This window comes from Streptomyces sp. NPDC027672, from assembly GCF_055566335.1.
In genome coordinates this window covers 1-57,671 of record NZ_JBVHSO010000011.1, presented here as the reverse complement: position 1 = coordinate 57,671, position 57,671 = coordinate 1, and the positions used below count along the sequence as shown (strand labels likewise).

The 57,671-nt window shown below is 71.7% G+C and carries 47 protein-coding genes and 5 pseudogenes (1 of these 52 running past the window's edge); 36 read left to right on the top strand and 16 right to left on the bottom strand.

What is annotated here, in order from left to right:
• Positions 1-819, top strand: the 3' portion of a protein-coding gene (locus ACZ4SV_RS25585) for a helix-turn-helix domain-containing protein (protein WP_468006708.1). Its footprint begins 297 nt before the window's first position; the window shows 819 of its 1,116 coding nt (coding positions 298-1,116); its start codon lies beyond the left edge, outside the window; the stop codon is at positions 817-819.
• A gap of 523 nt (positions 820-1,342) precedes the next feature.
• On the opposite strand, the gene ACZ4SV_RS25580 is transcribed toward ACZ4SV_RS25585, so the two are convergent.
• Positions 1,343-2,416: a hypothetical protein gene (locus ACZ4SV_RS25580; protein WP_468006706.1), complete on the bottom strand. Its 1,074-nt coding sequence runs from the start codon at positions 2,414-2,416 to the stop codon at positions 1,343-1,345.
• Between the two features lie 342 nt (positions 2,417-2,758).
• Between ACZ4SV_RS25580 and ACZ4SV_RS25575 the strand changes: the two are divergent.
• A pseudogene (locus tag ACZ4SV_RS25575) lies at positions 2,759-3,046 on the top strand (transposase); the annotation flags it as partial.
• Positions 3,047-3,136: 90 nt separating this feature from the next.
• Here the strand turns inward: ACZ4SV_RS25575 and ACZ4SV_RS25570 are convergent.
• The gene (locus ACZ4SV_RS25570; protein ID WP_468006704.1) at positions 3,137-4,864 is read right to left on the bottom strand and encodes a GTPase domain-containing protein; all 1,728 of its coding nucleotides are present in this window, start codon (positions 4,862-4,864) and stop codon (positions 3,137-3,139) included.
• Positions 4,861-6,744, bottom strand: a complete 1,884-nt coding sequence (locus ACZ4SV_RS25565; protein WP_468006702.1) for a GTPase — start codon at positions 6,742-6,744, stop codon at positions 4,861-4,863. Before ACZ4SV_RS25565 ends, ACZ4SV_RS25570 begins: the two co-directional genes overlap by 4 nt.
• Positions 6,745-7,620: 876 nt before the next feature.
• On the opposite strand from ACZ4SV_RS25565, the gene ACZ4SV_RS25560 reads away from it, so the two are divergent.
• The gene (locus ACZ4SV_RS25560; RefSeq protein ID WP_468006700.1) at positions 7,621-9,576 is read left to right on the top strand and encodes a GmrSD restriction endonuclease domain-containing protein; all 1,956 of its coding nucleotides are present in this window, start codon (positions 7,621-7,623) and stop codon (positions 9,574-9,576) included.
• A gap of 24 nt (positions 9,577-9,600) precedes the next feature.
• On the opposite strand, the gene ACZ4SV_RS25555 is transcribed toward ACZ4SV_RS25560, so the two are convergent.
• On the bottom strand, positions 9,601-10,857 hold the full coding sequence (locus ACZ4SV_RS25555; protein WP_468006698.1) for a hypothetical protein: 1,257 nt from the start codon (positions 10,855-10,857) through the stop codon (positions 9,601-9,603).
• 202 nt (positions 10,858-11,059) lie between these two features.
• Positions 11,060-11,287 (bottom strand): annotated as a pseudogene (locus tag ACZ4SV_RS25550) (DNA helicase UvrD); the annotation flags it as partial.
• On the opposite strand from ACZ4SV_RS25550, the gene ACZ4SV_RS25545 reads away from it, so the two are divergent.
• A complete protein-coding gene (locus ACZ4SV_RS25545) occupies positions 11,283-12,422 on the top strand; it encodes an Hsp70 family protein (RefSeq protein WP_468007014.1) in 1,140 nt (379 codons plus the stop codon). The pseudogene ACZ4SV_RS25550 and the gene ACZ4SV_RS25545 overlap by 5 nt on opposite strands.
• A 54-nt stretch (positions 12,423-12,476) precedes the next feature.
• Here the strand turns inward: ACZ4SV_RS25545 and ACZ4SV_RS25540 are convergent, their stop codons facing one another.
• Entirely contained in the window at positions 12,477-12,605 is a 129-nt protein-coding gene (locus tag ACZ4SV_RS25540) for a hypothetical protein (RefSeq protein WP_468006696.1), read from the bottom strand.
• 699 nt (positions 12,606-13,304) lie between these two features.
• Between ACZ4SV_RS25540 and ACZ4SV_RS25535 the strand changes: the two are divergent.
• Positions 13,305-13,391: pseudogene (locus ACZ4SV_RS25535) on the top strand (transcriptional regulator); the annotation flags it as partial.
• A gap of 357 nt (positions 13,392-13,748) precedes the next feature.
• Here ACZ4SV_RS25535 and ACZ4SV_RS25530 read toward each other — a convergent pair.
• Positions 13,749-14,771, bottom strand: coding sequence for an Lrp/AsnC family transcriptional regulator (locus ACZ4SV_RS25530; RefSeq protein ID WP_468006694.1), 1,023 nt, complete (start codon positions 14,769-14,771; stop codon positions 13,749-13,751).
• Between the two features lie 125 nt (positions 14,772-14,896).
• On the opposite strand from ACZ4SV_RS25530, the gene ACZ4SV_RS25525 reads away from it, so the two are divergent.
• On the top strand, positions 14,897-16,450 hold the full coding sequence (locus tag ACZ4SV_RS25525) for an MFS transporter (RefSeq protein ID WP_468006692.1): 1,554 nt from the start codon (positions 14,897-14,899) through the stop codon (positions 16,448-16,450).
• 369 nt (positions 16,451-16,819) lie between these two features.
• Complete coding sequence (locus ACZ4SV_RS25520; RefSeq protein ID WP_468006690.1) at positions 16,820-17,515, top strand: alpha/beta fold hydrolase; 696 nt, start codon at positions 16,820-16,822, stop codon at positions 17,513-17,515.
• 485 nt (positions 17,516-18,000) lie between these two features.
• On the opposite strand, the gene ACZ4SV_RS25515 is transcribed toward ACZ4SV_RS25520, so the two are convergent.
• A complete protein-coding gene (locus ACZ4SV_RS25515) occupies positions 18,001-18,240 on the bottom strand; it encodes a hypothetical protein (protein ID WP_468007039.1) in 240 nt (79 codons plus the stop codon).
• Positions 18,241-18,702: 462 nt separating this feature from the next.
• Here ACZ4SV_RS25515 and ACZ4SV_RS25510 point away from each other — a divergent pair, with 462 nt between their 5' ends.
• From ACZ4SV_RS25510 to ACZ4SV_RS25420, 19 genes are all read left to right on the top strand, one after another.
• On the top strand, positions 18,703-20,100 hold the full coding sequence (locus tag ACZ4SV_RS25510; RefSeq protein WP_468006688.1) for a nitroreductase family protein: 1,398 nt from the start codon (positions 18,703-18,705) through the stop codon (positions 20,098-20,100).
• A 5-nt stretch (positions 20,101-20,105) separates the two neighbouring features.
• A complete protein-coding gene (locus ACZ4SV_RS25505; protein WP_365883162.1) occupies positions 20,106-21,545 on the top strand; it encodes a class I adenylate-forming enzyme family protein in 1,440 nt (479 codons plus the stop codon).
• A 29-nt stretch (positions 21,546-21,574) separates the two neighbouring features.
• Positions 21,575-21,838 carry a phosphopantetheine-binding protein gene (locus tag ACZ4SV_RS25500; protein WP_030617584.1) on the top strand — a complete coding sequence of 88 codons (264 nt, stop codon included), beginning with the start codon at positions 21,575-21,577 and terminating at the stop codon, positions 21,836-21,838.
• The gene (locus tag ACZ4SV_RS25495; RefSeq protein ID WP_468006685.1) at positions 21,831-22,547 is read left to right on the top strand and encodes a dihydrodipicolinate reductase C-terminal domain-containing protein; all 717 of its coding nucleotides are present in this window, start codon (positions 21,831-21,833) and stop codon (positions 22,545-22,547) included. The genes ACZ4SV_RS25500 and ACZ4SV_RS25495 overlap by 8 nt, the downstream gene beginning before the upstream one ends.
• Positions 22,544-23,293, top strand: a complete 750-nt coding sequence (locus ACZ4SV_RS25490) for a class II aldolase/adducin family protein (RefSeq protein ID WP_468006683.1) — start codon at positions 22,544-22,546, stop codon at positions 23,291-23,293. Before ACZ4SV_RS25495 ends, ACZ4SV_RS25490 begins: the two co-directional genes overlap by 4 nt.
• 253 nt (positions 23,294-23,546) lie before the next feature.
• A complete protein-coding gene (locus tag ACZ4SV_RS25485) occupies positions 23,547-24,683 on the top strand; it encodes an acyl-CoA dehydrogenase family protein (protein WP_365883159.1) in 1,137 nt (378 codons plus the stop codon).
• A 70-nt stretch (positions 24,684-24,753) separates the two neighbouring features.
• The gene (locus ACZ4SV_RS25480) at positions 24,754-26,130 is read left to right on the top strand and encodes a condensation domain-containing protein (protein WP_468006681.1); all 1,377 of its coding nucleotides are present in this window, start codon (positions 24,754-24,756) and stop codon (positions 26,128-26,130) included.
• Entirely contained in the window at positions 26,127-27,218 is a 1,092-nt protein-coding gene (locus ACZ4SV_RS25475; RefSeq protein WP_468006679.1) for a polysaccharide deacetylase family protein, read from the top strand. The genes ACZ4SV_RS25480 and ACZ4SV_RS25475 overlap by 4 nt, the downstream gene beginning before the upstream one ends.
• Before the next feature lie 6 nt (positions 27,219-27,224).
• Positions 27,225-28,508: an MFS transporter gene (locus ACZ4SV_RS25470; protein WP_397938596.1), complete on the top strand. Its 1,284-nt coding sequence runs from the start codon at positions 27,225-27,227 to the stop codon at positions 28,506-28,508.
• A 62-nt stretch (positions 28,509-28,570) separates the two neighbouring features.
• A complete protein-coding gene (locus tag ACZ4SV_RS25465) occupies positions 28,571-29,167 on the top strand; it encodes a TetR/AcrR family transcriptional regulator (protein WP_468006676.1) in 597 nt (198 codons plus the stop codon).
• Positions 29,168-29,319: 152 nt separating this feature from the next.
• Complete coding sequence (locus tag ACZ4SV_RS25460; protein ID WP_468006674.1) at positions 29,320-30,531, top strand: MFS transporter; 1,212 nt, start codon at positions 29,320-29,322, stop codon at positions 30,529-30,531.
• A gap of 138 nt (positions 30,532-30,669) precedes the next feature.
• The gene (locus ACZ4SV_RS25455; RefSeq protein WP_468006672.1) at positions 30,670-31,986 is read left to right on the top strand and encodes an ABC transporter substrate-binding protein; all 1,317 of its coding nucleotides are present in this window, start codon (positions 30,670-30,672) and stop codon (positions 31,984-31,986) included.
• A gap of 8 nt (positions 31,987-31,994) precedes the next feature.
• Entirely contained in the window at positions 31,995-32,984 is a 990-nt protein-coding gene (locus ACZ4SV_RS25450) for a carbohydrate ABC transporter permease (RefSeq protein WP_468006670.1), read from the top strand.
• Positions 32,977-33,837 (top strand): carbohydrate ABC transporter permease, encoded by an 861-nt coding sequence (locus ACZ4SV_RS25445; protein WP_468006668.1) that lies wholly within the window; start codon positions 32,977-32,979, stop codon positions 33,835-33,837. Before ACZ4SV_RS25450 ends, ACZ4SV_RS25445 begins: the two co-directional genes overlap by 8 nt.
• 29 nt (positions 33,838-33,866) lie before the next feature.
• Positions 33,867-35,231, top strand: a complete 1,365-nt coding sequence (locus ACZ4SV_RS25440) for a GH1 family beta-glucosidase (RefSeq protein ID WP_365883964.1) — start codon at positions 33,867-33,869, stop codon at positions 35,229-35,231.
• Positions 35,232-35,364: 133 nt separating this feature from the next.
• Complete coding sequence (locus tag ACZ4SV_RS25435; protein WP_468006666.1) at positions 35,365-37,245, top strand: discoidin domain-containing protein; 1,881 nt, start codon at positions 35,365-35,367, stop codon at positions 37,243-37,245.
• A gap of 141 nt (positions 37,246-37,386) precedes the next feature.
• The gene (locus ACZ4SV_RS25430) at positions 37,387-37,863 is read left to right on the top strand and encodes a GNAT family N-acetyltransferase (RefSeq protein ID WP_468007012.1); all 477 of its coding nucleotides are present in this window, start codon (positions 37,387-37,389) and stop codon (positions 37,861-37,863) included.
• A gap of 72 nt (positions 37,864-37,935) precedes the next feature.
• Positions 37,936-39,432: an ABC transporter substrate-binding protein gene (locus ACZ4SV_RS25425; RefSeq protein ID WP_468006664.1), complete on the top strand. Its 1,497-nt coding sequence runs from the start codon at positions 37,936-37,938 to the stop codon at positions 39,430-39,432.
• Between the two features lie 3 nt (positions 39,433-39,435).
• A complete protein-coding gene (locus tag ACZ4SV_RS25420; protein ID WP_468006662.1) occupies positions 39,436-41,130 on the top strand; it encodes an ABC transporter permease subunit in 1,695 nt (564 codons plus the stop codon).
• An 87-nt stretch (positions 41,131-41,217) separates the two neighbouring features.
• On the opposite strand, the gene ACZ4SV_RS25415 is transcribed toward ACZ4SV_RS25420, so the two are convergent.
• Positions 41,218-41,982 (bottom strand): CDP-alcohol phosphatidyltransferase family protein, encoded by a 765-nt coding sequence (locus ACZ4SV_RS25415; RefSeq protein ID WP_468006660.1) that lies wholly within the window; start codon positions 41,980-41,982, stop codon positions 41,218-41,220.
• 105 nt (positions 41,983-42,087) lie between these two features.
• Here ACZ4SV_RS25415 and ACZ4SV_RS25410 point away from each other — a divergent pair, with 105 nt between their 5' ends.
• The 5 genes and pseudogenes from ACZ4SV_RS25410 to ACZ4SV_RS25390 all read left to right on the top strand — a co-directional run.
• Complete coding sequence (locus tag ACZ4SV_RS25410; protein ID WP_468006658.1) at positions 42,088-43,071, top strand: zinc-dependent alcohol dehydrogenase; 984 nt, start codon at positions 42,088-42,090, stop codon at positions 43,069-43,071.
• 115 nt (positions 43,072-43,186) lie between these two features.
• Positions 43,187-43,585 (top strand): 6-pyruvoyl trahydropterin synthase family protein, encoded by a 399-nt coding sequence (locus ACZ4SV_RS25405; RefSeq protein WP_365941603.1) that lies wholly within the window; start codon positions 43,187-43,189, stop codon positions 43,583-43,585.
• The gene (locus tag ACZ4SV_RS25400) at positions 43,582-44,769 is read left to right on the top strand and encodes a glycosyltransferase family 4 protein (protein WP_468006656.1); all 1,188 of its coding nucleotides are present in this window, start codon (positions 43,582-43,584) and stop codon (positions 44,767-44,769) included. The genes ACZ4SV_RS25405 and ACZ4SV_RS25400 overlap by 4 nt, the downstream gene beginning before the upstream one ends.
• On the top strand, positions 44,766-45,704 hold the full coding sequence (locus ACZ4SV_RS25395; protein ID WP_468006654.1) for a methyltransferase domain-containing protein: 939 nt from the start codon (positions 44,766-44,768) through the stop codon (positions 45,702-45,704). Before ACZ4SV_RS25400 ends, ACZ4SV_RS25395 begins: the two co-directional genes overlap by 4 nt.
• Positions 45,701-46,615: pseudogene (locus tag ACZ4SV_RS25390) on the top strand (lysylphosphatidylglycerol synthase transmembrane domain-containing protein); the annotation flags it as partial. The gene ACZ4SV_RS25395 and the pseudogene ACZ4SV_RS25390, both read left to right, overlap by 4 nt.
• A gap of 185 nt (positions 46,616-46,800) precedes the next feature.
• Here the strand turns inward: ACZ4SV_RS25390 and ACZ4SV_RS25385 are convergent.
• A complete protein-coding gene (locus ACZ4SV_RS25385) occupies positions 46,801-47,577 on the bottom strand; it encodes a creatininase family protein (RefSeq protein ID WP_365879089.1) in 777 nt (258 codons plus the stop codon).
• Between the two features lie 38 nt (positions 47,578-47,615).
• On the opposite strand from ACZ4SV_RS25385, the gene ribA reads away from it, so the two are divergent.
• The 3 genes from ribA (at position 47,616) to ACZ4SV_RS25370 (ending at position 50,779) form a co-directional block, all read left to right on the top strand.
• Positions 47,616-48,287, top strand: coding sequence for a GTP cyclohydrolase II (gene ribA, locus ACZ4SV_RS25380; protein WP_365879091.1), 672 nt, complete (start codon positions 47,616-47,618; stop codon positions 48,285-48,287).
• Positions 48,288-48,569: 282 nt separating this feature from the next.
• The gene (locus ACZ4SV_RS25375) at positions 48,570-49,628 is read left to right on the top strand and encodes a saccharopine dehydrogenase (protein WP_468006651.1); all 1,059 of its coding nucleotides are present in this window, start codon (positions 48,570-48,572) and stop codon (positions 49,626-49,628) included.
• A complete protein-coding gene (locus ACZ4SV_RS25370) occupies positions 49,625-50,779 on the top strand; it encodes a saccharopine dehydrogenase family protein (protein WP_468006649.1) in 1,155 nt (384 codons plus the stop codon). Before ACZ4SV_RS25375 ends, ACZ4SV_RS25370 begins: the two co-directional genes overlap by 4 nt.
• 45 nt (positions 50,780-50,824) lie before the next feature.
• Here the strand turns inward: ACZ4SV_RS25370 and ACZ4SV_RS25365 are convergent, their stop codons facing one another.
• Positions 50,825-52,048, bottom strand: a complete 1,224-nt coding sequence (locus tag ACZ4SV_RS25365) for a serine hydrolase domain-containing protein (protein ID WP_468006648.1) — start codon at positions 52,046-52,048, stop codon at positions 50,825-50,827.
• Positions 52,049-52,223: 175 nt separating this feature from the next.
• Here ACZ4SV_RS25365 and ACZ4SV_RS25360 point away from each other — a divergent pair, with 175 nt between their 5' ends.
• Positions 52,224-52,661 carry a PPOX class F420-dependent oxidoreductase gene (locus tag ACZ4SV_RS25360; RefSeq protein ID WP_365879099.1) on the top strand — a complete coding sequence of 146 codons (438 nt, stop codon included), beginning with the start codon at positions 52,224-52,226 and terminating at the stop codon, positions 52,659-52,661.
• A 19-nt stretch (positions 52,662-52,680) separates the two neighbouring features.
• On the opposite strand, the gene ACZ4SV_RS25355 is transcribed toward ACZ4SV_RS25360, so the two are convergent.
• The gene (locus ACZ4SV_RS25355) at positions 52,681-53,559 is read right to left on the bottom strand and encodes an NAD(P)-dependent oxidoreductase (RefSeq protein ID WP_397948413.1); all 879 of its coding nucleotides are present in this window, start codon (positions 53,557-53,559) and stop codon (positions 52,681-52,683) included.
• A gap of 100 nt (positions 53,560-53,659) precedes the next feature.
• On the opposite strand from ACZ4SV_RS25355, the gene ACZ4SV_RS25350 reads away from it, so the two are divergent.
• Positions 53,660-54,250: a TetR/AcrR family transcriptional regulator gene (locus ACZ4SV_RS25350; RefSeq protein WP_468006645.1), complete on the top strand. Its 591-nt coding sequence runs from the start codon at positions 53,660-53,662 to the stop codon at positions 54,248-54,250.
• 192 nt (positions 54,251-54,442) lie between these two features.
• On the opposite strand, the gene ACZ4SV_RS25345 is transcribed toward ACZ4SV_RS25350, so the two are convergent.
• From ACZ4SV_RS25345 to ACZ4SV_RS25330, 4 genes and pseudogenes are all read right to left on the bottom strand, one after another.
• Positions 54,443-55,906, bottom strand: a complete 1,464-nt coding sequence (locus tag ACZ4SV_RS25345) for a membrane-associated oxidoreductase (RefSeq protein WP_468006643.1) — start codon at positions 55,904-55,906, stop codon at positions 54,443-54,445.
• A 110-nt stretch (positions 55,907-56,016) separates the two neighbouring features.
• On the bottom strand, positions 56,017-56,604 hold the full coding sequence (locus tag ACZ4SV_RS25340; RefSeq protein ID WP_468006642.1) for a histidine phosphatase family protein: 588 nt from the start codon (positions 56,602-56,604) through the stop codon (positions 56,017-56,019).
• Between the two features lie 6 nt (positions 56,605-56,610).
• Entirely contained in the window at positions 56,611-57,489 is an 879-nt protein-coding gene (gene gnd / locus ACZ4SV_RS25335; protein ID WP_365879112.1) for a phosphogluconate dehydrogenase (NAD(+)-dependent, decarboxylating), read from the bottom strand.
• Positions 57,490-57,491: 2 nt separating this feature from the next.
• Positions 57,492-57,671 (bottom strand): annotated as a pseudogene (locus tag ACZ4SV_RS25330) (glucose-6-phosphate isomerase); the annotation flags it as partial.

Below are 57,671 nucleotides of genomic sequence, written 5' to 3'. Positions count from 1 at the left end.
AGAGATCGCCGACAAGCGCTCGCCTACGTGCACCTCGCGCGGGAACTCGCACTTGAGCTCGAAAAACACGTCGCGTTGCCCGACCTCAATCTCCCGCGCGTCCCAATCGACGAAGGGCAGCCTCTTCAGTCCGTCGATATCGAACAAGCGGCTGCCCAGATCCGTGATCACTGGAACGTCCCGCGTGGTCCCGTGCGAGATGTTGTGCGGCTGCTGGAAATGAACGGAGTTGTCGTTGTCCGCTTCCGTGTCAGCATCGAAAAGGTTGATGCATTCTGCGTGGACTTCCCCGACAGGCCTGTTGTTGCCCTCGGGGCCGATAAGGGTCTGCGTGACCGTTCCCGCTTCGATGCAGCCCACGAACTTGGCCACCTAGTCTTGCATGGCGTCGCGGGAAAAATTGGCAACAAGGTTACTGAGAGTCAAGCCCACGAGTTCGCCGCCGCCTTCCTCTTGCCAGCCGACGACATTAGATCCGAACTCCCGGAGCGGCTCGACTGGCCCGCATTTCTCCGCTTGAAGGCAAAATGGCATGTTTCGCTAGCCGCCCTTTTGGTCAGGGCAAAAGCGCTCGGTGTCATGAGCGAACACACTTACGCGCAGGGGTGGAAAGCCTTGTCTGTACGAGGATGGAGAAAAGTAGAGCCTGGTCTCCTGGGAAATCCAGAAGCTCCCGTGCTCCTGCAGCGCGCACTAGAGCTCATGGAAACAACGGGTATCTCATTCGCTGATTTCGTTAATCGTTCCGGTCTTCCGGAAGCCGACGTTCGAACCCTGCTCAGTCGGGATATCAGCGAGCGACCCCGCGTGGAGTTCTGATCTACCTCAACCGGTCATCAGTGCCCGAGGTCATAGAGGCCGAAGTGGTGGTCATCCCAGCGCCGACGTAGTTCGACGGGCCCGACTCGGTCGGCGTTACTACCTCGGCGCTCGCTTTATCGGATATGCGCGCGGTCGGGACACGGCCGGCGTCGGACCGCATCGACGCGCGAGTCTCGAACTTAGAGGGCACGGGCCAGGGCTAGTTCCATAGCCCTGCCGGACACCCGCGTCGGGCCCAGCCGCAGTGGCTCCAGCTCCGACACGTGCTTGTTCTCGGGCACTTCGAGTAGCCGGACCGTCTCGGTGCGCAGGCCGCGCGGCACCTCCTCGTCCAGTGTGGCGTGCAGTCGGTCGTTCTCCTCTGGCGGACCGCGGACGCCATCCGGACCAACGTCGTGCGGTTGTTCACCAGCCACACCGCCGCCCGGTCGAACAACGCGCGGGCTCTTCCAGTGACCTCCACACCCGCGCCGCCAGGTAGCCGTGTTCGTCTCAGGTGTCCCACGCATGTGCTGACTCGTTAGCGGCGTCGAAGCTCGGTTGGCTCATACATGAGCTGATATACGTTGAGGGCCGAGTCTTTCATTCGGTATATCGTGATGTTTGACAGAAAGTCTGCCTTTACTGCGGCGCTCCGCCGCCGCTGCCCGTCCTCACCAGCGCTGACGATCCAGTCCTCGATGTGCTTTGGCAGCGTGAACGTGAGGCGATAGGAATCCGTGTCATTATCTCTGGGGGTGATGAGCCACTCTGAGCCACCATGACCGGCTGTGCGTCTGATGCGGACTGGGTGCGCTGGGCTCCGGGAGGCGTAGTCGAGGAATCCTTTTCGGTTGGTGGTGTGCAGGGGAAGAATGAAAGGTGCTGCAGGAAAAGCGATCAGCAGCTCCGCCTCACCGTGGTCGTTGAGGCCCCGGACGAAGTTGTTCAGGGCGTTCTGTACGGCCTGATCGGCGGGAGCCGACAGTGCTTCATCGATCAGTGCAAACGAATCACCAGACACTTCCCCCGGTGTATCCAGGCCCAGCCGCACCATGGTGCGCACCCAGTTCACGATTCGTTTGGGGACATCTTGCCCCGGTGACGCGGCGCAGAGCGCGGAGGCCAGAGCGTGGATGTGCTCCCGTAGCCATGTGAACGAGTCCCCCGATAGGTCGATCAGCGAGATCTGGTGTGCAAGGGCGAACTGCTGCGCACTCTTGCTGAATCCACTGGTTGAGAAGAGGGCATAGGAGTAGTGGTAGCGGCGTTGAGGCCGACTGCCACCCCCATACGTGAAGTTTTGGTTCACATCACTGATGACACCGTGCGCATTGCGGACGGCGTCCAGTCCGCAGGTGCGGTTCTTGTCGTAGAACTTCGCCTCCAGGAACAGGCGGATGGGCAATGAGAACGCCGGAGTGAAAGGGAACTCGCCGAGGGCATCGACCTGATGTTCTGTTCCCCGTCCGACGACGTGGAGTGTGTTCCGTCTTTGGATGAGTTCGGATCCGTCCTTGTCCCCCTGGGTCAGGAGGCGGTAGCCGCTGTTGCGGAGCAGCCATGCCAGAGCCTCTTCGAGTAGATAACCCCTCAGGGCCTGCGCGGTGGCCATGGTAATACTCCTTTGCCGTTCTCGGGCGCCTCTGGGCAGGTTACGGCACGGATTGAGTAACTCGCCATGAAGTCAGACGAGTTGACGTGCGGTGAGGAGCTGGTGAGTGAGGAGCGCGAGCAGCGTTGACTTAATTTCAGCACAGGACGCGCCGTCCGTAAGGGCCGCCCAGTGGTTCCGGCAAGCGGGCGGTGGTAGACCTCGGAGATCAGTAGGCCCCCTTGCCAGGCTCCTTGCCACGTCCGAGGTGGGGTGAGCCCGTAGGAGCGTCGGGCCCGTTTTGTGCTGCCGCTGCTCGGCTTGTGCGCGTTGTAGTGCCGTCCGAAGTACCGCTTCCCCTCCGCCCGTAAGCTCACCGCGTGGGCGGGGCTCACCCCGGCGGTCCGCAGCTCGGATCTAACCGTTCGGCACGGCCACATCCCGAAGCAGGGGTCGGACTGGCTGCGGTGGATCTTGTGTGAGGCCACCCAGACCGCGAAGCGGTCTCCGGAGTTCGCGGCCTCCTACCACCGCGATCGCCCGCCGCCTGCTGGCCCGCGCCTACCATCTGCTGCGTGCCGTCCAGGCCCAACACGATCGGCAGGGGACTCGATGACACCAGCCGACAACAACCTGCGGATTCAGGTCTGAGCCAGCCGGCTGGTGCGGTGTCCGGGGTGTACGTCGGTCGAGGATCTCCGCCGTCCGTTCGGGAACAGTGTTCAGGCCCCGTTTCGACTCTCACGCCTCCAGCGCGGGCGCTCCGAGTTGATCGAGCATTGACTGGGCTTCGAGCTGGATCGCGCTGATTTCGCGGTCCAGGGCGGTACGGAAGGCCCTCGCGTCGCGAACTGACCGGTTCATCTCGTCGATCGCGCGGAGCGCCTTGCCGAACTCGCCGTCGAGTTCAAGGCGTACCTGAATAAGCGCCTTCCTCGAGATGTCATCGCACTGCGCAAGGACGCGGCCGACCAGGGCGTTCCGGCGGCGCATCTTTTCCTTCGCAGCCCGCACCTCTTGACGCTCCTCTTTGATGACCGCATACGTCTCAAGGGCAACAGGGAGTACAGCGCCGCCGATCTTGGCACCCTTTCCGATGTTGTTCGCCCAGCGCACGGCCTGGTACGGCTTGAACTTGATGTCGACGAGCTTTCCAGCCTCGTAGACGATCTTGTGCCCCGCGCTGCCTGCCGAGTTCTTGATGCCGTCGCCTGCGCCCCAGAGTTTCTGGAAGGCCATCAGATGCTCGATCGACTTCGGACCCCAGGCTGGGACGCGGGGTTGCTTCCGACCTGGCTGGCGTACCAGGCCTGGGTCTACCGGGATGTTCTGCGTCTCGATGTCCCCTTGGACGTCAAGGGCGAGCAACTGGCGGGCGTACGGCGACGCCTCAATCTCCCGCACCTCGGAGGTGAAGTCGGCAAACTGAGAGACCAGGACGGCGCGTACCCCGTCCACGAACCTCTGGTTCGCCGAGCTCAGCTCGTCGTTCAGAGTCACGAAGGCGGCGTCGACCCTAGACCAGTCGTGGTTCGGCGACTCCTCGATCGACTCCACCGTGTCGGCGAGGTGCTCGGCTGCCCGGGTACACGCTGTGCGGAACTCGGTTTCCTGCCGTTCGAGGGCCGAGTCCAAGAGTCCGCGGCGCGTTGTGAGCGCGCTCCGCTGGCGTGCGAGGACAGTCAGGACTGCTTCCTCGTCGGGGTCGTCCGTGAGCGCGGCGAGTGCCTCGCCCGCGACGAGGGCGACCTGCTGGAGCGCCACACGGAAGCGGGCGAAGTCACCGCGGGCCCGCGCGATCCGGTTGATCGCGTCCCTGACCTCGTCCATCCTGGACGCCGCGATGCGGCGGGCGGCCCGCGACGGGTCCACCCCTAGCCCATCCAGGTAGGTCTTGGCGTCGCACTCGACCCACGGCACCTGGTCGGCGAAGCTGCCGAGAGCTTCACGGACCTCGGCCTCCCGCACTCCTGCGGCCGCGTGAAGGCTGCGGCACTTGGTGAGCACCACAAGCAACTGCGGCGCCTTTCGTAGATCCTCGGTGACGTGCCGCAGGTGCTCGATCAAGCGATCGTCGAACAAGTCGACGGTCACGGTGAACAGCACAAGATCTGCGGAGCGTAGGGCCTCCTCCGCGCGTTCGTCGTGCTCCGGCCGGCCCGCCTGCACGCCCGGGGTATCGACCAGGTCGACCATGCCGTCCCAGTTGAAGACCTCGACCCTGTCCGTCGTGACCGCCGAGCCCCTCGGAACCCGGTACTTGCCGTTCGTGAGTGCCTCGATCAAGGTCGACTTGCCGCTGCTGTACTGCCCGGTGAGGACCATTTGGGGACGATGGTGTTCGTCTACTGCCAGCATCCGCTGGAGCCTCGACGCCTCATCGGGTCGAAGGTTTCGGATCAGCTCGACGAGCTGCTCCGAGAGGTCGCGCGCCACCGCGGGGGCGGAGTGGTACAGAAGGTCATTCATGCTGGCACGCTCCTCGGTGCGCTTGGTCGGACAATCTTCACCGGGGTGCCCAGGTGGTCAGACAGGGTTGCGGACCATGCCTCCAGTACCTGGTTTGGCGCTGGAGCAGTGGTGGTAACGATGGTGCCGTCGGGGCGACAGCGAATGAAGGCCGGTACCTCTTCGGTCAGGCTGAGGACGTATGACATCGCGGACGCGCCCGGCAGGTCAGGTGACGGTGTGCGCCCGAAGGCCAGGAATTCGGGCGAGGACGGCGGGAACAGCCGTGTATCTGCTAGGGCCTCATCAGGCACCTCGACCAAGATGCAGACCCCGGGAAGCCGGGTCACCTTCCCAACGGACGCAGCTAGGCGAGGCCGGCCGTCCACGCGCAGCAGGCAGCGGACCGTCTCGTGGTCGAGGGTGGAGACCGCGGAGTCAACCACCTGCCGCTGACTAGCCAGAAGGTCGGCCACGACCAACGCGGCGGCCTCGGCCTCTGCGCGTCGCACGTGGAAAGTGGTGAGTGTCTCCAGAACCCCCGCGATGGTCCCAGACACCTCGGCCAGCACCTGGGCCTCCAGCTCATTGAGGACCTTGCTGATCTCGGTCCGCAGCAGATCGCGGTTCGCCTCCAAGATTTCCGCTCTGCTCATGAAAAGTGACTGGACCTTCTTGCGCATCGGAGTGACGAGTAGCGAACCGAGGCTCGTGACGACGGCGCCGACGACTGTGCCGGCTGGACCTGCCAAAGAACCCACGTACGCGCCAAGCGCCATGGAGGCGAGCGCTCCGCCTGCCCCAACCGCAACCCCGGCTGCTTTCCGCTTCCACAGCCCCCTGAAGTCACGCATTCCGGTGACCTTAAGGTGTGGACGGACAGCCGTCGTCCATTCGCGCTCGACGGCGACAGCCGCTTCCTCGATCGCTCGCGCGAGGTTGCTGAGCCGTGCTTCCAGCGTCTCGTCGAGTTCGGCGACCAGAGCGGCCTGTTCCGTGTCCCATTGCTCGACGATCTGCGGGCCGAAGTCAGTGACGTTCTGGGGCCACTCCTGCCGTCGGCCGACGAGGCGAACAACGTCGTCCTCCATCCTCTGCATGCAGGCATCGACCAGGCGTACGGTCCGTCGTTCCTGGTCTTCGCGCATCCTCCGGCCGACATCGACGATCTCGCGGGTCTCCCGCTCCACAGCGGCGAGAGCTTCGCTCAACGCCTGTGCCTGCGAGCGAACCTCGTCGGCCTCGCGCAGTACCCGCCGGGCGGTGCGGTGCTTGCGGCTTTCCTGTTCCAGGACGGTGAGCAGGGCGCTAAGGCGGCTCGCTTCCCAAAGGTCGGCACCGTAGTCGCAGTCCGCCCGCGCCTGGCGGGCGGCCTCGGCGTGGAGCATCACCTCGGCGACGGGGCGTACGGCGGCAGCGGATAGACGGGAACGGATCATCTTGAAGTGACCCTCGTGCTCGGCGAAGACTGAATCCGGGTCCTCCAGGAATTCCTCGCGGTCCACATCGTCCACGAGTGGTTTGCGGCAGTTCAATGCCACAACGACAGGCTTACCGCGCGATGCCACCGCACGTAGCTTCTGTGCAGTCTCCTCCTGGAAGGAATCGTTGCTCGCAACCCACAGCACGAGGTCGGCACCGGGAACCTCAGCCATCGCTTGGGCGACGTCATCCGCACCGTCCCTGGCACCCACTCCGGGAGTGTCGACGATCTCAACGTCGTGCAGTTCCACCGCCGGGGCCGCGAAGACGTCGCGCGAGTACCGCGGCCGGCCGTCCCCAATCCGCTCCACAGACCCGCCGGTGAGCGCCGCAAGGAGGGTACTCTTGCCGGCCATCGTCCGCCCCATCAGGACGATCCTCATCGGCGCGCCGACTGGCGGTGCGTCGGTGACCTCCACTGACGTAAGGAAGTCGACAAACTGCCTAGTCGTCTTCTCTGTCAAGGCCCCGTCCCGAGACAGCCGGTGAACCTCTGCCAGGGTCGCTCGGCAGGCAGCGACTGCCTTCGCATGCGCGGGAGAGGGGTTGTCGCACGGCGGTTCGGGACCGCGCAACTGGTCCCGAGCGGCAGGACTCCAGTCGTGCCTGTTTTTGCTCGCCAATCCCCCTCCTTGAAGCGCACCTGCCCCCTCGCAGGGTGTCGTGCCAGCGTCATGTTAGGCCGTATGAAGTGCGGTACTTGCGGTGCCGGGCCTGCCCGGCCGGGTAGATTCACGGTTTCGCGGGTGGTGTCAAGGCTGGGCCGCTGCGCGGTCGCTTCGCGAGCCTCGACACCGCCAGTTTGAACCGGGAGTGATCGGCAGCTGCCGGGCGGGCCTGCGAGAAGGCCGCGGGGACCGGGAATGGAGGACCGGGGCCTCGCACGCAAGTTGCCGCGGGTTGCCGCCACGGAGGACCGTGAGCGGTAGTGCCGCAATCGCGGGTACTGCGGTCGCGATCGAGCGGTTCTTGGCTTTCTCGCAAGTCACTATGACCGCGCACAGGTACCGATCTCCTCGTACGCGGCACCGCCGTCCACCAACTCACGCACCTGCTCGACCCGGTCGTCGAGTTCAGCCTCCTCCATCTCCGCCGCGCGGACGCGTGGCCCGAAACCGTGCAGGGCCGAGCTGTACCCGATCAGCGTGTCGTGCCGTCCATGTCTGCCAGTCCGGCGTAGGGGCGTAAGGTACGGGCACATCCGGAGGGCCGAGCGGGGTACGCGACGACCCTGGCAAGCGAAGGTGGTTTCGCTCGGCCGCAGTTGGCCCTTCTCGGCAGTTGATAGCGTGTGTGTGGCGGAGCACACGCAGGCTGGGGGCAGCATGGGGCTGGCAAACCAAAAGATCGCTTCTCAAATCGAGGACCTGCTGCAGGGCAAGGTCGTCATCCCCTCCATCCAGCGCGACTTCGTCTGGATGAGACCCGACGTACGCGATCTCTTCGATTCCCTCTACCGGGGCTACCCCGTCGGTGCCCTGCTGTTGTGGAAGACCAATCTGACCGTCCCCTTCAAGACGGCTGCCGTCGTCCAGGCCGACAAGTCGGCGCACCAGCCTCTCTACCTCCTGGACGGGCAACAGCGGTTGACCTCCCTGGCCTGGGTGTACCGGCCGGAGTCAAAGGCGGACGGCCGGCTGATCGACCTGCGCTTCGATGTGCGCACCGAGGAGTTCGTCAACCCGAGCGCGATCCAAAGCAAGGACCCGCTCCTGTTCCGTGTTTCCACCTTGCTGCAGGAGAACGTGCAGTACCACGAGGTGCTCAAAGCGGCCGGGATCGATTACTCCGCCCCGCAGTTCGGCGCATGGATGCAGCGCTTGCAGAAGGTGCACGACATCCGTAAGCAGGAGATCGCCGTCATCACCTACGAGTCCGACGACTACGAGGAAGTCGCCGAACTTTTCGCCCGGTTGAACAAGGGCGGTCGAAGGCTGTCCAAGGGTGACCTCGTCTACAGCGCCATCGCGGCGCGGTGGTCCGACGGCCTGGACACTATGGACGCCTTCCACCAGGAGCTGCAGGACAGCAACTTCGCCCTGAACAGGGAAGCCGTCCTGCGTCTCACGAGCCTCCTCGCGGGAACCGGCGCCCATCACATCAAGCTCATCGGGGCGGACATGGACGAAGCCGCGCTGAAGGAGGCCTGGCACGCCACCGAGAGGGCGCTGCGCTTCGCCATCGACTTCCTGAAGGGCGAGTGCGCGATCCCCCGGTCCGAGGTCCTCTCGTCACCGAACGTCACCATCGTGCCCGCCCTGCTGCTGCACCACCGGGACGGCAAGCTGCGTCCGGGGGAGGCTCAGCTACTGCGTCGCTGGGTGTACACGGCGATGGCGTTTAGTCACTACTCGCTGCAGGTCGAGGGCAAACTCGACGCGGAGGCAAGGCTGATCAAATCGCGTGAGGGAGAGGGCCTGTTCGCCGAACTCATTCGCCGGGCCTCCGGCACCCGGTCCCGGGACAGCGCCCTCCACCCGAGGGACCTGGAGCAGAAGTACTCCACGCATCCCTTCTTCAAACTGCTCTACATCGCCGCGTTGCGGGGCACGGCGCGGGACTGGGCGACCAACATCGCCATCAGCGACCAGCCGATGAATAGCGGCGCCAAGATCGAATTCCATCACGTGTTCCCGCGCGCCCGAGTCCAGGGGACATACGCGAAAGAGGAGTGGAACAGCCTCGCCAACCTTGCCTTCGTCACCGGTCAGACGAACAAGATGATCTCCTCCGGGCTGCCCGTCGACTACATGGCGGGGATCGCGCCGGAGCGCCTGGCCGAACAGTGGATCCCCGGCGACCCAGAGCTGCGGTCCCTGGACCGCTTCCCCGACTTCCTGGCCGCACGCCGGAGTCTGCTGGCCAACGTCCTCAACGAGTTGCTCGGTCTTCCCAGCTACGACGCACAGGTCATCCCCCGGGACATCGACGAGCTGCCTGCCGACGAGCAGCTGATCGTGGAGGGCCCGACCGCACCCACGCTCGTCGGGGCGGAGGTCCAAGAACTTCGCACGAAGCGCGGTGTCGAGATCCACGCGGTCTACGAAGGCCAGCGCGTCGACGCCTACTACGATCCCCTGTCGCGCGTCGTGAGGATCCCCTCCGGTCCGGGACGAGGCGAGTACGAGACTCCCAGCGGGGCGGCGGTCGCCGTGGTCCACGCCCTGAACCCGCACGTCAATCCGAATCGGAACGGATGGAACTTCTGGACCGTCACTGCAACGGGACGGTTGTTGCAGAGCATTCGGTAGTGAACGGCCCCTCCATTCGCCTACCTACGTCAGGCCTCCGCGCTTGTGAGGTTTGACGTAGGTGTGTCCCTTCGGCAGCTGATGAGTCCCGGTCAGGCCGGCGCTGCGGTGAGCTTCGGCGTACGCGGCCTGGGCCGTAACGCTGGCCTGCTTGCCCAGGTGCTCGATCTTCATCAGGTGCCCCGCGACGCCGTGCTGTGAAGAGGCGCTCGGCAGGTGTACGACCCGCTGCTTCTTCGGCTTGGGCAGTACGAAGGGCGTGTAGCAGACGAGGCAGACCGTTCTCTCGCCCGGACGGGCCGGAAAGTGAAGAACGCCGTCGGCCGCACAGCTTCCTGTTTCCCAGGTGAGGCGGCTTCGGTTGATGAGCCCGTTCACCGAAGCGCGGATCGCGTCGCTCGAGTACTGGTGGGACATGCCACGGCTTCGAACGCCGCGGATCAGGTTCTCCACCGGCAGAAGCGCGCTGCCCGCCTCGTCGAGATAGCCGAGTTTGCGGATTGTCTCCTGCACCAGCACATCGAGCGAGACACCGATGCCCGCTGGGCTGTGGGCCAGGCTCATCGGGAGTTCACGGGCGATGATCCGGGGGTCGTACGCGTAAGAGAACCGCTTCTCCCCGATGAAGACGGGACGTTCCAGTGGGGTGAGAGACCGACGCAGCCGGCTGCGGTCCAGTTTGGCCGTGATCCGCGTGCCGGGCATGAGTTCCGCGCGCGGCCACCGGATCCCTCGGAGGTGCTCTTTGGTGACCTTCTTGCGGAGCGAATCCAGTAACACTGTCGGGAAGCCGCGGCCGTGGTCAAGGTGCACGACTTTGGCCGTCCGGATCCGACGTGCGGCCTGCGAGGGGAGCGGACACTGCCCGTGCTCCACGTGATGTCGGCGGATCACGAACGTCCACTGTAGTTCGGAGGCCGTCTCGACTACGTCATGGGGTTGACCCGGGTCCGGTTGCCGGATCAGTACCGTCTGGTCGAGCCTGGAGGTCGCTGCACCTTCTGCACCGTCAGGAGCCGAGGCAGTGCCGACGACCGGGGCATGAGGCTCATGCGTACTGGCCACGTTGGTGAGTCTATGAAGGTGGCAGTCCGCGCAGTGGGCGAGTTTCCTGCCCGCACTCGTGGTCTTGATGGCGACCACCGTGTCCTTGGTTGCCCTGCCGCATTGATGGCACGAGAACGAAATCGGTGCGGAAATCTTCTGCAAGGTCCAGCGGACATGAGTACGTGTGCTCTGCAAGATCTCTGCGCCCTGGAAGTGCGTTTCCTGAGCACTCACGATCGGCCCCCTTGCCGCGCGAACTCCGCCGTGCCCCGCCCTGCCCCTCCGGTCGCGACGGTGCGCCACGTCAGCGCCGGCGGCGGAGGCGCCACGGGTGGCGATCGCCTTGTTCCGTGTCCGTGTCCTGTGCGGGACACGAAGCTCTGACGAAGATTCTGCCTGACCCATGCCGGCAGAACCAGACAGTGAGGAACTCGCTCTACACTCCTGCCTCCACCAAAAACGGACTGGGCTTGCCCGACCAGGAGACGCACAGGCTGTCGCGGGCCCTTGTGCAGGCGACGAACAGCAGGCAGCGCTCCGACAGCATGTCCGTCTCGTGCTGCTTGGAGTCCACCTCGGGCGGTGTGACCGCCTTCGGGAACGGCAGGGCGTCCTCGGTGACGCCGATGACCGCGACGCAGCGGAACTGAAGGGGCGACATCGACGGCCTCGGGATCGCAGCCCAGCTTGAAGAACACCACGTCTGGGTCGGCTCGGAGAAATTCCGCAGCACGGTCGCGGCCGCTTCCCTCTTCAGCCGGATGAAGGAAGGCGTCTCCGCCCAGCTGCTCGACCTGTCCGACGCGGTTGTCACCGTCCCCGCCAATGCCACGGGCGGCGCGCGCTACCGCACCCGTGCCGCGGCAGCGCTCGGCGGAGTGAGGGTCCGGGCCCTGCTCAACGAGCCCACCGCGGCTGCGATCTCGTACGCCCGCGACGTCCCGATCCCCGGCCGTTTCCTCGTCTTCGACTGGGGCGGCGGCACCATCGACGTCACCGTCCTCGAATACGATGACGGCCTCTTCGAAGAGCAGACCTCCCGCGGCATCACTGCCCTCGGAGGCCTGGAGTTCGACAACGCGCTGGCCAAGCTGATACAGCAGAAGATCGGCCTGACCGCGGACCAGCTCACCAAGGCCGAACCACGCCGGTGGCGCCGGTCGGTCGAGCTGACGAAGATCGCCCTGTCCTCCGTGCCGATGGATGGCGCGCTCTTCTTCGATCTCCCGATCGGCCTCGCCCCCTCGGTCTCGAGGCGCGAGGTCAGGATCACCGCGGCCGAATACACCGAGGCGGTCACCCCGCTTATCACCCGCCCCTTGGAGCCGGTCCAGCAGGCCCTGGCAGACCTGGCCATCTCCTCGGACGACATTGACTCCGTTCTGATGATCGGCGGCACCTCGCAGATCCCCCAGGTGCGTCATGCCCTGGGCGAGCTCCTCGGCCACGATCGCATCGTCGACAGCGGCCTGTGTCGGCCCATGACCGCCGTCGCCCGAGGCGCAGCCATCTATGCGGCCTCCCTCGACGGCGAACTCGGCGACGACAAAGACTTCTCCTTGGTCACCAGCTACGACCTGGGCACGGCTGTGAGCGCGGGCGAACGGGAGGGCTTCCGCGCCATCATCCGACGCAATGCCACGCTTCCGGCGGAGGGCTCGGCCAACTTCTACCCGGACACGCCGGGTGCTTCCTTCGTTCGGGTGCCGGTGATCGAGGGCGAGGTCGGCTACTCCGCAGACAGCGACCGTGCCTTCCCTCTGCCCAACATCGAGGTGGATCTTCCGACTTGTGAATAGGACATCCGCCGGAACAGGATCGAGATCAAGTTCCGCTACGACGAGAGAGGCATTCTACGCTTCACCGCCACCCACGCCGCCACCGGCAAGCAGCTCGTCGAGCGCGAGATCGATTCCTTCGGCCCCGACGGCACCCCACTGCAGCACGGCCTCGCCGATGAACTGACCCGCCTCTTGGCCCATACCGTCCGCCCGTTCGCAAACGGCTCCTCCAACGTCCGTCACCTCTCAGCAGCTGAATCAGCCAGCGCCCGCCCCGCACCGATCGACACGTCTGTGCGTGTGGTGGAGGCCCATCCGGCCGTAACGGTCAACGGCGAGCCGCGGGGCGTGGTGACGGGGGGACTCTGGCCAGCCTCTGGACTCTGGTGGGTAATCTCTGGGTGCGCCAGTAGCTCGCTCCACCCGCACCGCTTCAGAATGGCTTCACAGCCTACGAGCTGCGGCCTTGCCGGACGATCAGCTGGCTCGGTGGTACTCATTGATCAGTCCGACGACGGCTTGCCGGTGTTCGATCCGGGCGTAGGTGCATCCCATCAATAAAATGCATGTGCATTCACTTGGGGAGTGATCTTGCGACTCGCGGGAACCTCAACATCAATTGCCTCTGTTGCGCATGGTCAAGGGATCTCGTGAACGTCCCACCAGAGAAAAACCCCAGGTCACCTGGGGTTTTTCTGTTTTTCCGCCCCGGCCATGGGCCGGCCGGGGCTTCTTCGTCGCCATGACTGCCTCACGGGGCAGGGCAGGTCAGGCAGTGAGCGGTTCGGGGAACACGTCACCACGGCCAGGGACAGATACGAGGGACGCTCAAGGTGGAAGCCGAACGACAGATCACCGCCCATGTGCAGTCGTTCGACCGAAGCGTTGACCAGTCGGACCAAAGCCTGGTGCCGGGCCTGTGCCGCTGATGATCAGGTTCCCGACTTGATCGCTGCCAACAGGCAGTCCGCCGATGCGTATGTGCAGTGAGCGGTGTGCATCTTGAGGTCGCAGGTCACGGGTCTGGTGTGAAGGGCGAGTTGGTACTGGTGCCGGTCGGCGGCCGATGACCATGGCGTAGATCATCGGGCAGGTCCGGCTCCGGCGGGATGCCGGGTTCGGCTGCGCCCACGACCGGCCCCCGCCTACGATCCGTCAGCAGGTCGCTGCCCTAGCGGGGCCTCAGTCGCTATGGGCGACCGGCTTGTTCTTGCAGCCGGGCGTGCCGGAACTGGTACACGGCGCCGGCTTGGCGGAGGACACCCCTGTGGTGGGCGCGAGCACGGTCATGGCGACGCCTCGGATGACGACGGTCGCCCGGCCAGAGCATCACAACACGCTCAGTTACAGCTCCAGTGGCAGCGGGTAGGGGCCCGGGCCCTTGAGGGTTCGGTGGATTGGCGTGGTCACTGTGTGCCGCAGTCCGGGCAGTCCGGACACAGTCTGGGTCAGGTAGCGGTACAAGAGTTGCGCCGAGTCCACCTGGATGCTCGCGTACAGGTTCGTCGCGCCGGTCACCGCCGCGGCGAAGGACACCTCGGGATGTGCCGCCAGGGCCTCGCCTGCCTCGGCCAGCCGCGCGGGGTCGATCTCCAGCCAGAGCGCGATCCTGAGCTTTCGGTGCAGGACGTCGGGGTGGTAGTCCACGTCGAAGTACAGCACGCCTTCGGCGCGTAGATCGTTGATGCGCCGGCGCACTGTGGACTCGGACAGCCTGGTGGCCGCGGCCAGTTCGCCCACCGGGGCCCTTCCGTCGCGGGCCAGCAGGTCGAGCAGCAGTCGGTCGCGGTCGTCCAGCACGACGGGTTCCGAGCCGGCTGTCCGCCCTCCGGCCGTTGGCCGCGGGGTCAGTGCGGCGACCTGTGCGTCGGTCAGCGGTCCGCTCTTGTTGATGAAGCCGAGGTCCTGGCCGAAGAACACATGCAGAACGCAGTGCGCGGAGACGTCGACCACTCGGGGGATGCGGGGCAGCTTCCGCACCAGGAAGGGCTCCTCCAGGCCGGGCCCGCGGGAGCGAACCGCGGCCATCGTCTCCGTTCCCCCCGACGTGAGGTTGACCCAGGTGGTGTCCGTGCGCCGGGCCAGCGCCGAGCCGATGGAGGCGGATGCGTCCGGAGTGCACCGCACGCGCACGAACCATGACAGGTCCCCCAGCCGGAACGGGTCGGTCAGACCCAGCACGCGCAGTTTTCCGGTGGTGCGCAGGCGGGTGAAGCGGCGAGCCGCGGTCTGGTCGGAGACGCCGAGCACGGCCGCGATCTCGGTGAAGGAGGCGCGGCCGTTGAGCTGGAGGGCGTGTGCCAGGGCCAGGTCTTCATCGGAGAGGTGATGCCCCACACGGTCGGGACTGTCGAGATACGTCTTCACGGCATCGATTCTAGGGAATACGTGCAAATTTGGCCGTGCGATTTATCTGATCGCGTGCATGCCGTCAACAGTTGTCGAGGACCGGGTTCCGGTCCGTTCCCCGATCCCTGAATGGAGATGACGACATGCGTAAGTGGGGACCGCTCATAGCGGTCTGTCTCGGCGCGTGCATCCTGCTGGTGGACGTCACCATCGTGAATGTGGCGCTGCCCAGCATGGCCCGTGACCTCGGCGCGTCCTTCGCGTCGCTGCAGTGGGTCATCGACGCCTACGCGCTGGCTCTGGCGGCGCTGCTGCTCGCCGCCGGCGCTTTCGCCGACCGCTATGGGCGCCGGCGAGCCTATGTGGGCGGGCTCGCACTGTTCGCCGTGGCCTCGCTCGTGTGCGGCTTCGCTCCCGATGCCGGGGTGCTCATCGCAGCCCGGGCTGTGCAGGGCATCGGCGGAGCCGCCATGTTCGCCACCGCTCCCGCTCTGCTGCTCGCCTCCTACCAGGGGCGGGACCGCGGTACGGCCTTCGGGCTGTGGGGTGCGACCAACGGGGCCGCAGCGGCGGCGGGTCCGCTGCTGGGCGGCGTGCTGACGCAGCACATCAGCTGGCCCGTAATCTTCTGGATCAACCTGCCCGTCGCGGTCGTAGCCATCGGTTTGACCCGGCGTTTCATGGCTGCCGACCGGCCGGTCGCGGCCGGCCGGAACAACCGCATCGACCTCCCCGGGGCCGCGACCTTCAGCGTGGCCGCCGGCGCCCTCGTTTACGGACTCATCGGCGGGTCCGACGACGGCTGCTCGCCCGGCACCCTTGTCTCCTACGCTGTCGCCGCGCTCGCCCTCGTGGCCTTCGTGGTGGTGGAACACCGCACCGCCCACCGGGGCGAAACCCCGGTGCTGGACCTGGCGCTGCTGCGCAACGCCTCCTTCACCGGGCTGTTGACCGGCGCGCTTCTCCTGCAGGCCAGTGCCTTCGGCTGCCTCGCGCTCGTGTCGCTGTGGCTGCAGTCCCTGGCCGGACTCGCTCCCATCGGGGCGGGACTCGCTCTGACCCCGCTCGCGGCCGCGTCGTTCCTCGTCTCGGCTGTGACCGGCCGGCACATCCAGCGGCTCTCCCCGCGCCTGCCCATCGGGCTGGGTCTGCTGCTGGTGGCGGCGGGCATGCTCCTGCTGCGCGCCGGTATGACGGAGGGCGCGAGCGCGACGTCGCTCACCTGGGGGATGGTCGTCACCGGTCTCGGGGTGGGCCTGGCCACGCCCGTCCTTGTCTCCGCCGCCACCTCCGCCGTGCCGCGACAGCGCGCCGGCATGGCGGGCGGAGCCATCAACACGGCGCGCCAACTGGGCATGACCCTGGCCATCGCGGTCCTCGGCGCCGTCTTCGCGAGCAATGCCGCCACCACACTGACAGACGGCGAGCTGCCGTACGCCGCCGACGCCGCCGACGCCCTGGCCTCGGGCCAGGCGAACGAGGTGATCGCCTCCGCACCGGCCGGGCACCGCAAGGCGGCGGCCGACCTCGCCCACCAGGCTTTCGCCGCTGGCCTGGACCGCGTCTTCCTCCTCTCGGCCCTGGCCGCGGCCGTCGGCGCCGTGGCCGTACTGCTCCTGGTCCGTCTGACACCTGCGTCCGACCCCGGCCGTACCTCCCAGGCCGCAGGCAAGGGATCCACCCCTGCGCGGACGTGACGCAAACGCCGGGGCCGGCGGGAACGAAGGCGCGGCCCACGGCTCCGGAACCGGTGGGAGACAGGATGGCGAACAAGGCGCGGTCGCCGCCCGCGAGCTGCCGGGCTCCGGCGACGCGCTGACCCCATGCCCTGAGATCGGCCCGCAGGCGGACGCACCGAGCGGTTGACGGCCACGGCGAGGGCCATGGATGCGCTGCGCGAAGTCGTCTGGCGCACTCACAAGTTGCGCCGTGAGCCGATCTTCGTCACCTCACCAGTTCGACGTCGAGAAATTGAAAGAACATCACCGTCTCGTACGTGAGGAACTCAAACCTCCGCCGGGCCGGCAGGAATCAGTCAAGACAGTCATGACAAAAGGAAGTGCGAAATGGGAAATGTAGTGCTGGTCCACGGTGCTTGGAGTGACGGCTCGATCTGGCAGGAGGTCATAGGCCACCTGCACGAACAGGGCCATCAAGCACTGGCCGTCCAGTTGCCGATGACCTCACTCGCGGACGACATCGCCTGGACCCGTCGGCACATCGACGCGCTGGAAGGACCGGTCACCCTCGTGGGACACTCCTACGGCGGCACCGTCATTTCCGGCGCGGCACTTGAGTATCCCAAGGTCAACTCCTTGGTCTTCGTGGCCGCCTACGTGCCTGGCGAGGGGGAGACCATCGGCATGCTGAGCGACAAGGGTGCCGAGATGCCAGGCCGCGCGGCCTTGCGGTTCGCTGCGGACGGCTGGTCGGACGTGGACCCGGAACTGTTCGGTGACGCACTCGCCCACGACCTGCCGCCCCGCCTTGCCCGGAGCCTCGCCGCCGTGCAGAAGCCGACCCATGGAGCCTGCCTGGCGGCCCCGGCCTCTACGGGCGCCTGGCACGACCTCCCCTGCGGCTACGTCCTCTCCGCCCATGACCGGATCCTCGATCCCCAACTGCAGCGATGGTTCGCCACACGCGCCGCGGCCGTCGTCACCGAGCTCCCCAGCAGTCATCTCTCGCCACTGTCACATCCCGAGGAAGTGGCCGCGGCGATCTCGGCGATGCTGCGGCCCGAGGAGGATTCCGCAAGCTGATTCGAGCTGCGGCCCTGCCCCTCAATTCCCAGCGTGCCGGCCCCGGACATGTCCGGTCCCGCGCGTCCGAAGCGGTCTGAGCACGGCGGGGTACGCCGCGCTCAGACCGGCAGCATCGGCGAGATCCGCCAGCAGCCGTGCCCCGCCTGGCCCTACGCCACAGCCCTGGATCAACTGGACGCCTCTGGACGGTCCTTACGACCTGTGCCAGGTGGGACCGTCATGGCTCAGCGTTGCCGACCGCCCTGCGGCTACGGCCCGCGGATTGTCGCCCTGCGCAGCGTCGCGCCTCAGTTCCAACGCCCGCATCCGGTGACCGCCCCTCGGCCCCGGGTTCGGCAGCTCCTCACGCGACCCGGCGTCATGCCGTCTGATCAAGCTGTTGACCTGCAACAACCCACCGAACAGGGCGAAGGGAAGGCGAATCGACCCGGATTCGACCCCGACCCCCTCCCGTCACGACAACGACCAACCTTGATCTGCAGCTATGCGAATGCGGAGAGCCGGGGGCTGAGGTACTGGAGCGTCTCGCCGGTGCGGATGGCACCGTAGAAGTCGACGCGCTGCTCGGGGCCGCCGTCGACGCTGATCGCGGCGATGCCGGTGCCGGTGTCCCGGACGGACAGGCCGCTCGGGGAGCCGTGGCGCGGTCCCTGATAGCCGGTGCGTTGGCATCCCTGGACTGAGCAGGCATCGCCCTCGAACGGGTTGGGGCACGTGACCAACGCATGCCCTGACGGAGTGGTGCCCGAGGTGTCCCAGGCTCCGGCAGGCGGTTCGCGGTGTTCGCCGGGATCCGTGTCCCGGTTCGCCGTATTCGTTCCGTTCACTCAGATTTATTAAGCAGCCTTGTTGCATTGGTCTTGACCAATACGAGGCCGCTTGGCATGCTGGCGATGGCCGTAACCGATCATGTGTTCCCTTCCCCGCACGACGCACTCCCGGATACGTGCCACATTCCGGTTTCAGAAGGTCACATCGCCCGTCTCGCGATCCGAGAACGCGTCAGTCCTGATCGAAGAACAGCTGCAAGTCCTGCAAGGCACCATTGCGTCGGCAAATGTCGCACCCTCGCATTGGTGTATTTCCTCCGCGCCGTTCGCGCGGAGGTCACCGCCTGTCTCAGGCGCATTCCGTGGGCTGTCAGACAACAGGAGGCTGGTGCCGACGTGCAAGGAAACCTGACCATGCAGAAAGCCGACGTCTGGGCCCGGGTGGCCCTGCCGGCCGCGCCCCCCGAACCACCCGCCGGGCCCGTCGCCGCGCCCGGTCTGCGCCGCGCCCTGTCCCTGCTCGAAGAAGGCGTGCTGACCAGCAGGGCGAACCGCTCCTGCGGTTCCTACGCGGCACGGGCGGTGCCCTCGGCCGGGGCCCTGTACCCCTATGAGTTCGCCGTCCTCGCCGAGGAGGACGGCGTGCCGACGGCGTTCCGGGTCGACGCCGACCGGCGCACCTGCGCCCGGGTGGCCGCCGGTGCCCGCGTCACCGCCGCACTCGACGCGTCCGAACTGGCGCTCCCGGAAGACGGCGGCGCGCTGGTCGTCACACTGACCCGGCCGTGGCTTTCCATGCGCAAATATGGTGACCGGGGATATCTGTACACCCAGCTCGACGCGGGACACGCGGCCGGGAACCTCGTACTGGCCGCGGCCGGCCGTGGCGCGGCGGGGGCGCTACGGCTGCGTTTCCCGAGGGAATCCCTCTCGGAATTGCTGGAGGCAAACGAAAACTGCCGGGAGATTCACTCGGTGACCCTGCTGCCGGCCGGCCCGGCCGACGACTCCTGGGCCCGCTGGAGTGTGCACGACGACACCGACCGGGAACGGCGCGGGCCCGCCTGGCGGTCATGGCTGGAGAGCACCTGCTGGGACTCCCTCGCCGGGTGGACCGAGCACTCCGGGGCCCCGGCCCTGCGCACCGGTGCCGCACCCCTCGGGCGCGTCCGCACCGACGGACGGCTGCCCGCAGCAGACAGCGGCCTGGGCGACGCCTCCGGGTGGTCCCGGCTGATCGGAACGCGCGCCTCCAGCAAGGCGTTCACCGGCGCCCCCCTGCCCGCCGCCGCCGTTTGGCAGGCGGTCTCGGCCCTGTCGACCCCGCTGGAGACCGACCTGCCCGACACCTCACCGCTGTCCGCGACCCTCGTCCTGCGGTCGGCCGCGGAACCCGGACACGACGCGGTGTACCGGCTGGACACCGGCGAGCGGCGGCCGGGACGGCTGCCGTCCACCGACGAGGTGGCCCGGGCCTGCATGCAGCAGCGCGCCCTCGCCGGGGCCGCCGCCGTCCTGCTGCTGCACGTGCCGCGCACCTCGCTCGCCGGGTCCGGCTCCGCCGCCGGCGCCGAGAACCTGCGCGAACTCGCCTTCCGCTGCGGCGCCCTGGGGCAACTGCTCTACCTGGGCGCACACCGCGCGCAGGTCGGCGTGACCGCCATCGGCGGGTTCGACACACCGCTGTGGCGCACGCTGGCCGGGCTGCCGGAGGACGACGAGATCCTCTACGCCCTGCTGCTCGGCCGCCCGGACGACTCGGGCATCAAGTTCGACCGGCTTGCCATGGCGCACGCCCAGAACGAGCGGTGACCCCGATGCGCGCCGTCCTTCCCGACGTCCTCACCGACGTCCTCGCCCGCCACGGTGACCGTGTCGCGGTCACCGACGCCGACGGTTTCCTCGGCTACGCCGACCTGGCCGTCCGGGCCCGTGCCGCCGCGGACCGGCTCGCCCGGTACGACGTGCGCGGCGAGCCGCCCCGGGTGGGCCTGTACGCCACCAACTCCGTCGAGTACGTGGTCGCCTACCTGGCCACGCTGTTCGCCGGCGGGGTGCCCTTCCTGGCCGACTCGGCGTTCGGCTCGTTCGAACTCTCCCGGATCGCCGAGGACTGCGGACTGGACCTGCTGATCCACGCTCCGAGCGCCGACGTCCGGGACATCGTGAGCGAAAGCCTCACCGACGACGGCGAGTTCGGCTACCTCACGGTCAGCCGAGTCCGCCGTTACGACGCCCCGCGTCCGGAACTGCTGGACGACACCGAGGTGTGCCGCTTCACGTCCGGCTCCACCGGCCGGCCCAACTGCATCGAGTTCTCCGGCACGGCCGTGTCCGCGGCGGCCGCCAACTGGGTGAAGGGCACCGGTCTCACGCCCGAGGACCGGATCGCCTGCTTCGCGGCGCTCTCCAACGGCCTGGCGTTCAACACCTCCCTGCTGGCGGCCTTCCTGCAAGGTGCCTCACTGCACCTGTCCCACGGTCTGCCCACCGCCTCCCGCGTCGTACGGCTCCTGCAGAGCACGGCCGCCACCCGGCTGGTGGCGTTCCCGGCGCTGTACGACTCGATCGTGCGGCGGGCCCCCGAGGAGGGCTTCGGCACCGTACGGACCGCGATCTCCTCCGGTGCCCCGCTGCGCGACACCGTGCGCGAGGAGTTCACCCGGCTCACCGGCGTACCGATCCACAACTACTACGGCGTCGCCGAGACCGGGCCGCTGACCTACGCCGCCGACGCGACCGGCGGCGGGCTCGGCACGCCCCTGCCCGGTGTGCACCTGCTCGCCGGGGAGCACGGCATCCGGGTCAGGAGCGAGTCGATGGGCTCGCGCTACCTCAACGCCCCCGGCGTGTTCGAGCAGCGCCTCGACGACGAGGGCTACTACCACACCGGCGACCAGGGCCGGCTGCTCGACGGCGCGCTGCACCTGACCGGGCGCACCAGCCGGATGGTCAACGTGGGCGGGCGCAAGATCGACCCGATCGAGATCGCCGAGGTGCTGCGCGCGGCCCCCGGGGTGCTGGACGCGGTCGCCTTCGAGGCCGAGAACCAGCACGGCGAACCGGCGCTGGCCGCCGTCGTCGCCGTGGAACCGGGCGTGACCGCGCGGTCCGTGCGCGCGCACTGCGCGGCGACCCTGCCGTCGTTCAAGGTGCCCGGCATCCTCCGCCTGGTGGACCGGATACCGGCGAACTCGATCGGCAAGCCGTCCGTCGAGCGCCTGCGCCGTCTGCTCGCCACCCCCGAGAGCAACTGAACCCCCCCTTCGACCCACAGGAATCACCCATGGACAGCAGCGCGCTCCGCACCAAGATCATCGACCTTGTCATCGCGGCCGGCGACGGCAGCGTCACCGCCGCCGACCTCGCCGCGGCCGGCTACTCGCTGCGCGACGTCGGGTACACCTCGCTCTCCTACATGCGCCTGATCGACAGCATCGAGAACGAGGTCGGCGTCTACCTGGACCCGGAGGCCGCCATCGAGCACTACGAGACCATCGACTCCGTCACGGCCCTGGTGCTCGCCGGCGGCGCGGGCGCCGATGCCTGAGACACCCGCGGCGGGCGGCCGCACGATCGGGATCGTCGGTCTCGGGCGGCTCGGCTCGGCCGTGCGCGCGCTCTGCCGGGCGGACGGCACCCGGGTCGGCCTCACCGCCTCCCGCCGTACCGGCTGGTCCGCCGAGGTGGTCCCCGACGTGCTGGTCGACGCGAGCGCCCCCGAAGCGCACCCGGACGTCCTCGACTACTGCGCCCGGCACCGGGTGCCGCTGGTCGCCTGCGTCTCCAACCTGTCGGACACCCAGTGGAAGGCGCTGGAGGAGCTGGCCGGCACGGTGCCGGTGGTCCGGGCGACCAACCTCTCCTTCGGCCACTACCTCCAGGGGCGCATCGCCGAGTTCACCGCCGCCTACGCCACGGGCCGGTTCGACGCGGTGACCACCGTCCGCGAACGGCACCCGCTCGGCAAGGCCCACCGGCCGAGCGCCACCGCCCTGGCGCTGGCCGGCATCTGGGCCGGGGCGAGCGGCCGGGAGGTGGCCGACATCGCCGACGAGCGGTCCGGGCTGCCCGTCAGCGAACACGAGCTGACCCACACCTGGGACGGCGAGACGCTGCACGTGCGGCACCACGTCGGCAGCTGGACGGTGCCGGCCCGGGGCGCGCTGGCCGCCGCCGACTGGGCCCGCGCCGCCGCTCCCGGCCTGGTCACCATGCGGACCGTCTACGACGACCTGACAGCTAGGAGCAGGACATGACCACCGAGGAACCGCAGCCGCTGAACCCGGCCGAGCGCCGGCTCGTTCTCCAGGTGGCGCTCGGCGCCCGGATGCTCTCCCTCGACGGGCACGACGACTTCAACCAGGGCCAGATCTCCGCCCGGATACCCGGCCGGGACGAGTTCTTCATCAAGGGCGCCCTGGTCGGCTTCGACGAGGCCGCGCCGGCGGACGTGGTCCGCTGCGCCGTGGACCACACCCTGCCCGCGCCCCCGCTGGCGCCCCCGGAACTCCCGCTCCACCAGGCCATCTACCGGGCCCGGCCGGACGTCAACGGCATCGTCCACAGCCACGCGCCGTACACCCTGCTGTTCGGCGCCACCGACCTGCCGATGCGCCCGGTCTCACACGACGGCGCCTACTTCCGCGACCGGCTCGGCCTGTTCACCGAGACCAGCAACACCGTCCTGGACATCGAGACCGGCGAGCACATCGCCAAGGACCTCGGCGAGCACCCGGCCGTGCTGCTGCGCAACCACGGCGGGGTGATCGTCGGCAAGAGCGTGCGGCACGCCGCCGTCTTCGCCCAGGTGCTGGAGCGGGCCTGCCGCCTCCAGCTGACCGCCGAGAGCACCGGCGTGCCGTACGTCTGGTCCACCGACCGGGACGTGGCCGCCAAACAGGACTTCATCTACGCCGACCTCTCCGTCCGCTCGTACTGGGACTACGCCGTCCGCCGGGTCGGCCGGCACTGGCCGGAGACCGCCGGCTGGGGCCGCGGCTGACCGCACCGCCCGAACGGTCCGCCCGGGCGACGGCCGGCCGCCACCAGACGGGCGGACCGGCGCACCCCGGCCGCACCAGGCGGGCGGCCCGGTGCGCCCGGCCGTCACCAGGCTCCGGTGCGCCCTGCCGTCACCAGGCTCCGATGCGCCCGCGCGGCGCCCGGTCCTGCCCGGACCGCGCGGTGCGCCGCCCGCCGCGGGACCCGGCCCCCCGCTCCCGCCCACCACACCCGACACGCACGGAGGTCGTCCCATGAAGGTCCAGCGCATCCTGCCCACCGAGGAGGCGGCCGATCTGCTCGGCCTGGTCCGGGACATCGCGGCCGGTGAACTCGCGCCCCGCGTGGCCGAGTTCGAGGAGTCCCACACGTTCCCCCGGGAGATCGTGCGCACCCTGGGCAAGGCCGGGCTGCTGAGCTTGCCGTACCCCGAGGAGTACGGCGGCGGCGGACAGCCGTACGAGGTCTACCTCCAGGCGCTGGAGGAGATCGCCTACCACTGGTTCGGGGTCGCCGAGGCGGTCAACGTGCACAACCTCGCCTGCTTCGGCACCGCCGCCTACGGCACCCCGGCCCAGCGCGAGGAACTGCTGCCCGGCATGCTCGGCGGTGAACTCCTGGGCGCCTACTGCCTGTCCGAGCCGGAAGCCGGGTCGGACGCCGCCGCGCTCACCACCCGTGCGGTCCGGGAGGACGACGGCTACCGGATCAACGGGACCAAGGCGTGGGTCACCCACGCCGGACACGCGGACTTCTACAACGTGTTCACCCGCACCGGCGGACCGGGCGCCCGGGGACTGTCCTGCCTGGTCGTCCCCGCTGGCACACCCGGCATGGTGGTGCACGAGCCGGAACGGAAGCTGGGCGTGTGGTCCAACCCGACCGCCCAGGTCGGCTTCGACGGCGTCCGGGTGCCGGCCGGGCGGCTGATCGGCCGGGAGGGCAAGGGCTTCCTGATCGCGATGGGCGCGCTGGACTGCGGCCGGCTCGGCATCGCCGCCTGCGCGGTCGGCATCGCCCAGGCCGCCGCCGACTACGCCGTGCGGTACGCCAAGGAGCGCCGCCAGTTCGGGCAGCGCATCCTCTCCTTCCAGGGCATCGGCTTCCTGCTCGCCGACATGGCCACGCAGATCGCCGCGGCGAGGGCGCTCACCCTGGCGGCGGCCCGGCTGAAGGACGCCGGCCGGCCCTACTCACTGGAGGCGGCGAAGGCCAAGCTGTTCGCCACCGACGTGGCGATGAAGGTGACCACCGACGCGGTGCAGGTCCTCGGCGGCGCCGGCTACGTCCGCGACCACCCGGTGGAGCGCTGGATGCGCGAGGCCAAGCTGCTGCAGATCGTCGAAGGCACCAACCAGATCCAGCGCATGGTCATCTCGCAGGGCCTGTAGCCGTCCCGGCACGCCCACCCCCTGTCAGCAGGTGCCGCACAGGCAACCCGAAAGGACGGTTTGGAACACGATGACCACGGTCGAGGAGCGGACCCTCACACTGGACTCCGCCGGATCCGGCACCGGCCCCGCCACCTGGGGCCAGCGGGCGATCTGGGGTGTCGTCACCCGGCTCGGTGACGACGCCCCCCGCTACAACCTGCGGCTCGACCTGCCGCTGGTCCCGCCCCGCCCCGCCGCCCGCGTCCTCGCGGACCTGGCGGAGCTGCTGCGGATGCACGACAGCCTGCACACCCGTCTGCTGCCGGACGGCGAGGACGGTCTGCGCCAGGTCGTGGACGGCTCCGGTGAACTGCCCGTCGCGGTCCGCGTCTGCGCCGCCGCGAAGGCCCCGGCGGTCGGCGAGGCCCTGCTGGAGGAGCTGGCGGGCCGCGCCTTCGACCACGCGCGCCAGTGGCCGTTCCGAGTCGGCCTCGTGGAGTGCGAAGGGCTGGTGCACCGGCTGGTGCTGGCGGCCTCGCACACCGCGATGGACCTGTGGGGCGAGGGCCGGATGCTGCGCGACCTGCGGCTGATCGAGGCGGGGGAGACCGCCGCCTCGCTGCTCGCGGCCCGGCCCGCCCTCCAGCCGCTCCAGGCCGCCGAGTTCCAGGCGTCCCCGCTCGGCCGCCGCCGGGACGAGGCGGCCCGGCGCTACTGGTGCGACCGGCTGGCCGCCGGACCGCGGCGGATCTTCACCGCTCCCGCGGCACCGGACCTCGCGGCCACCGACCCGGGCCGGCTGTTCCCGAACGCGCTGCTGCGCTCGCCCGCGCTCGCGGTCGCCGTCGAGCGGGTCGCGGCCGGCTGGGGCGCGAGCGACGCGGCGGTGCTGCTGGGCGCGGCCTCCCACCAGTTGGCCAGGATGTCCGGGAGCGACGACATCCTGTTCCAGGTGGTGGTGAGCAACCGCTTCCAGCCGGCCGCCGCCGAGTCGGTCAGCACGATGGCGCAGGAGGCCGTGTTCCTCCTGCCGGACGCGCGCCGGGACTTCCAAGACGCGGTACACCGGACACGGTCCGTCTCGTTCAGCGCGTTCCGGCACGCCGGGTACGACAAGTGGGCGCTGGACCGCGAGGTGGCGCGACTGGTGGAGCGGGGTGAGGCCGCCGACCACTCGTGCTGGTGGAACGACACCCGGGACCCGGGCGCCGGCCCCTTCGACACCGAGGAGCGGCCGCGGGCCGCGCTGACCGAACTGGCCGGCCGGACCGAACTGAGCTGGCCGACGGAGTTCCTGCCCCGGGCGAACGTCTCCGTGGCGGTGGACGTGCTGACCGCCCCCGGCGCCCTGGAGCTGTGCATGACCGCCGACCCGGCCGTCCTCACCCGCGAGGGCATGGAGACCTTCCTGCGCGGGGTCGAGCGGCTGGTCGTCACCGAGGCGATCGCGCTGGAGGCGGCATGAGCACGCGGTACGCGGGCATCGCCTGGACGGGCGCGGGCTACCGGGTCGAGGTCATCGACGGCGCGGGCCGCCGGGTGACCGAGCCGAGCGACTGGGGCGCCGCCCAGGTCGCCGGACTCATCGCCTGGCTCCAGGAGCTGGGCCGGGAACATCCGCTGGCCGCGGTGATCGACAGCACCAACGGCCTGCTGGACGGACCGATGACGGCGGCCGGCCTGGAGGTCTACCGCGCCGACCCCTGGCTGCTGCCGCCCCGGCCCCGGTTCGGCTCCGTCCCGGCCCGCCGGCTGGCCGAGCAGGCCCGCAGCACGCCCGGCGAGCTGGCCCGGGTGACCGCCGAGAGCGGCACCCTGTCCGGCCGCGCCGACGAGTACTTCGAGGGCGTACGGCGCAGCGAACCCCTCCAGGCGGCGCTGACGGCGGCCGGGCGCTGCCTGGAGCACGGCAGCCGCGACACGCCCCGGATCGCGCTCACCTTCGACGACGGCCCCGATCCGGTGCAGACCCGCCGCATCCTGGAGATCCTGGACCGCTACGGCGTCCGGGCCACCTTCTTCTGCGTCGGCCACCACGTCGCGGCGCTGCCCGACGAGGTGCGCCGGATCGCCGAGGCCGGCCACGAACTCGGCAACCACTCCTGGTCGCACCCCTTCCTGCCCGACCTGACCGCGGAGCAACTGCGCGAGCAGCTCGACCGGACGGCGGAGGCGGTGGCCCGGGTGACCGGCGAGGCGCCGACCCGGTTCCGGCCGCCGTACGGCGCGCTGAGCCCGGAGGTGCTGGCCGCGCTCGACGGGCATCCCACCACCCTGACGCTGTGGGACGTGGACTCCCGCGACTGGTCGAGACCGGGGCCGGAGCGGATCGCCGCGACCGTCCTGGAGGCCGCCGGGCCGGGCTCGGTGGTGCTGATGCACGAGGGCGGCGGCGACCGGCGCCAGACCGTGCAGGCCCTGCCGTCGATCATCGAGGGCCTGCTGGAACGCGGTCTGGAACCGGTCCCCGTGGCGGAACTGCCCGCGCCGCCCGGCACCGGCGGCGGGCGGCCGCTCGACCAAGAAGAGCACGACCTACGGCTGGAGCACTGAAGACTCATGAAGGATCGCTCGGCAGACCACACCCCGGCGGTGACGGTCCCGCACGACCAGGACCGGCCCGCCGGACCGCCGCCGGCCGGGGAACCGGCGATCTGGTCCCGTAACTTCCAGTACTACTTCACCGCCCGCAGCGCCGGCCTGCTCGGCTGGGCCATGCTGCCGGTCGCGGTCTCGGCCGGCCTGCTCAGCGCCGGGTACGACCTGAGCACCGCGGGCTACTCGATGGCCTTCCTGGTCGGCCCGTTCGCCGGTCTGGTGCTGTTCGGCGGGGTGCTCGCCGACCGGTTCACCGCCCGCCGGATGATGATCGCCTCCGACCTGGCCAACCTCACCACCCATGTGCTGCTCGCCTTCCTGTTCCTGCACGGCATCGACCACCTCTGGCACCTGTACGGGCTGCTGATGGTGGCCGGCACCGCCAACGCGATGTTCCAGCCGGGCGCCTCCTCGACCGTCCCGCTGGTGGCCCGGGACGTGCAGGGCGCCAACGGTGTGCTGCGCATCTCCGAGGCGCTCACCGCGCTCGGGGGTCCCGCGCTGGCCGGTGTGCTGGTCGGCACCGCCGCCACCGGCTGGGTCATGGTGATCTCCGCCGTCGCCTACGGCACCAGCGCCGGCTGCCTGTTCGCGCTGCGGCTCGGCGTGGTGCCCGCGCCGCCGGCCGGCGAGAGCCTGTGGCGCAATCTGGTGGCCGGCTGGTACGAGTTCCGCTCCCGGAGCTGGCTGTGGGGCGTCATCGTGATCTGGATGTTCTTCGCCGTGCTCTCCTGGGGGCCGCAGCTCTCGGTCGCCGCCGGGGTGATCGTGCCCGCGCACGGAGCCACCGCCTTCGGCCTGCTCAACTGCGCGTTCGGCGCGGGCACCGTGGCGGGCGGGGTGCTGGCGCTGCGCTACAAGCCGGTGCGGCCGCTCGCCGCCGGGGCGGTGGCGATGCTGGCGTACCCGCTCTACCCGCTCGGCATCGTGCTCGACTGGCCGGTGTGGCTGCTCGCCGTCGCCCAGGTCGTGGTCGGGATCGGCATCACCTTCTGGGGCGTCATGTGGGCCACCAGCGTGCAGACCCAGGTGCCCGGCGAGGTGCTCAACCGCGTCCACGCCTACGAGGTCGCGGGTTCGGTCGGCATGTTCCCGGTGGGCAGCGCGCTGGCCGGTCCGGCCGCCGGGGCGTTCGGCACCGACCGGGTGCTGGAGGTGGGCATCGTGTTCGCCCTGCTCACCGCCGCCGCGCTGCTGCTGGCCCGCCCGATCCGCACTCTGGGCCGGGTGCCCGACCGCGCCTGAGCGGCGCGGCTGGCGACCGCACCGTATTGCAATGACCGGTCCATAACCCTTAGGGTCCGGTCATGGCCCGACCGAGGACGTTCGACGAGGAGCGGGCCCTGGACGCGGCGATGCGCACCTTCTGGGAGAAGGGCTACGAGGCCACCACCACCCAGGATCTGTGCACCGCCACCGGACTGGGGCGCAGCAGCATCTACAACACCTTCAAGAGCAAGCACGACCTGTTCCAGCGCGCCCTGCACCGCTATATGACCACCATGAACGCGGAACAGCTGCACCTCCTGGAGGACCCCGCGCGCGGGGGCGCCGACCGGATCCGCGCCCTGTTCGCGGCGGTGCTCGACGGTGACGCGCGGAACCGGCCGGCGGGCCGCAGCCTGGGCTGTCTCACCGTGAACACGACGGTGGAACTGGCCGGCCGCGACGCCGCCGCGGCCGGGATGCTGGAGCGCGACACGGCCCGCCGGCTGGCCGCCCTGCGCGCCGCCGTCGAGGCCGGCCGGCGCGACGGCAGCATCACCTCCTCCCGGGACCCGGGCGACCTGGCCCGGTTCCTCAACGCGGCCGTCGCGGGGCTGCGCGTCTCCGCGCAGGGCGGCGCCGACCGCGCCACCCTGGACGCCATCGCGGCGATCGCCCTGGACGCCCTGACCTCCTGACCTTCTGCCGGGCCCCGCCTCCCGGCGGTTCACGGCTGCCCGTTTTTTGTACTGTCCGATCCAAAACCAACCCACCGCGCCCGCGTAATGAACCGTGCGATCCAGAATTCCCCGGTCCTCCGCGCGGGCCCGCCCTCAAGGGAGTGCCCACCGTGCCCCGTGCCGTCCACGTCCTGGCGCTCGGCATCTTCGCCATGGTGACCAGCGAGTTCGCGGTCGCCGGCCTGATGCCGCAGATGGCCGCCGGCCTGCACGCCACCGTCCCGCAGATCGGCTACCTCATCACCGCGTTCGCCGTCGCCATGGCCGTCGGCGGCCCGCTGCTCACCATGGCGGTGCTCCGGCTGCCGCCCCGCACCGCCCTGCTGGTGCTCTTCGCCGTGTTCCTCACCGGTAACGTGCTCGCCGCCACCGCGACCGGCTACGGCACCATGCTGGCCGCCCGGGTCGTCACCGGCGTCGCCTCCCAGGCGTTCTTCGGCGTCGCCGTCTCGCTGTGCGTCCGCCTCGCCCCGCCCCAGGCCCGCGGCCGGGCCGTCGCCGTGGCCATGAACGGCCTGATGCTCGGCACCCTGCTCGGACTGCCGCTGTCCACCCTCGTCGGGGAACGGCTCGGCTGGCGCGCCGCGTTCTGGGCCGTCTGCGCGCTCGCCCTCGTCGCCGCGGCGGCCACCGCCGCCGGCGTGCCGCGGCTCGACGCCGCGCCGAGCGAGGGCCTGCGCGCCGAGGCGGGTGTCCTCGCCCGGCCCCGCCTGTGGCTGGCGCTGGCCGGCAGCACGCTGATCATCGGCGCCACCTTCTCCGCCTTCAGCTACTTCAGCCCCCTCCTCACCGGCCTCACCGGCTTCGACGCCGGCACCGTCCCGCTGCTGCTGATCGCCTACGGCGCCGCCACCGTCGTCGGCAACACGGTCGTCGGCCGCCTCGCCGACCGGTACACCGCGCCGGTCCTGGCGCTCGGCCTGCTGCTCAACGCGCTGTTCCTGACCGGCTTCGCGGTCTTCGCCGCCCTGCCCGTCCCGGCGGTGGCCTGCATGCTGGGCGTCGGTCTGGTGGGCGTCACCATGAACCCGGCGATGGTGACCCGGGTGCAGCGGGCGGGCAACGCCGGACCGCTGGTCAACACCGTCCACTCCTCCTTCATCACGCTCGGCGTCATCATCGGCTCCTCCCTCGGCGCCGTCGCCATCGACCTGTGGGGCCTGCGCGCCCCGCTCTGGCTCGGCGCCGCCCTGGCCGTCGCGGGCCTGCCGACCGTCCTGCCCGAACTGCGCCATGCCCGGAGGGCGGCCCGGCCGGCCGGGACCACGGCGGAGCGCGGTGCGGTGCCGGCCGCGGCGAGGGAGGCGGTCCGCAGGCCCTGACCGCCGCCGACCGGGCGCCCACGGCCGGACCGGGAGTCGGATCGCGCTGTCGAATCCCTTGACGATCGCCCTGACTGCGGATTAACTCACGTCCTAAATTAAGTCATGAGTGCAATCCCCGAAGGGACACCGGGAGCCATGCGCAGCATCCGAGCCGCGGCCGTAGGCGCCGTCACCCTGTCACTCGCCCTCGCGGCCACGGCCTGCGGCGGCGGTACGTCCACCGGCGGCGGGTCCAACGACTCGCCGAAGACACTGACGTACTGGGCGACCAACCAGGGTGCCAGCATCGCCGACGACAAGAAGGTTCTCCAGCCGGAGCTGGACAAGTTCGAGAAGCGGACCGGCATCAAGGTGAAGCTGGAGGTGGTGCCCTGGTCGGATCTGCTCAACCGCATCCTGACCGCGACCACCTCCGGCCAGGGCCCGGACGTGCTGAACATCGGCAACACCTGGAGCGCCTCCCTCCAGGCGACCGGCGCGCTGCTGCCGTGGGACGAGAAGAACTTCGCCAAGATCGGCGGCAAGGACCGGTTCGCCGCCACCGCGCTCGGCTCCACCGGCGTCCAGGGCAAGGACCCGGCCGCGGTCCCGCTGTACTCCATGGCGTACGCCCTCTACTACAACAAGAAGATTTTCGCCGACGCCGGCATCACCAAGCCGCCGGCCACCTGGGACGAACTGGTCGCCGACGGCAAGAAGATCAAGGCCCGGGGCAAGACCGTGCTCGGCGCCGAGGGGTCGAACCTGTCGGAGAACATCCACCACGTCTTCGTCTTCGCCAAGCAGCACGGCGCCGACTTCTTCACCGCCGACGGCAAGCCCGACTTCACCAGCCCCAAGGTGGTCGAGGCCGTCAAGAGCTACGTCGACCTGATGGCCAAGGACAAGGTCATCCCCACCACCGACGCCGAGTACGCGCAGAACCAGTCCGTCAGCGACTTCGCCAAGGGCCGGCAGGCCATGCTGCTGTGGCAGACGGCCGCCGCCAACCTCAAGTCCCAGGGGATGAGCGAGGACGACTACGGCGTCGCCCCGGTGCCGGTCGGCTCCGGCAGGCCCGGCAGCGGCACCCAGGTCAACTCGGCGGTCATGGGCATCAACATGGCCGTCTTCAAGAACACCCACAACCTCGACGGCGCGACCGGCTTCGTGAAGTTCATGACCTCCGACGAGGAGCAGAAGATCCTGAACCAGGCCTACAGCACCGTCCCGCCGGTCACCTCCGCGCAGGCGGACCCCGCGTTCGGCGCCCCGGCCACCGCGGTGCTGAAGAACACCCTCGCCACCAGCGCCGCCGCCCTGCCGCAGGTGCCTTCCGAGTCGCAGTTCGAGACGGCGGTCGGCACGGCCGTCAAGGAGCTGTTCGCCGACGTCGCCGCCGGGCGCTCGGTGACCACCGACTCGGTCGAGGCCAAGCTGCAGAAGGCCCAGCAGCAGATGCCGGCGGCGTGAGCCCGACGATGACGACCACCGCCTTCAAAGAACCCGTGCGGCAGACCCCGTCGGACCCGGCGGCACCCGCGCCCCGCCGCCGCGGCGGACGGCTGCGCCGCATCTCCCTGCCGTACCTGCTTCTGCTGCCCGCCCTGGTCCTCGAACTCCTGGTCCATCTGGTCCCGATGGTCATCGGCATCACGATGAGCTTCAAGGAGCTGACCCAGTTCTACATCCGCGACTGGGGGACCGCTCCCTGGTCCGGCTTCGGCAACTACCACGTGTCGGTGGACTTCGACGCGCCGGTGGGCGAGGCCCTGCTGCACTCCTTCCTCGTCACCATCGCCTTCACCCTGCTGTCGGTCGGCCTGTGCTGGCTGATCGGCACCGCCGCCGCCGTCTTCATGCAGGACACCTTCCGGGGCCGCGGACTGCTCAGGACCCTGTTCCTGGTGCCGTACGCGCTGCCGGTCTACGCGGCCGTCATCACCTGGGCGTTCATGTTCCAGCACGACAACGGCCTGGTGAACCACGTCCTGCACGACCAACTGCACCTGACCGACCAGCCGTCGTTCTGGCTGATCGGCGACAACAGCTTCTACGCCCTGCTGACCGTCTCGGTGTGGAAGGGCTGGCCCTTCGCCTTCCTCATCGTCATGGCCGGACTGCAGAACATCCCGCGCGAGCTGTACGAGGCCGCTGCGCTGGACGGCGCCGGGATGTGGCAGCAGATCCGCCGCATCACCCTGCCCTCGCTGCGCCCGGTCAACCAGGTCCTGGTCCTGGTGCTGTTCCTGTGGACGTTCAACGACTTCAACACCCCGTACGTGCTGTTCGGCAAGTCCGCCCCCGAGGCCGCCGACCTCATCTCCGTCCACATCTACCAGGCGTCCTTCGTCACCTGGAACTTCGGCACCGGCTCCGCCATGTCCGTCCTGCTGCTGCTGTTCCTGCTCGTCGTCACGGGCGGGTACCTGCTGTTCACCTCGCGCGGACGGAGGGCCTCCGATGTCTAGCACCCGCTCCCCGATGGCGCCGCCGCGCACCTTCCTGTGGTCCCGGCGCGTCTTCCTCACCCTGCTCGCCGGGTTCGTGCTGGTCCCGGTGTACGTGATGGTCTCCAGCTCGCTGAAGCCCTTGCAGGACGTGTCCGGGAAGTTCCGCTGGGTGCCGAGCGGGCTGACCTTCCGGCCGTACGTCGACATCTGGTCGACGGTCCCGCTCGCCCGGTACTTCGCCAACTCGCTGATCGTGGCGGGCACGGCGACGGTCTGCTCGGTCGTCATCGCCGTGTTCGCGGCCTACGCCGTCAGCCGGTACGACTTCCCCGGCAAGCGCGTCTTCACGGTGACCGTGCTGTCCACGCAGATGCTGCCCGGCATCCTCTTCCTGCTGCCGCTGTTCCTGATCTACGTCAACATCGGCAACACCACCGGCATCGCCCTGTTCGGCTCCCGCGGCGGCCTCATCCTCACCTACCTCACCTTCTCCCTGCCGTTCTCCATCTGGATGCTGATCGGCTACTTCGACTCGGTGCCGCGCGACCTGGACGAAGCGGCGCTGGTGGACGGCTGCGGCCCGCTGAAGGCGCTGCTGCGGATCGTGGTGCCGGCCGCGACCCCGGGCATCGTCGCGGTCGCCGTCTACGCCTTCATGACCGCCTGGGGCGAAGTGCTCTTCGCCTCCGTCATGACCAACGACACCACCCGCACCCTCGCCGTCGGCCTCCAGGGCTACTCCACCCTCAACGACGTCTACTGGAACCAGATCATGGCCGCCTCGCTGGTCGTCAGCGTGCCCGTGGTGGCCGGCTTCCTGCTGCTCCAGCGCTATCTCGTCGCGGGTCTGACGGCGGGTGCCGTCAAGTGACCCCCACCCCTGATCCCGAAGGGACTTCCGTGTCCGAACCCATCGACCTCGCCGCCTTCCCGCCCGACTTCCTGTGGGGCACGGCGACAGCGTCGTACCAGATCGAGGGAGCCGTGGCCGAGGACGGCCGCTCGCCGTCCATCTGGGACACCTTCTCGCACACCCCCGGGAAGACCGCGAACGGCGACCACGGCGACACCGCGTGCGACCACTACCACCGCTGGCGCGAGGACCTCGGCCTGATGCGGCAGCTCGGCGTCAACGCCTACCGGCTGTCCGTGGCCTGGCCGCGCGTGATCCCCGGCGGGACCGGTGAGGTGAACCCCAAGGGCCTCGCGTTCTACGACGAGTTGGTGGACGCCCTGCTGGAGGCGGGCATCACCCCGTCCGTCACCCTCTACCACTGGGACCTGCCCCAGGTGCTCCAGGACCGCGGCGGCTGGCCCGAGCGGGACACCGCGCAGGCGTTCGCCGAGTACGCCTCCGTCGTGGCCGGCCGCCTCGGCGACCGGGTGCGGCTGTGGAGCACCCTCAACGAGCCGTCCTGCTCGGCCTGGATCGGCCATCTGGAAGGCAAGATGGCGCCCGGCTGGACCGACCTCACCGCCGCCGTGCGCGCCTCCTGCCATCTGCTCCTCGGCCACGGTCTGGCCACCCAGGCGATCCGCGCCGCCGCCCCGGGCGCCGAGGTCGGCATCGTCAACAACCTCTCCACCGTGCACCCGGCCACCGACCGCCCCGAGGACGTGGCGGCGGCCCGCCGGCACGACGGCCACGTCAACCGCTGGTGGCTGGACCCGGTGCACGGCCGGGGCTTCCCCGCCGACATGCGCGAGGTCTACGGCGTCGAACTGCCCCTGGACGACGCCGACCTGGCGACCATCGCCACCCCGCTCGACTGGCTGGGCCTGAACTACTACTTCCCGGCGTACGTCGCCCACGACCCCGACGGGCCCGCGCCGTACGCCCGTTCCGTCCGGCGCGAGGGCGTCGCGCGCACCGGCATGGACTGGGAGATCGACGCGTCCGGCATCGAGACGCTGCTGCTGAGGCTCACCGAGGAGTACGGCGCCCGCAGGCTGTACGTCACCGAGAACGGCTCCGCCTTCCCGGACGTGGTGCGCCCCGACGGCAGCGTGGACGACCCCGAGCGCCAGGACTACCTGGAGCGCCACCTCGCGGCCTGCGCCTCGGCCGCCCGCAAGGGCGCCCCGCTGGCCGGCTACTTCGCCTGGTCCCTGCTGGACAACTTCGAGTGGGCCTACGGCTACGACAAGCGGTTCGGACTGGTCCACGTCGACTACGCGACCCAGGTCCGCACCATCAAGGGCTCCGGCCACCGGTACGCGGACATCGTCCGCGTCCACCGCGGCCGGACACGCCGGGCCGCCTGAGCCCCGGCCCGGACGGCCGGTGGACACGGCCGGGGAGTGCCGTGTCCACCGGCCCGCTTCTCCCTTCCGTTCTGTCATGAACACGACAGAACCGTAGTACCTCCACCGCATCAGGAGACCCAAGGAGAGCCGCATGCCACCCCGTGTTTCCCGCGCCCTGCCCGCCGCCCTGGCCGCCGCCACGGCCCTGCTGTGCTCCGGACCGCTGCTGGCGGCCCCCGCCACCGCCGCCCCGGCCGCCGCCCCCGGCTGGGACACCGACCGGGCGGCCGCCGCCTACGCGCTGAACCCGGCCGCCGTCACCGCCTCCGGCAGCGAGAACGCCGGCAGCGGGCCCGGCCTCGCCGTCGACGGCAATGGCGCCACCCGCTGGTCCAGCGACTTCGCCGACAACGCCTGGCTCCGCGTCGACCTCGGCTCCGTGGTCCGCGTCGACCGCGTCGTCCTCGACTGGGAGGCCGCCTACGGCAAGCGCTACGTCCTGGAGGTCTCCGGCAACGGCACCGACTGGACGCCCTTCTACACCGAGACCGCGGGCACCGGCGGCTCGGTCACCGCGCACACCTACCCGCAGGAGGTGACCGGCCGCTACGTCCGGCTGCGCGGCCTGGAGCGCGCCACGCCCTACGGCTACTCCCTGTGGAGCTTCAAGGTCTACGGCGGCGAGCCGGCCCCGGCCTCGACGGCCCGCACCAACCTCGCCCTCAACCACCCGGCGTACAGCAACTACTACCAGGACGCCGGCCACTCGCCGGCGTTCCTCACCGACGGCGGCTGGCCCGCCGGACTCAAGGGTGACGCCAGCCGCTGGTCCAGCGACTGGAACACGGACCGGTGGGTGTCGGTGGACCTGGGCGCGCGCTCCACCATCGACACGGTCGACCTGTACTGGGAGTCGGCCTACGCCGTCGACTACCTCGTCCAGGTCTCCGACGACAACCGCACCTGGCGCACGGTCTACGAGCCGGCGGCCGCCGACATCGCCGCCCGCCGTGCCGCCGTCGCCGCGCCGTCCGACGCGGCCGGCCTGCACGACACGGTCAAGCTGCCCTCGCCCGCGACCGGCCGCTACGTCCGCATGCTCGGCAAGGAACGCCGCTCCTTCTACAACCCGGCGCCCGCCACCGCCCAGTTCGGCTACTCGCTCTACGAGTTCCAGGTCTGGGGCACCGGCGGCAGCGCGTCCGCCGCCTACCCGGCGCTGCCCGCCGACCCCGCCGGCAGCTACCGCACCACCTTCTTCGACGACTTCACCGGCGCCTCGCTCGACCGCTCCAAGTGGCGCGTGGTGCGCACCGGCACCGAGATGGGCCCGGTCAACGGCGAGTCCCAGGCGTACGTCGACTCCGCCGACAGCGTCCAGACCCGCAACGGCAGCCTGGTGCTGAAGGCCGGGTACTGCAAGGGCTGCACCAAGGCGGGCGGCGGCACCTACGACTTCACCTCCGGCCGGGTCGACACCCACACCCACGTCGACTTCACCTACGGCAAGGTCAGCGCCCGGATGAAGCTGCCCGTCGGCGACGGGTTCTGGCCGGCCTTCTGGCTGCTCGGCAGCAACGTCGACGACCCGTCCGTGTCCTGGCCGGCCTCCGGCGAGACCGACATCATGGAGAACATCGGCTACCCGGACTGGACCAGCTCCGCGTTGCACGGCCCCGGCTACTCGGCCGACGGCAACATCGGTGCCCGCCAGACCTATCCGAACGGCGGCACGGCCGACCAGTGGCACACCTACGCGGTCGAATGGACCCCGACGGCGCTGCGCTTCTTCGTGGACGACCGCCTGGTCCAGGAGACGACCCGGAACAAGCTGGAGGCCACCCGGGGCCAGTGGGTCTACGACCACGACCAGTACGTGATCCTGAACCTCGCCCTCGGCGGCGCCTACCCGGCCGGCTGGAACAAGGTCACCTCGCCCTACTGGGGCCTGCCCCAGTCGAGCGTCGACAAGATCGCGGCCGGATCGGTGCAGGCCGAGATCGACTGGGTGCGGGTCGAGCAGAAGGGCTGAGCCCGCGGCGGCTCACGCGGCCGGGCGGGCCGGCGCACTGCCCATGATCACGACGGCGGACTTAATGCATATGATGTGCAAGTGCATACATACTGCGTGAGGCCCGCGACCGCCGATGACCTGGACGGTGCCCGGTCCGTCATGCTCGACACCGTCTACCAGGACTTCGGCACCGGTTACGTGCCCCGGTGGCACGCCGACATCGTGGACCCGGCCGCCCATTACCTCGCGCCCGCCCGGCACACCCTGCTCGTCGCCGTGGACGCGGACGGCCGGGTCGTCGGCACCGGGGCCCTGGACGCGCGCGGGCCGCAGTCGCCGCCGAACCCGCCCCGGCTGGCCGGGCGGTATCCCTCCGGCGAGACCGCGCAGGTGCGCCGCGTGTACGTGCGGCCCGGACACCGGCGCCGCGGGATCGCCCGAGAACTGGTGGCGCGGCTGCTGGACTTCGCCGCCGCGGACGGCGGCTACCGGGCCGTGTACCTGCACACCGATCCCGCCGTCCCCGGCGCCGAAGCCTTCTGGCGGTCGCTCGGCACGGTCGTGCACGACGAGCGCCGGGACGCCGGCGGCGGCCAGGGCATCGTGCACTTCGAACTCCCGTTGCGCAGCGCATGATAATCATTATCATCTAACCTGTCGTCAGCGTCGCCCAGCACGCGTCACCGCACCCAGCACGAACCGAGGACCATGCCCGCCCCGCGCCCTTCCCGCCTGCTCGCCGCCCTGCTCACCACGCCCCTGCTCGCCGGCTGCTTCGCCTCCTCCGGCTCCGCGGACGGCGACGACCCGGCCCAGGGGGCGCGGCTGAGGGTCGCGCTCGCCTTCCCGCCCGCCGAACGGCTCTCCCCGTACGGCGCCGACGCCACCATCCTCAGCCGCCTCGGCGTCACCGAGAGCCTGACCGCGCTCGACGGCAACGGCTCCGCCGCCCCCGCCCTCGCCTCCTCCTGGCAGCGACAGGACGCCCGCACCTGGCAGTTCACCCTGCGCGAGGCCACCTTCCACGACGGCTCCGAGGTCACCGCCGACGCCGTGGCCGCCTCGCTCGGCCGGGCCGCCCGCGCCAAGCCCGCCCCGGCCGCCCTGGCCGGCGTCAGCCTCGGCGCCGAGGCCGTGGACCGGCACCGGCTACGCGTCACCACCCGCCGCCCCGACCCGATCCTGCCGCTCCGGCTGTCCAGCCCCAGCCTCGCCGTCCTGTCCGCGAAGGCGTACCGGGACGAGGACCGCGTCGACCCGGCCGGCACCGGCACCGGACCCTTCACACTGAAGCAGGTCACCGGCGCCACGTCCGCCACGCTCGACCGGTACGACGGCTACTGGGGCGGACGCGCCCAGGCCGCCGGCATCGACGTCCGCTTCGTCGCCGACGGCACCGCCCGCGCCAACGCCCTGCGCGCCGGCGAGACCGACATCGCCGAAGCCGTCCCCGTGGCCCAGGCCGCCACCCTCCCGCCGGGCACCCGCCGGGAGACCGCCACCACCCGCACCACCAGCCTGCTGCTCAACCACCGCTCCGGGCCGTTCCGGGACGCCGGGCTGCGCGCCGCCGCCCGCGCCGCCGTCGACACCGCCGCGCTCGCCCGGGGCGTCTACGAGGGCCACGCCGACCGCGGCACGGGAATCTACGGCCCCGCCGTCGGCTGGGCCGGGGGCCGGCACCGTGAACCGGTTGGCCGGGCCGCGCCCCGCCGGCCCGGCGGCGCCCGGGTCACCCTCGCCACCTACGACAACCGGCCCGAACTCCCCGAAGCCGTCCAGGTGCTGAAGCAGCAACTGGAGCGGGCCGGGTTCCGGGTCCGCCTCGTCGTGCGCGAGTACTCGCGGTTGGAAAGCGACGCGCTGGCCGGGAAGTTCGACGCCTTCGTGCTCGCCCGCAACAGCCTCGTCGACACCGGCGACCCGGTCGCCGTCCTCGCCAGCGACTACACCTGCGCCGGCGGCTACAACCTGGCCCTGCTGTGCGACCGGGACGTCGACCGGGCCGTGGCCGCGGCCGAACGCACCGCCGACACCGCCAAGCGGCAGGACGCGGCGCTGCGCGCCGAGGCGCGGATCCTCGGCACCGACGCCGTCGTACCGCTGGTCCACCAGCGCGTCATCACCGGCGTCGGACGCTCCGTCAAGGGCGTCCTGCCGGACCCGTACGAGCGCGTCCTCGTCGGCACCGGCACCCGGCGCTGAGCCGTGCGGACCGTGCTGTGGCGGGCCTCGCTCGCCGGCGCCCTGGTGTGCGGGATCGGGCTGCTGCCCTGGCTCAGCCGCACCGACCCCGCGCTCACCGTGCTCAAGGCGCGGGCCCAGGACCGCGACCCGGACCCCGCGGTGCTCGCCGCCATCCGCGGCCAACTCGGCCTGGACGACGGTCCGCTGGTGCTGCTGGGCCGCTGGCTCGGCGGACTGCCGCGGGGCGACGCCGGCCGGTCCTGGATCTCCGGGGCCGAGGCCGGTCCCCTGGTGGCGCGGGCGCTCGGCGCCTCCCTGCTCCTCATGTCGGCCGCCTTCCTCGTGGCCTGCTGCACCGCCGCCGCCGTCTGCGCCCGCACCCTGTACCGGGGCGGCCGGACCCGGCCCGGCGGCACCGGCTCCGCGATGCTCGCCGCCCTGCCGGAGTTCCTCACCGCCTCCGTCCTCGCCACCGTCGTCGGCGTGCAACTGGGCTGGCTGCCCGCCCTCGGCTGGTACGGGCCCCGGTACACCGTGCTGCCCGCGCTCGCCCTCGGCCTGCCCGCCGGTGCCGTCCTCGGCCGGCTCCTCGACGACCGGCTGCCCGGCGCCTTCGCCGAACCCTGGGCGCGCGCCGCCGCCGCGCGCGGACTGTCCCGCACGCGCACCGCCCGCCAGGCGCTGCGGCGCTGCCTGCCCGGACTGCTACCGAACACCGCGCTGTTCGTCGTCGGCATGACCGGCGGCGCCGTCGCCGTGGAACAGCTCTACGACATCCCCGGCCTCGGCCGCACCACCCTCCAGGCCGCCCTCGCCCAGGACCTGCCCGTCCTCCAGGCGGGCACCCTCGCCCTGCTGCTGCTCGCCGCGCTCGCCACCGGCGCCGCCCGGCTCGCCGTCCGCCTGCTCACCGGCCCGGCCCTGCGCGACGGCGCCCTGCCCGCCCCGCCCCGGTCCGCGCCCGCCGTGCGCGGCGCCGCGCCGCTGCTGCTCGGCGGGACCCTGCTCGCGGTCCTCGCCGCCGGCCTGCCCCGCGACCCGCTCGCCCTGGACACCGCCGCGCGCCTGCGGCCGCCCTCCCGCTCCCACCCGTTCGGCACCGACGCGCTCGGCCGCGACCTGCTCGCCCGGGTCGCCCACGGCGCCCTGGACACCCTGCTGCTCGCCGTCGTGATCAGCGCCGGCACCCTGCTGGCCGGGCTGCTGCTCGGCCTGCTGCCCCGGCTGTCCGGCCCGCTCGTCGACACCGTCAACGCCGTACCGCCGGTCCTCGCCGCGCTGCTGGTGACCGCCGTGGCCGGCGGCGGCCCGGCCACTCCCGCGCTCGCCGTCGCCTGCGTCGCCTGGGCGCCGCTCGCCGCGCACACCTCCGCCCTGCTGCGGCAGGAACGCGCCGCCTCGCACCTCGCCGCCACCCGCGGCCTCGGCGCCGGCCGCTGGTACCTGCTGCGCCACGAACTCCTGCCCGCCGTCGTGCCGTCCGTCACCCGGCACGCCCTGCTGCGGCTGCCCGGCACCGCGCTCGCCCTCGCCTCGCTCGGCTTCCTCGGCCTGGGCGCCCAGCCGCCGTCCCCCGAGTGGGGTCACCTGCTCGCCGAGAACCAGCCCTACGCCGAGCGCGCCCCCTGGACCGTCCTCGCCCCCGCCGCCGCCCTCACCGTCCTCGGCGCCCTGGCGGTGACCTCCGCCGCCACGGCACCGCGCCGCCGGCGTTGACCGCCCAATTGCGTTGCCGCCAGCACTGGTTCCGCCGGCCGGCCGTACCCGCCCCGCCGGGCCGACGCAGGCGGGCCGGGCCGGTGGTCAGCGTGCCGCCAGCTCCCGCAGCAGCGGTTCGGGCGCCGTCTTCGCCGCGGCCGTCCGGGAGCCGCGCCACAGCCACCGCACGTCCCGCCCGAAGGACCACACCAGCGAGCCCAGCGCGAGCAGCACGACCGCCAGGTCCGCCGGGTACGGCAGCAGCCCGGAGGCCGCCAGCAGCAGGCAGACGCCCTGGACGGCGGCGACGGCCTTGCGTGCGAAGGACGGCGGCAGCGGCGCCGTCAGCCACGGCGCGCACCGGGCCGCCGCGACGAACGCGTACCGCATGCCGCCGATCAGCAGCACCCACGGCCCGAGCCGCGCCGCCACGTACACGCTGAGCACCAGGATCAAGAACGCGTCCACCTCCATGTCGAACCGCGCGCCCAGCGCCGAGCAGGTGCCGGTGCGGCGGGCGACCTTGCCGTCCACCCCGTCCAGCAGCAGCGCCACGGCGGTCAGGGCGACCAGCGCCGGTACCGGCGGCGCCCCCGCGAAGGAGTCCGCGACCAGCGCCGTCACCCCGCCGACCAGCGCTGCCCGGCCCAGCGTGACCCGGTTCGCCGGGCCGAACGCACGCAACCGGGAGCGGTGCACGGCGCGGGAGAGCACCGCCCAGGTGGCCGACGCGAAGACCAGCCCGGCCAGCCAGCCGGCCGGCCCCATGCCGGTCACCGGACCGAGCAGCGCCAGCAGCAGGACCTGCGCGCCCGCTCCCGCGGCGGTCTCCTGGCCGAGCCTCGCGTCGTACGTGTTGTTCAGGGCCACCGCACACCCTCCGGCCGAGTGACAGAGTCGATCAGCGCCGCGTACTGTGCGCGGCCTGTGCCACCCGGTACGTGAACCGCTTCCCGATCGTTCAGGAGGACGCCGATGAACCACTCGGCCCGCGCGTTCTGGCTCCGCTCGCCCGGCCACGGGGAACTGCGCGACGTCACCCTCCCCGCGCCCGCCGGGGACGAGGTCCTGGTACGCGCCCTGTACTCCGGGGTCAGCCGCGGCACGGAGACCCTGGTCTTCCGCGGCGGGGTGCCGCACAGCCAGCACGCCGTGATGCGGGCGCCGTTCCAGGAGGGCGAGTTCCCGGGCCCGGTGAAGTACGGCTACCTCAGCGTCGGCGTGGTGGAACAGGGCCCGGCCGCGCTGGCCGGCCGCACGGTCTTCTGCCTGTACCCGCACCAGAGCCGCTACGTCGTCCCGGCCGGCGCCGTCACCGTGGTGCCCGCGCGGGTGCCCGCCGAACGCGCCGTACTGGCCGGGACGGTGGAGACCGCGGTGAACGCCCTGTGGGACGCGGCCCCGCTGATCGGCGACCGGATCACGGTGGTCGGCGGCGGCATGGTCGGCTGCGCGGTCGCCGCGCTGCTCGCCCGGTTCCCGGGCGTCCAAGTCCAGTTGGTCGATGCCGACCCGGCCCGCGCCCGTACCGCCGAGGCGCTCGGCGTGGACTTCGCCGCGCCCGCCGACGCCCTCGGCGACCGCGACCTCGTCGTGCACGCCAGCGCCACCGAGGCCGGCCTCACCCGGGCCCTGAGCCTGCTCGCCCCGGAGGGCACGGTGGTCGAACTGAGCTGGTACGGCGACCGGACCGTGGCCCTGCCGCTCGGCGAGGCCTTCCACTCCCGGCGGCTCACCGTGCGCGGCAGCCAGGTCGGCACCGTCTCCCCGGCCGCCCGGCCCGGCCGCGGCTACGCCGACCGGATGGCCCTCGCCCTGGACCTGCTCGCCGACCCGGCGTTCGACGCGCTCGTCACCGGGGAGAGCGACTTCGAGGAACTTCCGTCCGTGCTGCCCCGGCTGGCGTCCGGCGAGCTCCCCGCCCTGTGCCACCGCATCCGCTATCCGGAGACCACCTGACCTGAGAAAAGAGTGAGCACACGCTGAACACGGGGAAGCGATGAGCCGTACTACACGGCATCCCCCGGCGGGCAGGAGCGGGGGAGCGAAGGCGCCGCACCGGGAGGGTCGTCCGTTGTTCAGCATCACCGTCCGCGATCACCTCATGATCGCCCACAGTTTCCGTGGCGAGGTCTTCGGCCCCGCACAGCGACTGCACGGGGCCACCTTCCTCGTGGACGCGACGTTCCGCCGCGAGCAACTGGACGAGGACAACATCGTCGTCGACATCGGGCTGGCCACCCGGGAACTCGGCGCTGTCGTCGCCGCGTTGAACTACCGCAACCTGGACGACGAACCCGGCTTCGAGGGCGTCAACACCTCCACCGAATACCTGGCCAAGGTCATCGCCGACCGGCTCGCCGACCGCGTCCACGAGGGCGCCCTGGGCGAGAACGCCACGGGCTTGTCGGGCCTGACGGTCACCCTGCACGAGTCGCACATCGCCTGGGCGAGTTACGAGCGTGCCCTGTGACCGACCGGACCGCGCGGCGGACCCGCCCCGGGCCCGTCCCCCCGCTCCCCGCGCGGCCCGCCGCCGGCACCACCGGAATCGTCCCCATGTCCCTGCGCACCGTGCACTTCGTGATGCCGGGCGGCGTCGACGACCCGGCCGCGCCCAGCGGCGGCAACGCCTACGACCGGCGGATCTGCCTGGACCTGCCCGGCTTCGGCTGGCAGGTCACCCGGCACACCGTCCCCGGCGGCTGGCCGCGGCCCGACGGCACCGCCCGGGACCGGCTCGCCCGCACCCTGCGGGACCTGCCGGACGGCACCGTCGTCCTGCTCGACGGCCTGGTGGCCTGCGGCGTCCCGGAGACCGTCGTGCCCGAGGCCGGGCGGCTGCGCCTGGCGGTCCTCGTCCATCTGCCGCTCGGCGACGAGACCGGCCTGGACCCGGCCGTCGCCGCCGGCCTGGACGCCCGGGAGCGGGCGGTGCTGCGGGCCGCGGGCGCGGTGGTCGCCACCAGCGACTGGGCGGTCCGCCGGCTCGTCTCCCACCACGGCCTCGCCCCCGGCCGGGTGCACGCCGCCGCGCCCGGCGCCGACATCGCGCCCCTGGCACCCGGCACCGACGGCGTCTCCCGGCTGCTGTGCGTGGCCGCCGTCACCCCGCGCAAGGGCCAGCACCGGCTGGTGGAGGCGCTGGCGGCGGTCCGGGACATGCCGTGGACCTGCGCGTGCGTCGGCGGTCTCGGCCACGACCCCGGGTACGTGGCCCGGCTGCGGGAGCTGATCGCCCGCTACGGCCTCACCGACCGCCTCCACCTGACCGGCCCGCGCGCCGGCCCCGGCCTGGCGGCGTCCTACGCCACGGCCGACCTGATGGTCCTCACCTCCCGCGCCGAGACCTACGGCATGGCGGTCACCGAGGCCTTGGCCCGGGGCATCCCCGTCCTCGCCACCGACGTCGGCGGCCTGCCCGAGGCGCTCGGCCGCGCACCGGACGGCACGGTGCCCGGCATCCTCGTCCCGCCGGAGGACCCCGCCGCGCTCGCCGTCGCACTGCGCGGCTGGTTCGGCGAGCCCGACGTACGCCGCCGCCTCAAGGCCGCGGCCCGGGGCCGCCGCGCCGCGCTCGCCGGCTGGCCGGCCACGGCCCGCACCCTGGCGGGAGTCCTCCACCGGCTCCCGGAACCCCCGAGGAGGGCGGCATGACGACTCCGCAGGACGGCCCCGCCCCCGTGATCGCCGGCGCCGGACCCGTGACCGGCCCCGGCGAACGGGCCACCGTACGGCTGCGGGACGGCGGTTCCGAGGAACCGCCGCGGTACGCGCCCGAGTGGCTGCGGCTGCGGGAAGGCGCCGACGCGGCGGCCCGCGCGCGGGAGCTGCTCGGCCCGTTGCGGAGCCGGCTGGCCGCGTCGCCGGACCGGACGGGCGGGCTGGCCGTGCACGACCTCGGCTGCGGCACCGGCTCGATGGGCCGCTGGCTCGCGCCCCGCCTGCCCGGCGCCCAGCACTGGATCCTGCACGACCGCGACCCCGGCCTGCTGCGCTTCGCCGCCGACGCCGCCCCGCGCACCGCCGCCGACGGCAGCCGCGTCACCGTGGAGACCCGGCACGGCGACCTCGGCCGGCTCACCCCGGACGCGCTGGCCGGGGCCGGTCTGGTGACCGCCTCCGCGCTGCTCGACGTCCTCACCCGGGAGCAGGCCGTGACCCTGGCGGACGCCTGCGCGGGCGCCGGCTGCCCGACCCTGCTCACCCTCTCCGTCGCCGGGCGCGTCGACCTCGCCCCGGCCGACCCGCTGGACACCGCGATCACCTGGGCGTTCAACGCCCATCAGCGGCGCGCCGGGCTGCTCGGCCCGGACGCGGTCACCGCGGTCTGCGAGGCGTTCACCGAGCGCGGGGCGACGGTCCGCCTGCACCCGAGCCCGTGGCGGCTCGGCCCCCAGGACACCGCGCTGACCGCGCAGTGGCTGCGCGGCTGGGTGGGCGCGGCCGTCGAACAACGCCCGGAACTGCGCGCCCCCGCCGAGCGCTACCTGACCGCACGACTCGCCGCCTGCGCGTCGGGCACCCTACGCGTCACCGTCCACCACACCGACCTGCTGGCCCTACCCCGACCGACGGGCGCCCCGGCATGACGGAGAAACCACGCGAAGCGAACTGGCCGACCCCGGTGCCCGGCCTTGGCGGGCGCGCCGACCCGGGGTCGGTTCCGGTGCGGCCGGTCCCCGGAAACGTCCCCCCGCTTCGCTCCGTCGGTCGGGTCCTGCGGGCGCGTCTCGGTGTGGTCGTCGGTGTCGGGGTGGTCGGGGTGTTGTTGTGGCGGTTCGGGGCCGGTGTGTCGCTTGACGGGTTGCGGCGGATCGATGCCGTGACCGTGCTGGCCGCGGTGGGTATCGGCGCCGTCACCACCGTGTCCAGCGCCTGGCGCTGGCAGTTGGTGGCACGCGGACTGGGGCTGCGGCTGCCGTTCGGGCCGGCCGTCGCCGACTACTACCGCGCGCTGTTCCTCAACGGGGCCCTGCCGGGCGGCATCCTGGGCGATGTGCACCGCGCGGTACGGCACGGGCGGAGCGCCGGTGACGTACGGCGCGGAGTGACAGCGGTCGTGCTGGAACGCGTCGCGGGACAGCTCGCGCTGGCCCTGGCCGGTACGGCGGTGCTGCTCACCCTGCCGTCCCCGGTGCGCGCCCAAGTCCGGGACCTCGCACAGCCGGTGGCGGCCGCCGGCGTGCTCGTCGCCGTACTCGCCGTCGTACTGGCCCGCCGCGCCGGTGGTCCGCGCCGGCTGCTCGCCGAGGCCCGGCGGGGCCTGGCGTCCCGGCCCGGCGGATACGGAGTCGCGCTGTCCTCCGCGGTCGTGCTGGCCGGACACCTGGCCACGTTCGTCCTCGCGGCCCGGGTCACCGGCTCGGCCGCCCCGGTGCCGGTGCTGCTGCCGCTCGCGGTGCTCGCCCTGCTGGCCATGGGCCTGCCGCTGAACGCCGGCGGTTTCGGGCCGCGCGAGGGCGTCACCGCGTGGGCGTTCGGCGCGGCGGGCCTCGGCGCGGACCGCGGGGTCGCGGTCGCCGTCGTCTACGGCGTGCTGAGCCTCCTGGCGAGCCTGCCCGGCGCCGCCGTCCTGGTCCGGCGCCGGTACGCGGGCCCGCGCACCCCGGCCGCCGCCGCGCCGCCCGACGACTCCCCGCCGGCCGGGGCCGCCCCCATGGGTCCCGGCCGCGGGGCCTTCCCGCGCTATCGCGGCGCCGGCGCCTGGGTGAGCAGCGAGAAATACGGCCCGAAGGATTCCGCGAGGCTCGCCAGCAGTTTCTTTCCCTTGTCCGCCGAACCCAGGGAAGGACGGCCGACGACGCCCGATTCGGTATAGGCGGACATTCCCACGGTGAGCAGATGACGTCGGTCGTCGGCGATGACGTCGGCCGACTCGTGACCAGGGCGGACAGAGGCGGGGTGAGCGTGCAGCAGGATCGACGTCTCGATCTCTCCCGCGTGCATGTCGGTGAGCAGCGAGGTGACCACCCCGGCCCGCTCCCGCGCCGTTTCCCAGTCCTCCGCGGCCGGGAACAGCGCCATCCGCTCACCGCGCGCGGTGGCCTCCTGGACGACGTTGCCCAGCACGTAGTTGCCGCCGTGCCCGTTGACCACGACCAGCGCGGTCACGCCCGAACGGCGCAGCGACGCCGCGATGTCGGAGACCACCGCGTGCAGTGTCACCGCGGAGATGCTGACGGTGCCCGGCCAGGCCGCGTGCTCGTGCGAGCAGGAGACCGTCACCGGAGGAAGGAGGAGCACCGGGTGGGCGGCGGCGATCTCCCGCGCCACGGCGCAGGCCACCAGCGTGTCGGTCGCCAGCGGAAGATACGGGCCGTGCTGCTCGAAGCTGCCGACGGGAAGGACGGCGACCTGTGCCGTACCACCCGACAGCCGGTTCCGTACGTCGTCCGTGGTGTCCCCGGGCAGCACGCCGTCCGCCCCGCCGGAGCCGTCCGTCCGCGTGCCCGAACCACTCATCTCTTCATGGCCTTTCGTCTCTGCTTAGGAATCAGATCATGACAGAAATCACCGGCACCGACATCGGCGTACTCGGCGGGAAGTCCCCGCGGCGTTCGGGTGCGGAACGCGTCGTGAACGCGCCGCTGCCCACCGTGTACGGGAAGTTCCAGGCGATCGGTTACCTGGACCACGACCGCGGTGACGAACAAGTCGCCCTGGTGTACGGCGAGATCGGCGCCGACGGCGTGCTGACCCGGCTGCACTCGGAATGCCTGACCGGGGACGCGTTCGGCTCCCGGCACTGCGAGTGCGGCGACCAGCTCGCGGCCGCCCTGCGCGCGGTGGCCGCCGAAGGCAGCGGCGTGGTCGTCTACTTGCGCGGACACGAGGGCCGCGGCATCGGCCTGCTCGCCAAGCTGCGCGCGATGGCCCTCCAGGCGGAGGGCCTGGACACGGTGGAGGCGAACCTCGCCCTGGGCCTGCCGGTCGACGCCCGCGACTACGGCGTGGCCGCGGAGATCCTGCGTGACCTCGGGGTGCGTTCGGTACGGCTGATGTCCAACAACCCGCGCAAGCGGGAGGCGCTGGTCCGCCACGGCGTGCGGGTCACCGAGCAGGTGCCGCTGCTGATCGAGCCGTGCGAGAGCAACATCACCTACCTGCGGACCAAGCGGGAACGGCTGGACCACCACCTGCCCCATCTGGACGCCGTCGCCCACGGTTCCTGACCGGAAAGCCCCGGTTCGGCGGACCGCCCGGTGGACAGGATCACCGCGCGGTCCGGTCCCCGGGACGGGCCGGCGACGTGGTGAGGAGGCGACGGCGTGCACCTCGGGACGACCGGTGCCCGGCGGCCGGCCCGCACGGGAGCGGCGCATCACCCGCTCGGGGGGACGCCCGGGGCGGGAGCACGGGCGATCCGCACCCTGGCGCGTACCCTTCGTGGACGTCAGCCCCCTGAGCGCCGGCCGGTCCGCGGCCGGTGCCCCGCGCCCGGAGGCCCGTCCCGTATGACCGAGCTGCACCTGTGGCTGCGCCACGAGCACCGCACGACCGAACGGCGCACGCCGGTCGTCCCCGCCGACGCCCGCCGCCTGGTGGACGGCGGGGTCACGCTCACCGTCGAGGAGTCCCCGCAGCGGATCTTCCCGCTCCGGGAGTACGAGGCGGCCGGCTGCGGCGGCGCCCCGGCCGGCTCCTGGCCGACCGCGCCCCGGGACGCGGTCGTCCTCGGTCTGAAGGAACTCCCCGACGCTCCCGGCGAGCTGACGCACCGGCACGTCTACTTCGGGCACGCCTACAAGCGGCAGCCGGGTGCCGCCGGGCTGCTGCGCCGGTTCGCGGCCGGCGGCGGGGCGCTGCTGGACCTGGAGTACCTCGTCGACGAGGAGGGCCGCAGGCTCGCCGCGTTCGGTTTCTGGGCGGGCTATCCGGGCGCCGCGCTCGCCGTGCTGCGCCACCGGGGCCGGCTCACCGCGCCGCTCGCCCCCACGACCAAGGACGACCTGGACGCCGTACTGCGGCCGCGGCCCGGGGACCCGGAGTTCACGGCGCTGGTGATCGGCGCCCTGGGCCGCAGCGGGCGCGGCGCCGTGGCCGCCTTCCGGACGGCGGGCGTCGAGGCGGTCCGCTGGGACCTGGCGGAGACCCGCGACCTGGACCGCGGGGCGCTGCTCGGACACGACGTGCTGGTCAACGCGGTCCTCGCCACCACCGTGGTCCCGCCGTTCCTGCGCCCGCGGGACCTCGACTCCCCGGCCCGCCGGCTGCGCACCCTGTGCGACGTCACCTGCGACGTCGGCTCCCCGTTCAACGTGCTGCCCGTCTACGACCGCACCACCGACTGGGCGGAGCCGGTGCGCCGGCTGCGCGAGCGGCCCCCGCTGGACCTGATCGCCATCGACAACCTGCCGGCCCTGCTGCCCGGGGAGTCCAGCACCGACTTCTCGGCGGCCCTGCTGCCGCAGCTCCTCGCCTTCGGCCCCGGCGGCGCCTGGGGCCGCTGTCTGGACCGGTTCGACCAGGCCTGCCGTGAACTCGGCATCGAAAAGAGGGAGTTCGACTCATGACCGACCGTGTCCCGGCGAGCGGCACCGTCCACTGGGTCGGCGCCGGACTGTCCACCGGCAGCGGGCTCGCCGCCCTGTGCGCCACGGCGGACCGGGTGCTGCTGTGGCACCGCACCGCGGACCGCGCGGCCGGGGCGCTGGCCGGCCTGGGGCTGACGGGCCGCGCCGAGCCCCGCGCCCTCACCCCGGACGCCCTCGCCGCCGCGCTGGAGCCCGGGGACGTGGTGGTGTCGATGCTGCCGGCCTCCGGACACGCCGGGCTGCTCGCCGTCTGCGCGCGCGCCGGGGCGCACTTCGCCTGCTCCAGCTATGTGTCGCCGGAGCTGGCGGCGCGCGGGGAGGCGGCGCGGGCGGCCGGGCTGACCGTGCTCGCCGAGACCGGCCTCGACCCGGGCATCGACCACCTCTTCGCCCACAGCCTCATCGGCCGGGCCCGGGCCCGGATCGGCGCCCACACCCCGGCCTCCTACCGGCTCACCTCCTACTGCGGCGGCGTCCCGGCGGTGCCGAACGACTTCCGGTACCGCTTCAGCTGGGCCCCGGCCGGTGTCCTCAACGCGCTGCGTACGCCTGCCCGTTACCTCCAGGACGGCACCGAGGCCACGGCCGGCCGGCCCTGGGAGGCGACCCGGCCGCTCGTCCTGGACGGCGAGACCTTCGAGGCGTACCCGAACCGCGACAGCATCCCGTTCATCGCCCACTACGGCCTGCCCGCCGCCTGGACCCCGCGCACCTTCGTGCGGGGCACCCTCCGGCTGGCCGGCTGGCTGAAGGCGTGGGAGCCCGTCTTCAAGGAGCTGACGACGGGCGACGACGAGCGGATCGCCGCGCTGGCCCGGGAACTGGCGGCGGCCCACCCGACCACGCGGGCCGACCGCGACCGGGTGGTGCTCTCCGTCCGGCTGGAGGTCGACGCGGGCGCGGGCCGCCAGTGGACCGGCGCCTATCTGCTCGACGTGACCGGTGACGCCGCGGAGTCGGCGATGGCCCGCTGCGTCTCCCTCCCGCTCGCCCTGGGCGTCCGCCACATCCTGGACGGCAGCCTGCCCGCGGGCCTGCACCGCGCCGCGCAGACCCCGCAGCGCGCCGACCGCTGGCTGGGCGAACTCGCCGACGAGGGACTGCGGTTCACACTGACCCTGGGGCAGTAGCCGGCCGGTCCGCCGCGGCCGTCGCCTCCGCCGGGCGGCCGGCGGTCAGTGCCTGATCGCCTCGTGCACCAGCCGGCGCAGCTCGGGCAGGACCTTCAGGCCCTTCGGGCGCACCTGGGTCATGAACTGCACGGTGAGGTCGTGGGCCGGGTCGACCCAGAACGCGGTGGTGGCGACGCCGGTCCAGCCGTAGCTGCCGAGGTGGGACGGGGCCAGGGTGCGGGCCGGGTCGGTGACGACGGAGACGTTGAAGCCGAAGCCGAGGCCGTCCATGGCCGGACCCCGGTGGACCGGGGCGCCGAAGGACCGGATGGCGGCACCGCCCGGCAACTGGTTGCGGGTCATCAGGGCCAGCGTCCCGGGGGACAGCAGCCGTATGCCGTCCAGCTCGCCGCCCCGGCGCAGCAGCTCCATGAAGCGGTGGTAGTCGTGGGCGGAGGAGACCAGGCCGCCGCTGCCGGACAGGAACCGGGGCCGGTCGTACAGCGGCAGCCCCGCGATCGGCTCGATGCCGCCCTCGTCCGTCTCGCCGTACAGCTCGGCCAGCCGCTCCTGCTGCCCGGGCGCGAGGTGGAAGCCGGTGTCGGTCATGCCGAGCGGGCCCAGGATCCGCTCGGCGAAGAACGCGTCCAGCGGCTGCCCGGAGACCACCTCGATCACCCGGCCCAGCACATTGGAGGCGACCGAGTAGTTCCACCGGGTGCCCGGGTCGAACTGGAGCGGCATCCGCGCGTACAGCTCGACGGTCTCCGCGAGGTCCTTGCCGGGCGGCACCGCGTACTCCAGACCGGCCGCGCGGTAGAGCGCGTCCACCGGGTGGCGGTGGTAGAAACCGAAGGTCAGGCCCGCGGTGTGGGTGAGCAACTGCCGGATCAGGATCGGTCCGGCGGCCGGCCGGGTGCGCACCCCGGCGCCCGTACCGCCGGTGTACACCCGGGGAGCGGCGAACGCGGGCAGATGCCGGTCGACCGGGTCGTCCAGCGACAGCCGGCCCTCCTGCGCCAGCATCAGCACCGCCACCGCGGTGACCGGCTTGGTCATCGAGTAGATCCGCCACAGCGTGTCCGGCTCCACGGGCAGCCCGGCCGCGACGTCCCGCAGGCCGTAGACGGCCAGATGGGCGACCCGGCCGCCGCGGGCCACCGCCACCAGGTACCCGGGCAGGCGGCCCTCGTCGACATGCCGGGCGAAGTGCCGGTCCAGGCGGTCCAGCGCCCCGGCGTCCAGTCCCGCCTCCGCCGCCTCGGCGTCCTGTCGCAGCTCTGCCATCGCTCTCCTCCGGTCGCGTCGTCCGCGGCGCCCCCGGCCGCAGCGCCGGCCCGGACCCGCTCGCCCTGCTCCTCCCCGCGTCCGGCCCCCGCCTACCCATCGTCGCGCGGGACGGCCGGCCGGGACCGGCCGCCCGGAGGGAATGCGCGGGATGCACACGGCGGTTGAACCGGCCATGACTCAGGACCCCACCCAGGACGCGCTGCTCCGCCTGCTCTCCGCGGGCCACGGCGGCGTACTGGTCACCCTGCGCCGCGACGGCCGGCCCCAGCTGTCCAACGTCAGCCACGCCTACGATCCCGCGGAACGGATCATCCGGATCTCGGTCACCGACGACCGCGCCAAGACCCGCAACCTCCGCCGCGACCCGCGCGCCTCCTACCACGTCACCGGCGAGGACCGCCGGGCGTACACCGTCGCCGAGGGCACCGCCGAGCTGACCCCGGTCGCCGCCGACCCGCACGACGAGACCGTGACGGAGCTGATCCGGCTCTACCGGGACGTCCTCGGCGAACACCCGGACTGGGACGACTATCGGGCCGCCATGGTCCGCGACCGCCGCCTGGTGGTCCGCCTGCGGGTGGAGCGGGCCTACGGCATCCCGGAGAGCTGAGCCGCGCGGGGGCGCCCGGCTACGGCGCCCCGGCGGTGCGTGCCTCGATCGCCCGCAGCACGGCGACCATGTCCTCGCCGCCGTGCCCCCGCGCCACCGTCTCCTCGAACAGGCCGTGGCAGACGTCGAGGAGCGGCGAGGCGAGGCCGGCCGCGCGGGCCGCGCCGGCGATCAGCCGGTTGTTCTTCAGCACGTCCAGCGCCGCCGCCTGCACCGCGAAGTCCCGCTCGCGCAGCTTCGGCGCCTTCATCCGGGACACGCCGCTGGCCATCGGACCCGCGTCCAGGACGTCCAGGAACAGCCGGCGGTCCAGGCCCTGGCGCTCGGCGAAGTGGAACGCCTCGGCCAGCCCGGTCACCAGCGTGATCAGGAACAGGTTCACCGACAGCTTCATCAGCAGCGCCCCGGGCACCGGACCGCAGGCGAACGTCTCCCCGCACAGCGGCGCCAGCAGCGGCCGTACGGCGGCCACCGCGTCCTCCTCGCCGGCCAGCATGGCGACCAGCCGTCCCTGCTCCGCCGGCACCCGGGACCCGGAGACGGGCGCCTCGGCGTACCGGCCGCCGGCCGCGCGGATGTCGGCCTCCAGGGCGCGGGAGTACTCGGGCGAGGTGGTGCCCATGTGGACCACCGTCCGGCCCGCCACCCGCGCGGCCAGCGCGGGCGTGCCCCGGCCGAGCACCGCGTCCACCGCCGCCTCGTCGGCGAGCATCAGCAGCACCACGTCCGCCCGCGCGAACACCCCGGCGGCGTCCGCCGCGACCTCGGCGCCGGCCGCGCGCAGCGGCTCGGCGCGGTCCGGGGTCCGGTTCCAGACCACCAGCGGGACGCCGGCCGAGGCCAGGCGCAGGGCCATGGGCCGGCCCATCACTCCGAGACCGATGAATCCGACGTGCACGGCAGGCCGCCCTTCGCGCCACGCATCGACTATGACAGCGGTCATAGTAGCGCCGTTATGACGGTGGTCATAGAGTGGAGGCGGTGAACGGAGGGTGGCGATGAGCGAGGCGCGGCGCGGACCACGGGAGCGGATGGTCTTCAGCGCGGCCCAGCTCATCCGGCGGCACGGGGTCACCGCGACCGGCATGCGCGAGGTCGCCGCGCACGCGGACGCGCCGCGCGGCTCCCTCCAGCACTACTTCCCGGGCGGCAAGGAACAACTGGTCAACGAGGCGGTCGAGTGGGCCGGCCGGTACGCGGGCGGGCGGATCGCCCGGTTCCTGGCCGGACTGGAGGAGCCGACGCCGAGCGCACTGTTCGCGGCGATGGCCGCGCAGTGGACCGAGGAGTACACGGCGGACGGCTTCACGGCGGGCTGCCCGGTCGCCGCCGCCACCGTCGACTGCGCCTCCCTGAGCGACACCGCCCGCGGGGCCGCGGCCGCCGCGTTCGCCGCCTGGCGGGCCCCGCTCGCCGCGGCCCTGACGGACCTGGGCGTGCCCGCCGCGCGGGCCGGGTCGCTGGCCACCCTCATGATCAGCACCCTGGAGGGTGCGATCCTGCTGGCCCGGGCCGAACGGGACGTCGGGCCGCTCACCACGGCCGTGCGGGAACTCGGCCCACTGCTCGACGCCGCCGCCGGCCGCTGACAAGCCGGCGGCGACAGTGCTCCCAGGGCACTGCACCCTGTTGCCGGACGCCGGGCGGGCCGCCATGCGGGGCCGTCCGGGCGGTCCGCCGCCGGGACGGCTCGTGTCCGGGTCCGGCGGACCCACGTGCCGGTGCGGTGGGCCGTGGTCCGGCCGGACCTGCCGGTCAGCGCCCCGGCGCGGGGCGCTGCCTCACTGGCGGCTGACCGTGCGGGTGACACCGGCGATCACCGTCGTCGCCAGGATCCAGCCGGTGAGCACCAGGACGTAGGCCAGCATCTGGTAGCCGCCGCGCGGCGCGAACGCGGAGTCCTGGCCGAAGGAGAGCACCGGCAGCAGCAGGTCGAGTGTGTAGAACACCGGGTGGAACGGCGGCGCCTCGTCCGGCTTCAACGGCCTGGGCGGGTGCGCCGCGAACGCGAGCGAGCCGAGCGCGAGCAGCGACAGCAGCCAGCCGGCCGCGCGCAGCGGACGGAAGCCGTAGCCGACCGTGACGTCCTGGAGCAGGCCCCACACCCGGCCGTACCAGGGCAGCGTGTGCCGGTGCCGGCGCTGCCCGGCGAGCTGCACCAGACGGGCCGCGTGGTCGTCGCCGACCCGGCGGTAGGCGGCCGTCAACTGCGCATAGGCGTCCGGGACATAGCCGTCGCGCTCGCGCTCCAGCAGGGGCAGCCGGCGCTCGGCCGGCTCGTGCGGGACCAGCGAGGTGTACGTCAGGCCGCCGAGCAGCACCTCCTCGGGCGCCGACTCCGGTTCCAGCAGCAGGACGTCGAGCTGGGCGCGGCGCAGACTGAGGGCGCCCTCCATGGGCGGGGCCTTGCGCAGCCACAGCTCTCCGATGGCGGCGCTGCCGGCCCGCAGCGCGGAGCCGCCCGGATGCGCGAGCAGGGTGTACGACAGGTCGAGCCGCCCCGCGATCCGGGCGCCGCGCAGCCCCATCCAGCCGCGCACCTCGGCGTGCCGGACCAGCATGTCGCCCGCGACGGCGAGCGTCTCCGCGTCGAGCGCGGCGTGCCCCGGGTGATTGAGCCGCGCCTCGCCGAGGTTGAGCGACCCGGCGACGGTGGCGCCGTTGAGCCGTATCTGCCCGTGCGTGCGCAGCCCCGGCGCCCACAGATCGGCGCCCAGAGCGGCCTGGTTGAGCTGGAGTACCGGCTCCTCGGCGCCGGGCGCGCCCACCTCGGCGCTCTCCAGGTACAGGCTGCCGCTGATCCGGGCGCCGCCCAGCCGCAGGACGCCCAGACAGCGGGTGCGGGTCATCCGCACCACACCGTCGACGTGCACGGCGTGCGCGACCAGACCGGGCAGGACGGATTCGCTGAGGTTCAGTTCGCGCAGCCGGGCGGCGTAGCACCGCGGGGCCTCGTCGAAGCGGCAGTGCCGCAGCCGCACCGGGTGGTCGATCGTCGCGTACTGCAGGTCGAGCCGGCCGGTGATCCGGGCGCCCGCCAGGCTCAGCGACGGTATCTCCCCGTCCTGCCGCGGCCCGTCGAGCAGCAGCGCCCGCAACACCCGGGCACGCACGGTCCGTTCGGGCCCCCAGCGCTCCGCGTCGGCGGGATCGTCGTCGGGTGACCGGCGGAAGTCCACCGACTCCCCGCGCGGGAAGGCCCGCCACACCCGTTCCTCGGCCGCCGTCAGCTCGTCGGTCTCCACCAGCGGGACTCTGACGTGCGCCGCGACCGGCTGTCAATGCGCCCGGAGCCCGGGCGCCCCCGAGCCGCCGGCGGGGGCGGGTCGGGGGCACCCGGGCTCCGGGGTGCCGGTTACGGCCGGACGTTCCACTCGGTGATCACCGGGTGGCCGTGTTCCGTGGACAGCCGGCTGACCGTGCCGGTGGCGAGCTGGAACAGCCGGCCCTGCGCGGGCGGCAGGCCCAGGCGGCGGGCGGTGAGGACGCGCAGGAAGTGGGCGTGGGCGACGAGCACCACGTCTCCTACGGCCAGGTCCGCCTCCAGCCGGGCCAGCACCCGGTCGGCGCGGGCGCCGACCAGCGCGGGCGACTCGCCCGGATGACCCTCGGGGCCGGGCGGCACACCGTCGGTCCACAGGTCCCAGTCCGGCCGGGTGCGGTGGATCTCGGCGGTGGTGATGCCCTCGTAGCCGCCGTAGTCCCATTCGTGCAGGTCGGGATCGGGCACGACGGCGGGCAGGCCGGCCAGTTCGGCGGTGCGCAGCGCGCGGGCCAGGGGGCTGGCCAGCGCGCGGGCGTAGGTCCGGCCGGTGAGGAGCGGGGCGAGGGACTTGGCCTGTTCCTCGCCGTGCCCGGTCAGGGGCAGGTCGGTGAAGCTGGTGTGCTGTCCCGACCTGCTCCACTCCGTCTCACCGTGGCGGACCAGCAGGAGGTCCCCCACGGCGGGTCAGTCCTTCTTCTCGACCGCGTGGCCGCCGAACTGGTTGCGCAGCGCGGCGATCATCTTCATCTGCGGCGAGTCGTCCTGGCGGGAGGCGAACCGCGCGAAGAGGGAGGCGGTGATCGCCGGCAGCGGCACCGCGTTGTCGATGGCCGCCTCCACGGTCCAGCGGCCCTCGCCGGAGTCCTCCGCGTAGCCGCGCAGCTGCTGGAGGTGCTCGTCCTCGTCCAGCGCGTTGACCGCGAGGTCCAGCAGCCAGGAGCGGATGACCGTGCCCTCCTGCCAGGAGCGGAACACCTCGCGGACGTTCTCCACGGAGTGCACCTTCTCCAGCAGCTCCCAGCCCTCGGCGTAGGCCTGCATCATCGCGTACTCGATGCCGTTGTGGACCATCTTGGAGAAGTGCCCGGCGCCGACCCGGCCGGCGTGCACATAGCCGTACGGGCCCTCCGGCTTGAGCGCGTCGAAGACCGGACGCAGCCGGTCCACGTGCTCCTTCTCGCCGCCGACCATGAGCGCGTAGCCGTTCTTCAGGCCCCACACACCGCCGGAGACGCCGGCGTCGACGAAGCCGATGCCCTTGATGCCCAGCGCGGCGGCGTGCTTCTCGTCGTCCGTCCAGCGGGAGTTGCCGCCGTCGATGACGGTGTCGCCGGGCGAGAGCAGGTCGCCGAGTTCGTCGATGACGGTCTGGGTGGCGGTGCCGGCCGGGACCATCACCCACACATGGCGGGGCGCGTCCAGCTTCTCGACCAGTTCGGCGAGGTCCTTGACGTCGGAGACTTCCTGGTTGCGGTCGTAGCCGATGACGGTGTGGCCGGCGCGGCGGATCCGCTCGCGCATGTTGCCGCCCATCTTGCCGAGACCGATGAGACCGAGCTGCATGATCAGTTCTCCGATGCGTTCTTGAGAGTGCGGTAGGCGGCGACGAGGGCCTTGGTGGACGGGTCGAGGCCGGGGACGTCGGTGCCTTGGGTGAGGGCGGGTTCGACGCGTTTGGCGAGGACCTTGCCCAGTTCCACGCCCCACTGGTCGAAGGAGTCGATGTTCCATACCGCGCCCTGGAC

Coding starts and splice junctions, on each gene's coding strand:
- ACZ4SV_RS25500 (WP_030617584.1), top strand. CDS start 21,575: ATGGACAGCAGCGCGCTCCGCACCAAGATCATCGACCTTGTCATCGCG.
- ACZ4SV_RS25570 (WP_468006704.1), bottom strand. CDS start 4,864: ATGAATGACCTTCTGTACCACTCCGCCCCCGCGGTGGCGCGCGACCTC.
- ACZ4SV_RS25455 (WP_468006672.1), top strand. CDS start 30,670: ATGCGCAGCATCCGAGCCGCGGCCGTAGGCGCCGTCACCCTGTCACTC.
- ACZ4SV_RS25430 (WP_468007012.1), top strand. CDS start 37,387: ATGCTCGACACCGTCTACCAGGACTTCGGCACCGGTTACGTGCCCCGG.
- ACZ4SV_RS25480 (WP_468006681.1), top strand. CDS start 24,754: ATGACCACGGTCGAGGAGCGGACCCTCACACTGGACTCCGCCGGATCC.
- ACZ4SV_RS25360 (WP_365879099.1), top strand. CDS start 52,224: ATGACTCAGGACCCCACCCAGGACGCGCTGCTCCGCCTGCTCTCCGCG.
- ACZ4SV_RS25445 (WP_468006668.1), top strand. CDS start 32,977: ATGTCTAGCACCCGCTCCCCGATGGCGCCGCCGCGCACCTTCCTGTGG.
- ribA (WP_365879091.1), top strand. CDS start 47,616: ATGACAGAAATCACCGGCACCGACATCGGCGTACTCGGCGGGAAGTCC.
- ACZ4SV_RS25435 (WP_468006666.1), top strand. CDS start 35,365: ATGCCACCCCGTGTTTCCCGCGCCCTGCCCGCCGCCCTGGCCGCCGCC.
- ACZ4SV_RS25580 (WP_468006706.1), bottom strand. CDS start 2,416: ATGGCCACCGCGCAGGCCCTGAGGGGTTATCTACTCGAAGAGGCTCTG.
- ACZ4SV_RS25520 (WP_468006690.1), top strand. CDS start 16,820: ATGGGAAATGTAGTGCTGGTCCACGGTGCTTGGAGTGACGGCTCGATC.
- ACZ4SV_RS25465 (WP_468006676.1), top strand. CDS start 28,571: ATGGCCCGACCGAGGACGTTCGACGAGGAGCGGGCCCTGGACGCGGCG.
- ACZ4SV_RS25495 (WP_468006685.1), top strand. CDS start 21,831: ATGCCTGAGACACCCGCGGCGGGCGGCCGCACGATCGGGATCGTCGGT.
- ACZ4SV_RS25365 (WP_468006648.1), bottom strand. CDS start 52,048: ATGGCAGAGCTGCGACAGGACGCCGAGGCGGCGGAGGCGGGACTGGAC.
- ACZ4SV_RS25395 (WP_468006654.1), top strand. CDS start 44,766: ATGACGACTCCGCAGGACGGCCCCGCCCCCGTGATCGCCGGCGCCGGA.
- ACZ4SV_RS25385 (WP_365879089.1), bottom strand. CDS start 47,577: ATGAGTGGTTCGGGCACGCGGACGGACGGCTCCGGCGGGGCGGACGGC.
- ACZ4SV_RS25425 (WP_468006664.1), top strand. CDS start 37,936: ATGCCCGCCCCGCGCCCTTCCCGCCTGCTCGCCGCCCTGCTCACCACG.
- ACZ4SV_RS25540 (WP_468006696.1), bottom strand. CDS start 12,605: ATGGGCCAAGAGGCGGGTCAGTTCATCGGCGAGGCCGTGCTGCAGTGG.
- ACZ4SV_RS25375 (WP_468006651.1), top strand. CDS start 48,570: ATGACCGAGCTGCACCTGTGGCTGCGCCACGAGCACCGCACGACCGAA.
- ACZ4SV_RS25485 (WP_365883159.1), top strand. CDS start 23,547: ATGAAGGTCCAGCGCATCCTGCCCACCGAGGAGGCGGCCGATCTGCTC.
- ACZ4SV_RS25510 (WP_468006688.1), top strand. CDS start 18,703: ATGCAGAAAGCCGACGTCTGGGCCCGGGTGGCCCTGCCGGCCGCGCCC.
- ACZ4SV_RS25370 (WP_468006649.1), top strand. CDS start 49,625: ATGACCGACCGTGTCCCGGCGAGCGGCACCGTCCACTGGGTCGGCGCC.
- gnd (WP_365879112.1), bottom strand. CDS start 57,489: ATGCAGCTCGGTCTCATCGGTCTCGGCAAGATGGGCGGCAACATGCGC.
- ACZ4SV_RS25470 (WP_397938596.1), top strand. CDS start 27,225: ATGAAGGATCGCTCGGCAGACCACACCCCGGCGGTGACGGTCCCGCAC.
- ACZ4SV_RS25475 (WP_468006679.1), top strand. CDS start 26,127: ATGAGCACGCGGTACGCGGGCATCGCCTGGACGGGCGCGGGCTACCGG.
- ACZ4SV_RS25350 (WP_468006645.1), top strand. CDS start 53,660: ATGAGCGAGGCGCGGCGCGGACCACGGGAGCGGATGGTCTTCAGCGCG.
- ACZ4SV_RS25410 (WP_468006658.1), top strand. CDS start 42,088: ATGAACCACTCGGCCCGCGCGTTCTGGCTCCGCTCGCCCGGCCACGGG.
- ACZ4SV_RS25505 (WP_365883162.1), top strand. CDS start 20,106: ATGCGCGCCGTCCTTCCCGACGTCCTCACCGACGTCCTCGCCCGCCAC.
- ACZ4SV_RS25450 (WP_468006670.1), top strand. CDS start 31,995: ATGACGACCACCGCCTTCAAAGAACCCGTGCGGCAGACCCCGTCGGAC.
- ACZ4SV_RS25525 (WP_468006692.1), top strand. CDS start 14,897: ATGCGTAAGTGGGGACCGCTCATAGCGGTCTGTCTCGGCGCGTGCATC.
- ACZ4SV_RS25490 (WP_468006683.1), top strand. CDS start 22,544: ATGACCACCGAGGAACCGCAGCCGCTGAACCCGGCCGAGCGCCGGCTC.